47 protein-coding genes (2 of these 47 running past the window's edge) are annotated in these 56,877 nt (G+C 71.4%); 18 read left to right on the forward strand and 29 right to left on the reverse strand.

From position 1 onward, the window contains the following. Window positions 1-232, forward strand: partial view of an NADH:flavin oxidoreductase gene (locus tag J5X86_RS26150; RefSeq protein WP_208519167.1) — the 3' end only. Its footprint begins 887 nt before the window's first position; only the last 232 of its 1,119 coding nucleotides appear in the window; its start codon lies off the left edge, out of view; its stop codon occupies window positions 230-232. Window positions 233-361: 129 nt separating this feature from the next. On the opposite strand, the gene J5X86_RS26155 is transcribed toward J5X86_RS26150, so the two are convergent. Next, a complete protein-coding gene (locus J5X86_RS26155) occupies window positions 362-1,732 on the reverse strand; it encodes a cellulase family glycosylhydrolase (RefSeq protein ID WP_208519168.1) in 1,371 nt (456 codons plus the stop codon). 141 nt (window positions 1,733-1,873) lie between these two features. Here J5X86_RS26155 and J5X86_RS26160 point away from each other — a divergent pair, with 141 nt between their 5' ends. Both J5X86_RS26160 and J5X86_RS26165 read left to right on the forward strand, forming a co-directional pair. Beyond that, complete coding sequence (locus J5X86_RS26160; RefSeq protein ID WP_208519169.1) at window positions 1,874-2,263, forward strand: TraR/DksA C4-type zinc finger protein; 390 nt, start codon at window positions 1,874-1,876, stop codon at window positions 2,261-2,263. A 194-nt stretch (window positions 2,264-2,457) separates the two neighbouring features. Beyond that, a complete protein-coding gene (locus J5X86_RS26165; protein ID WP_208519170.1) occupies window positions 2,458-3,426 on the forward strand; it encodes a type II CAAX prenyl endopeptidase Rce1 family protein in 969 nt (322 codons plus the stop codon). Window positions 3,427-3,455: 29 nt separating this feature from the next. On the opposite strand, the gene J5X86_RS26170 is transcribed toward J5X86_RS26165, so the two are convergent. Beyond that, the gene (locus J5X86_RS26170; protein ID WP_208519171.1) at window positions 3,456-4,382 is read right to left on the reverse strand and encodes an SDR family oxidoreductase; all 927 of its coding nucleotides are present in this window, start codon (window positions 4,380-4,382) and stop codon (window positions 3,456-3,458) included. 187 nt (window positions 4,383-4,569) lie between these two features. Here J5X86_RS26170 and J5X86_RS26175 point away from each other — a divergent pair, with 187 nt between their 5' ends. The 6 genes from J5X86_RS26175 (at window position 4,570) to J5X86_RS26200 (ending at window position 10,644) form a co-directional block, all read left to right on the forward strand. Further along, a complete protein-coding gene (locus J5X86_RS26175) occupies window positions 4,570-5,505 on the forward strand; it encodes a D-alanyl-D-alanine carboxypeptidase family protein (protein ID WP_208519172.1) in 936 nt (311 codons plus the stop codon). A gap of 322 nt (window positions 5,506-5,827) precedes the next feature. After that, on the forward strand, window positions 5,828-6,790 hold the full coding sequence (locus J5X86_RS26180) for an alpha/beta hydrolase fold domain-containing protein (protein ID WP_208519173.1): 963 nt from the start codon (window positions 5,828-5,830) through the stop codon (window positions 6,788-6,790). A 331-nt stretch (window positions 6,791-7,121) separates the two neighbouring features. Continuing rightward, window positions 7,122-7,946 (forward strand): inositol monophosphatase, encoded by an 825-nt coding sequence (locus J5X86_RS26185; protein ID WP_208519174.1) that lies wholly within the window; start codon window positions 7,122-7,124, stop codon window positions 7,944-7,946. A 68-nt stretch (window positions 7,947-8,014) separates the two neighbouring features. Beyond that, window positions 8,015-8,665 carry an NAD(P)-binding domain-containing protein gene (locus J5X86_RS26190; protein ID WP_208519175.1) on the forward strand — a complete coding sequence of 217 codons (651 nt, stop codon included), beginning with the start codon at window positions 8,015-8,017 and terminating at the stop codon, window positions 8,663-8,665. A gap of 80 nt (window positions 8,666-8,745) precedes the next feature. Then, window positions 8,746-10,260, forward strand: coding sequence for an LCP family protein (locus J5X86_RS26195; protein WP_208519176.1), 1,515 nt, complete (start codon window positions 8,746-8,748; stop codon window positions 10,258-10,260). Window positions 10,261-10,377: 117 nt separating this feature from the next. Then, the gene (locus J5X86_RS26200) at window positions 10,378-10,644 is read left to right on the forward strand and encodes a GlsB/YeaQ/YmgE family stress response membrane protein (RefSeq protein ID WP_208519177.1); all 267 of its coding nucleotides are present in this window, start codon (window positions 10,378-10,380) and stop codon (window positions 10,642-10,644) included. A gap of 18 nt (window positions 10,645-10,662) precedes the next feature. On the opposite strand, the gene J5X86_RS26205 is transcribed toward J5X86_RS26200, so the two are convergent. Further along, window positions 10,663-11,475, reverse strand: a complete 813-nt coding sequence (locus J5X86_RS26205) for a helix-turn-helix transcriptional regulator (RefSeq protein WP_208519178.1) — start codon at window positions 11,473-11,475, stop codon at window positions 10,663-10,665. A 71-nt stretch (window positions 11,476-11,546) separates the two neighbouring features. Between J5X86_RS26205 and J5X86_RS26210 the strand changes: the two genes are divergently transcribed. Then, window positions 11,547-12,263, forward strand: a complete 717-nt coding sequence (locus J5X86_RS26210) for an SDR family oxidoreductase (protein ID WP_208519179.1) — start codon at window positions 11,547-11,549, stop codon at window positions 12,261-12,263. Between the two features lie 96 nt (window positions 12,264-12,359). On the opposite strand, the gene J5X86_RS26215 is transcribed toward J5X86_RS26210, so the two are convergent. The 3 genes from J5X86_RS26215 to J5X86_RS26225 all read right to left on the reverse strand — a co-directional run bounded on the left by J5X86_RS26215 (window position 12,360) and on the right by J5X86_RS26225 (window position 16,738). Continuing rightward, window positions 12,360-13,976 (reverse strand): MDR family MFS transporter, encoded by a 1,617-nt coding sequence (locus J5X86_RS26215; protein ID WP_208519180.1) that lies wholly within the window; start codon window positions 13,974-13,976, stop codon window positions 12,360-12,362. 167 nt (window positions 13,977-14,143) lie between these two features. After that, entirely contained in the window at window positions 14,144-15,358 is a 1,215-nt protein-coding gene (locus J5X86_RS26220) for a glycosyltransferase (RefSeq protein WP_208519181.1), read from the reverse strand. 66 nt (window positions 15,359-15,424) lie between these two features. Next, window positions 15,425-16,738: a UDP-glucose/GDP-mannose dehydrogenase family protein gene (locus tag J5X86_RS26225; RefSeq protein ID WP_208519182.1), complete on the reverse strand. Its 1,314-nt coding sequence runs from the start codon at window positions 16,736-16,738 to the stop codon at window positions 15,425-15,427. A 265-nt stretch (window positions 16,739-17,003) separates the two neighbouring features. Here J5X86_RS26225 and J5X86_RS26230 point away from each other — a divergent pair, with 265 nt between their 5' ends. Further along, on the forward strand, window positions 17,004-17,633 hold the full coding sequence (locus tag J5X86_RS26230; protein ID WP_308124723.1) for a TetR family transcriptional regulator: 630 nt from the start codon (window positions 17,004-17,006) through the stop codon (window positions 17,631-17,633). A 45-nt stretch (window positions 17,634-17,678) separates the two neighbouring features. Here the strand turns inward: J5X86_RS26230 and J5X86_RS26235 are convergent, their stop codons facing one another. The 21 genes from J5X86_RS26235 to J5X86_RS26335 form a co-directional block, all read right to left on the reverse strand. Further along, the gene (locus J5X86_RS26235) at window positions 17,679-18,551 is read right to left on the reverse strand and encodes a peptidoglycan-binding protein (protein WP_208519184.1); all 873 of its coding nucleotides are present in this window, start codon (window positions 18,549-18,551) and stop codon (window positions 17,679-17,681) included. A gap of 77 nt (window positions 18,552-18,628) precedes the next feature. Next, complete coding sequence (locus tag J5X86_RS26240) at window positions 18,629-20,164, reverse strand: DUF6519 domain-containing protein (RefSeq protein WP_208519185.1); 1,536 nt, start codon at window positions 20,162-20,164, stop codon at window positions 18,629-18,631. A gap of 83 nt (window positions 20,165-20,247) precedes the next feature. Then, window positions 20,248-22,425, reverse strand: coding sequence for a hypothetical protein (locus J5X86_RS26245; RefSeq protein ID WP_208519186.1), 2,178 nt, complete (start codon window positions 22,423-22,425; stop codon window positions 20,248-20,250). After that, window positions 22,422-26,390: a putative baseplate assembly protein gene (locus J5X86_RS26250; RefSeq protein ID WP_208519187.1), complete on the reverse strand. Its 3,969-nt coding sequence runs from the start codon at window positions 26,388-26,390 to the stop codon at window positions 22,422-22,424. The genes J5X86_RS26245 and J5X86_RS26250 overlap by 4 nt, the downstream gene beginning before the upstream one ends. Further along, complete coding sequence (locus J5X86_RS26255) at window positions 26,387-29,596, reverse strand: putative baseplate assembly protein (RefSeq protein ID WP_208519188.1); 3,210 nt, start codon at window positions 29,594-29,596, stop codon at window positions 26,387-26,389. Before J5X86_RS26255 ends, J5X86_RS26250 begins: the two co-directional genes overlap by 4 nt. 118 nt (window positions 29,597-29,714) lie before the next feature. Next, on the reverse strand, window positions 29,715-30,128 hold the full coding sequence (locus J5X86_RS26260) for a GPW/gp25 family protein (RefSeq protein WP_208519189.1): 414 nt from the start codon (window positions 30,126-30,128) through the stop codon (window positions 29,715-29,717). Then, the gene (locus tag J5X86_RS26265; protein ID WP_208519190.1) at window positions 30,125-30,469 is read right to left on the reverse strand and encodes a hypothetical protein; all 345 of its coding nucleotides are present in this window, start codon (window positions 30,467-30,469) and stop codon (window positions 30,125-30,127) included. The genes J5X86_RS26260 and J5X86_RS26265 overlap by 4 nt, the downstream gene beginning before the upstream one ends. A 36-nt stretch (window positions 30,470-30,505) precedes the next feature. Continuing rightward, window positions 30,506-31,039 (reverse strand): phage baseplate assembly protein V, encoded by a 534-nt coding sequence (locus J5X86_RS26270; protein WP_208519191.1) that lies wholly within the window; start codon window positions 31,037-31,039, stop codon window positions 30,506-30,508. 30 nt (window positions 31,040-31,069) lie between these two features. Beyond that, window positions 31,070-32,209 (reverse strand): hypothetical protein, encoded by a 1,140-nt coding sequence (locus J5X86_RS26275; RefSeq protein ID WP_208519192.1) that lies wholly within the window; start codon window positions 32,207-32,209, stop codon window positions 31,070-31,072. Next, window positions 32,199-32,576 (reverse strand): LysM peptidoglycan-binding domain-containing protein, encoded by a 378-nt coding sequence (locus J5X86_RS26280; RefSeq protein ID WP_208519193.1) that lies wholly within the window; start codon window positions 32,574-32,576, stop codon window positions 32,199-32,201. Before J5X86_RS26280 ends, J5X86_RS26275 begins: the two co-directional genes overlap by 11 nt. Before the next feature lie 3 nt (window positions 32,577-32,579). Next, window positions 32,580-33,266, reverse strand: a complete 687-nt coding sequence (locus J5X86_RS26285) for a hypothetical protein (RefSeq protein WP_208519194.1) — start codon at window positions 33,264-33,266, stop codon at window positions 32,580-32,582. Next, window positions 33,263-33,970, reverse strand: a complete 708-nt coding sequence (locus J5X86_RS26290) for a hypothetical protein (RefSeq protein ID WP_208519195.1) — start codon at window positions 33,968-33,970, stop codon at window positions 33,263-33,265. The genes J5X86_RS26285 and J5X86_RS26290 overlap by 4 nt, the downstream gene beginning before the upstream one ends. Window positions 33,971-33,993: 23 nt before the next feature. Then, the gene (locus tag J5X86_RS52060) at window positions 33,994-40,632 is read right to left on the reverse strand and encodes a DUF4157 domain-containing protein (RefSeq protein ID WP_279595396.1); all 6,639 of its coding nucleotides are present in this window, start codon (window positions 40,630-40,632) and stop codon (window positions 33,994-33,996) included. Then, window positions 40,629-40,922, reverse strand: coding sequence for a hypothetical protein (locus J5X86_RS26300; RefSeq protein ID WP_208519196.1), 294 nt, complete (start codon window positions 40,920-40,922; stop codon window positions 40,629-40,631). The genes J5X86_RS52060 and J5X86_RS26300 overlap by 4 nt, the downstream gene beginning before the upstream one ends. Next, the gene (locus J5X86_RS26305) at window positions 40,913-43,255 is read right to left on the reverse strand and encodes an ATP-binding protein (RefSeq protein ID WP_208519197.1); all 2,343 of its coding nucleotides are present in this window, start codon (window positions 43,253-43,255) and stop codon (window positions 40,913-40,915) included. Before J5X86_RS26305 ends, J5X86_RS26300 begins: the two co-directional genes overlap by 10 nt. Before the next feature lie 8 nt (window positions 43,256-43,263). Continuing rightward, entirely contained in the window at window positions 43,264-44,172 is a 909-nt protein-coding gene (locus J5X86_RS26310) for a DUF4255 domain-containing protein (protein WP_208519198.1), read from the reverse strand. 4 nt (window positions 44,173-44,176) lie between these two features. Further along, window positions 44,177-44,920 carry a hypothetical protein gene (locus tag J5X86_RS26315; RefSeq protein WP_208519199.1) on the reverse strand — a complete coding sequence of 248 codons (744 nt, stop codon included), beginning with the start codon at window positions 44,918-44,920 and terminating at the stop codon, window positions 44,177-44,179. Beyond that, on the reverse strand, window positions 44,913-45,785 hold the full coding sequence (locus J5X86_RS26320) for a hypothetical protein (protein ID WP_208519200.1): 873 nt from the start codon (window positions 45,783-45,785) through the stop codon (window positions 44,913-44,915). The genes J5X86_RS26315 and J5X86_RS26320 overlap by 8 nt, the downstream gene beginning before the upstream one ends. An 85-nt stretch (window positions 45,786-45,870) precedes the next feature. Then, complete coding sequence (locus J5X86_RS26325; RefSeq protein WP_059144851.1) at window positions 45,871-46,395, reverse strand: phage tail protein; 525 nt, start codon at window positions 46,393-46,395, stop codon at window positions 45,871-45,873. A gap of 7 nt (window positions 46,396-46,402) precedes the next feature. After that, complete coding sequence (locus J5X86_RS26330; protein ID WP_208519201.1) at window positions 46,403-48,250, reverse strand: phage tail sheath C-terminal domain-containing protein; 1,848 nt, start codon at window positions 48,248-48,250, stop codon at window positions 46,403-46,405. Window positions 48,251-48,743: 493 nt separating this feature from the next. Continuing rightward, entirely contained in the window at window positions 48,744-49,316 is a 573-nt protein-coding gene (locus J5X86_RS26335) for a DUF6817 domain-containing protein (RefSeq protein ID WP_208519202.1), read from the reverse strand. A 180-nt stretch (window positions 49,317-49,496) separates the two neighbouring features. On the opposite strand from J5X86_RS26335, the gene J5X86_RS26340 reads away from it, so the two are divergent. From J5X86_RS26340 to J5X86_RS26350, 3 genes are all read left to right on the forward strand, one after another. Continuing rightward, window positions 49,497-50,426, forward strand: a complete 930-nt coding sequence (locus tag J5X86_RS26340; protein ID WP_208519203.1) for a LysR family transcriptional regulator — start codon at window positions 49,497-49,499, stop codon at window positions 50,424-50,426. Between the two features lie 234 nt (window positions 50,427-50,660). After that, complete coding sequence (locus J5X86_RS26345) at window positions 50,661-51,674, forward strand: sporulation protein (protein WP_208519204.1); 1,014 nt, start codon at window positions 50,661-50,663, stop codon at window positions 51,672-51,674. Window positions 51,675-51,901: 227 nt separating this feature from the next. Then, complete coding sequence (locus J5X86_RS26350) at window positions 51,902-52,411, forward strand: DinB family protein (RefSeq protein WP_208519205.1); 510 nt, start codon at window positions 51,902-51,904, stop codon at window positions 52,409-52,411. A 100-nt stretch (window positions 52,412-52,511) separates the two neighbouring features. Here J5X86_RS26350 and J5X86_RS26355 read toward each other — a convergent pair whose 3' ends face one another. Continuing rightward, window positions 52,512-53,291 (reverse strand): methyltransferase domain-containing protein, encoded by a 780-nt coding sequence (locus J5X86_RS26355; RefSeq protein WP_208519206.1) that lies wholly within the window; start codon window positions 53,289-53,291, stop codon window positions 52,512-52,514. A gap of 28 nt (window positions 53,292-53,319) precedes the next feature. On the opposite strand from J5X86_RS26355, the gene J5X86_RS26360 reads away from it, so the two are divergent. From J5X86_RS26360 to J5X86_RS26370, 3 genes are all read left to right on the forward strand, one after another. Then, on the forward strand, window positions 53,320-53,739 hold the full coding sequence (locus J5X86_RS26360) for a MerR family transcriptional regulator (RefSeq protein WP_243981453.1): 420 nt from the start codon (window positions 53,320-53,322) through the stop codon (window positions 53,737-53,739). Window positions 53,740-53,810: 71 nt separating this feature from the next. Further along, complete coding sequence (locus J5X86_RS26365; RefSeq protein ID WP_208519207.1) at window positions 53,811-54,344, forward strand: hypothetical protein; 534 nt, start codon at window positions 53,811-53,813, stop codon at window positions 54,342-54,344. Next, the gene (locus J5X86_RS26370; protein WP_208519208.1) at window positions 54,341-55,180 is read left to right on the forward strand and encodes an MBL fold metallo-hydrolase; all 840 of its coding nucleotides are present in this window, start codon (window positions 54,341-54,343) and stop codon (window positions 55,178-55,180) included. The genes J5X86_RS26365 and J5X86_RS26370 overlap by 4 nt, the downstream gene beginning before the upstream one ends. A 74-nt stretch (window positions 55,181-55,254) precedes the next feature. On the opposite strand, the gene J5X86_RS26375 is transcribed toward J5X86_RS26370, so the two are convergent. Further along, window positions 55,255-55,797, reverse strand: coding sequence for a hypothetical protein (locus J5X86_RS26375; RefSeq protein ID WP_208519302.1), 543 nt, complete (start codon window positions 55,795-55,797; stop codon window positions 55,255-55,257). A gap of 186 nt (window positions 55,798-55,983) precedes the next feature. On the opposite strand from J5X86_RS26375, the gene J5X86_RS26380 reads away from it, so the two are divergent. After that, window positions 55,984-56,877, forward strand: partial view of a glycosyltransferase family 2 protein gene (locus J5X86_RS26380; RefSeq protein ID WP_208519303.1) — the 5' portion only. It continues 27 nt past the right edge of the window; 894 of the gene's 921 nt are visible here — the first part of the coding sequence; it begins with the start codon at window positions 55,984-55,986; its stop codon lies beyond the right edge, outside the window.

The following is a 56,877-nucleotide window of genomic DNA, read 5'->3' on the forward strand; positions in this document are numbered from 1 at the left end:
CGTCGGCTCGGTCGGTCTGGACACCGTCTTCCAACCCGGCTCCCTCTCCGGTGCGAACGCGGCCGTGGACACCATCGAGCGGCTCCTCGACCGTCTCGAGCGGGACGAGTTCGACCTCGTCGCCGTCGGACGCGCACTGCTCGCCGACCCTCAGTGGGCCGACAAGGTCCTGAACGACCGGATGAGCGAGCTCATTCCGTTCAGCCAGGACTCGGTGGCGTCCCTGCACTGAGCCGAGCCCCCGCTCGGGTGACGCGGCGGGGAGGGAATCGGCGCCGGCCGGCACGGGGGAGTCCGGCCGGCGCCGAGCACGGGGTGTGCGGGTAGTTTAACATTTCACCACCGCCCCGCATTCCCGGTACTAGCCGGTGGCACAGACGCCGCCGTTGAGGGTGAAGGCGGTCGGCGCGGAGTTGGTGCCGTCCTTGTCGGCGGTGAAGCCGAGGGTGACCGCGCCACGGGCGGGGATGGTGGCGGTGTAGGAGGCCGGGGTGACGGTCACCGCGGCGCCGGCCTGCCGGGGTGTGCCGCCCCACATATTGGTGATGGCCTGGCCGTTGGCGAAGGTGAACCCCAGGGTCCAGCCGGTGATGGCGGCGGCGCCGGTGTTGCGGATGGTGATCTCGCCCTGGAAGCCGTTGCCCCATTCATTGGCCACGCGGTAGCCGACCGTGCAACCGGCATCGGAGCCACCGCCGTAGATGGTGGCCTCGCGGGAGGTCTCGGCGATGCCGTCGGGGCCGTTGAAGACGCGCTTGCCCCAGTCGGTGAGCTTGGTGGGGTCGAAGTCGGTGGCCAGGTCCAGGATGGGATCGGTGTTGCCGCTCCAGGACCAGGCCAGGTAGCCCAGCTTCAGCCGCTGGGCGGTGGCCATCATGGTGTTCTCGTCCGGATCGCCCCACTGGTCGGAGGGCCCGCCGAACTCGCCGATGAGGATGGGCAGCCTGGCGGCCACGAAGGCGTTCAGATAGTCGGTGATCTCCTGCGCCGTGTCGTAGACGCTGTACATGTGGATCGAGAAGATCAGGTTGCCGGTGGAGTCGGCGTCGTAGACGGTCCGCGCGTTGGTGCGCATCACGTTCTGCAGGTCCTGTCCCCAGTTGGGCGCGTCCACCATGATGGTGTGCTGGAACCCGGCATTGCGCAGCTTCTGGACGGCGGCGACGGTGGGGGCGGTCCAGCCGGCCGGGTCGGTGTTGCCCCAGGGTTCGTTGCCGATGTTGATGACGACGTAGTTCTCCTGGCCGGTGAGCACGCTCTTGAGGCCGATCCAGTAGTCGGCCGCCTGGTCGAGCGAGGCGGCCGCGGCATCCTCGCCATAGCCGGTGGTGTCGTGCACTTCCAGTACGCAGATGAGCCGATTGGCCTTGCACTGGGCGACGATGGCGGCCACGTCCTCGGGGCTGTTCTTGGCCCAGCGGTGGCCGTTGGAGAGGACGACCCGGACGGTGTTGGCGCCCAGGGCCTTGATGTCGGCCAGCGACCGCGTCTCGCCCGGATACCAGGTGTGTGCGTGGTTGACACCGCGCATGACGAAGTCGTTGCCGTTGCCCTCCAGCAGGCGGCCGTCGCTGATGTGCAGCCCCGTGGCCAGGGGGGCAAGGGGGGCAAGGGGGGCCAGGGGGGTCTGCGGGCGGGCCGGCTCGGCATGGGCGGTCCGGCCGAGACCCGCGATCCCGAGAAGGCTGACCAATAAGGCCAGTAAGGCGGCCAGAGATCTCTTCCGTCTCATCATGACTCCAAGGAGTGGGCGTGTGATGGCATCCGCAACAGCGAATTTGGGAGCGCTCCCATCCATTGCATCGCACCCCGGAGACGTCAAGACTTCCGGTGCGAACCGGAATGCGGACGGGGGCGCCGAGGTTATGACGGCATGAGCGATTCATCCCGTGATGCCGCTCTGTCTCGGGCCGAGCGCGCGGCCATCCGTGAACGGCTGGTGGCCGAGCACGCCGGCACCAGGGAGCGGATCGCGGCCCTGAACCGTGAATTCGAGGGGATCGTCGCGTCGAACGCCCTGGTGGCGGTCGACGACGAGCACGACCCGGAGGGGTCGAGCACCGCCTTCGAGCGGGCCCATGTCGCCGCCTTGCTGGCACAGGCATGCGATCATCTGACCGCGCTGGACGAGGCGCTGGAGCGGCTGGACCGCGACGACTACGGGCGGTGCGCGGTGTGTGGCGAGCCGATCCCGGCGGAACGCCTGGAGGTGCGCCCGGCGGCGGACACCTGCGTACGCTGCGCGACCGCCCGCCCCCGCTGACCGGCGCGGTGTCGAGCGGCTCCCGCGAGCGGACGGTCGGCTTCGTGGGCGGTCCGCCCCGGCCGGTGGGCTCAGACCACGGACGCGCGGTACGCCGAAGGATGTATGGGCGGTTTCATCAGTAGCTACGAGCTTCGTGGCGATGTGGGACGTGAGGATGGCTGGAGTCACCGCACTTCCCGGAGGACCTCCCCATGACCGAGCCGCACACCGGTACGCCCGCCCCCTCGACCGCCGCCGCCCTGCTCCGGGCGCTGACCGGTGGTCTGGTGATGGCCACGGCACTCGGTGTCGGCACGGCCCTGGGTCCGGTCGGCGCCGACGCCCTCGGCCTCACCGGCTTCGCGGCCCGGGTGCTACCGGGCGCGCTGGTCACGGCGCTGGCCGTGCCACTCGTACTCCTCCTCCTACACCGGGGGCGCCGGTCCCCTGCGTTGCTCGGGTTCGGCGGGGCGGGCGCGAGCCTGCGTGCGCTGCTGACCGGGGTAGGGGTGACGGCGGCAGCGGCCGCCCTCGTTCTCGGCGCGGGTACCGCCGCGGGCATGCTGCGCTGGTCGCGTATCGAGCCCGCCACCCTCGCCGAGTTCATCCTCTCGAACGGGGTGGTCGCCTTCCTGCTCGAAGCCCTGCCGGAGGAGACGACCCTGCGCGGCTACGCGTGGACCTCACTCCGCACACGGTTCGGCGCTGCCGTGTCGGCCCTCGGCACGACGGCGGTGTTCCTGCTGGTGCCGGGGGCATCGACCGTGGTCGGGGCCGCGACCACGCATCTGGTCGGCGGCGATCCGGAACCGATCGGGTTCGCACCGGACGGGCAGAACCCCGTCGACTACCTCATCCTCCTGACCGTGTTCGGACTGACGCTCGTCGCGGCCCGGACGGCCGTGGGCCGGGCTCCGCTGTGGGCCGCCATCGGCACCCATCTGACCTTCCTGACCGTCAACCGGATCGTGCTGGAGGGCGACCGGCGCGGTGCGGGCTGGCACACCGAGCAGACGACACCGGACGCGGTGCTGCTCGTCCCCGCCTATCTGCTGCTGGCCATTGCCGGTTTCGCGGTGTGCCGACGGGCCGCGCGACGGCGTGGCGCCGAACCGTGGCGTGGCGCCGAACCGCCCCGGGCGGTGGCAGAGCGGCCAGAACACCCGGCGCCACGTGCGTGACGCGTTGATCAGCCCTGGCGGGATCTCTGTCAGGTCGCGGTCCAGCTGTCGGGCTGCGCCCCGTCGATGTCGGTGAATCCGTACTCCCTGGCGAGCTCGGCGGAGCTCACCGACCGCTGGTTCCACCTCGCCCGGTCGGGATCGGCGGCCAGCGCGGCGATGGCGCGGCCGACGTAACGAGGGGACTCGGAGGACGCGAAGCCTCCGGGGGCCGTCGGGCGAGCCTCGCCCCTGTCCGGCAGCAAGGCGTCACGCCAGTTGTCCTCGCCGACTCCGTAGGCGTCGAGCATCATCTCCGAGCGCAGCCAGCCCGGTGTGATGGCGACCGCCGTCGCCCCGTACGGCTCCAGCTCATGGCCCTGGGAGAAGGCCAGCCGGTTCACCGCGGTCTTCACCAGGTCGTAGAAGACCGAGATGCGATACCGGTCGGCGTTGTACGCGGCGGTGCCGTCGGTCATCTCGACGAGCAGACCACCCGGCTTGCCGATCAGCAGCGGCAGCAGGTGATGCGAGGTGATCAGGTGGGTGTCCAGACCGAGCCGCAGAATGCGCAGCCCGTCGTCGAGGCTGTGTTCCCAGATCGGGGTGTTCCAGTCGGCGGGCCCGCCCTTGAGCCGCTCGGCGCCCCAGATGTCGTTGACCAGGACGTCGATGCCGCCGTGATCGTGGCGGATGCGCTGGGCCAGCCGCCCGACCTGCCCGGAGTCGAGATGGTCGGTGCGGATGGCGATGCCGGTGCCACCGAGCCGCGTGACGAGCTCGGCCGTCTCCTCGATCGTCTCGGGCCGGTCGTAGTCCGACCCGTCCCTGCCCGACACGCTGCTGCGCCCGGTGCAGATGACGGTGGCGCCGGCCTCGCCCAGCGCGGCGGCGATCCCGCGCCCGGCACCGCGGGTCGCCCCGGCGACGACGGCGACACGTCCGCGCAGTACATCGTGATCGAGTGTCCGGCTCACCCGATGAGTGTCGCAGACCGACGGGCGCACGCACCGGACCGCACGGCCGTGGCGGATCAACCGTGCTGGTGCGGGGAATAGTTGTTTCCCCGATGCCATCGCTTGGCCGATACCCCGAAGCGTGGCCGCGTTTCGCCCGGTGAGACGATGCGCTCGCTCAATCTTCAACAACCGAAAAGGAGGGCGAATGCATAAACGTCGTGGAATCGTGACCCCCCGCTGGAGAGTCGCGGCGGTCGCGTCCACGGTGGCCGTAGCGATCGCGGTCCCGGTGGCGATGGCCCAGGCTTCGGCCGAGCCGCCACCGGAGGTCAGCGCCCAGGGCGCCTACCTGCTCGACACCGGTTCCAACAAGGAGCTGATGGCCAAGGACGCCAACACCAAGCGTCCGATGGCGAGCACCACCAAGATCATGACTGCCCTCGTGGTGCTCGAGACCCGAGGTCTGGACCTCAACCAGCAGGTCACCGTCAAGCAGGAATACCGCGACTATGTCACCAAGGCGGGCGCCAGCACGGCGGACCTGCAGACCGGTGACAAGCTCACCGTCAACCAGTTGCTGTACGCGTTGATGCTGCCGTCCGGCTGTGACGCGGCGATGGCGCTGGCCGACACCTTCGGCACCGGCGACACCACCGCCGAGCGCACCAAGTCCTTCATCTCCAAGATGAACGCGAAGGCGAAGGACCTGGGGCTGGCCAACACCAACTACGACTCCTTCGACGGTGTCTCGGCCGACAGCGACAACTACTCGACGCCCCGTGACCTGGCGCAGCTGACCCGCCGCGCCATGGACAACGCGACGTTCGACACGGTTGTCAAGTCGGTGTCCACCAAGCAGGAGGCACCGGCGGCCAACGGCAACACCCGGTACTACTCCTGGGACAACACCAACCAGTTGCTGGGCTCGTACCAGGGCGCGATCGGCGTCAAGACCGGGACCACCACCCCCGCCGGACCCTGTCTGGTGTTCGCCGCCAAACGCGGTGACAAGGAGGTCGTGGGAGTCGTGCTCAACGACGCGGACCGCTACCCGGACGCGAAGAAGATGCTCGACTGGACGTACGACACCACCACCGAGGTGAAGTGGCGCCAGCTTCCCAAGGGCGCCCAGCGGGACTGATCCACAAGCCCCGCGAAGGCGACAGCACGGTGCCCCGGCCGGACTCGTTCCGGCCGGGGCACCGGTGCTTGGGCGCCCGCACCCTCGGATTTCCTTGGAGTACGGGAGCGGGCGCGGGGAAGGCGCTGGTCGGGAGAGCCGAGGGTCAGGGGCGGGCGCACCGAAGAAAGCGCGCCCGCCCCGGGGGTTCCCGCCGTGCCACGGCCTGCTTTCCGCTGCCGCCACTGGGCTTCTGTACCGGCTCTCAAGCGCAACACAGCAGTCTTTGAGGACAGTTGGGGTAGCCGCCCCGCCGCCCCGCCGTCCTCGAACGGAGTCGACCATGGCCTTCACCCTCGACCCTGAGCTCGCCGCGGTGCTGCAGGCCCTCGCCGAGCAGGGAGGCCCCACTCCCCCGCCCGCACGCGACGACTGGCGGACGCTGCGCGCCAGGGGCACGGCCTCGATGCGGTGGCTGGCCTCCCTGCTCCCGGCCTACCCCTCCGGCTTTCCCCTGGTGAAGGCGGACTCGCACAAGGTGCGGTCCGCGGACGGGGCGGAGATCCTCGTCCGCTGGTACGAGAAGGCCGACTCCGCGCCGGGTTCCGCGGTCGTCTACGCCCATGGCGGAGGGATGATCGCCGGCAGTGTCGACCTCTACGACTCCGTCGTCGCCGGATACGTCCAGGCGACCGGGGTGCCGTTCCTGTCCGTGGACTACCGTCTGGCCCCCGACGCGGCCACCGGCACCGAACCCGTCGAGGACGTGTTCGCCGCGCTGACCTGGTTGGGCGGCCAGGCGGCCGAGCTGAGGGTCGACCCCAGCCGCGTCGCCGTCATGGGCGACAGCGCCGGGGGCGGGCTCGCCGCGGGCACGGCGATCCTCGCCCGTGAGCGGGGAGTTCCCCTCGCTCGCCAGGTGCTTCTGTATCCCATGCTGGACGACCGCACTCTCACCCCGGATCCACGGCTGACCCCGTATGTCGCCTGGACCTGGGACGACAACTGGACGGGCTGGCACGCCCTGCTGGGCACGGCATTCGACACCGACGCCGTCCCGCCGGAGGCGGCGCCCGCGCGCGTCGCCACCGTCGCGGGCTTGGCACCCGCCTATGTCGAGGTCGGAGAGCTCGACATCTTCCGCGCCGAGGCCGTCACCTACGCACAGCGGCTCGCCGAGGCCGATGTCTCCACCGAACTGCATGTCCACAGCGGGGCCATCCACGAGTACGACCGGCTCGCCCCCGCCTCCCGGCTCGCCCGCCGGGCCATGGAGGACCGCAGGCGGGTGATCTCCGCGCTCTGAGAGCCCGTCATGAGCCGGAGCGAGCTGATCGAGGGTGGTGCGTCACGGTGGTCGAGCGGAATGCCCGCCGATAAGCGGAGGGGTGGTGTCCAGGGCGATCCGCATGTGTTGCCGTAGGTTCGTTCCGCTGCCCAGACCGGCCTTGGCGGCACAACCTGGCGGACCAGGTTCGGGCCCTTCGCTCGGCCCTCCACTTTCCCTTGCGCGGGGGTAACACCAGCAGTGCCAGATGTGCAATTGCCGTTCATCGATGAGGTTGCCTACCGTCGAGGTGCAGACGGCGAAGCGCGCGCCGAGCCTCCCCTCTCTTCACCACTCGCGGGAGCACCTCATGTCCACTGCCACCGGCACCACCCCCGACACCGGCCTCGACGCCACCTTGCTCAACCGGGTCACCGCCGCCGTACGCACCGCCGGCGAACTGCTGCGGGAGCGCCACACCCCACAGGCCCGCGGTGTGGCCCTCGACGAGATCGTCACGGAGATCCACGCCAATGACGACGCCGTACTCGACGTCCTGAAGGCGCCGCTGATGGCCGCGAGGCCCGGTGCGCGCTGGGCCGAGGACGAGTTGGAAGGCGGTGCGCTGCCTCCGGGCGAGTGGTGGATCGTCGACCCGGCCGAAGGCAACATCAACCATGTGCACGGCATGGACGACTGGGCCGTGACCGCCACCCTCGTCCGCGACAACCACCCGGTCCTCACCGTCGTCCACCTTCCGCTGACCGGCGACTGGTACACCGCGGTGGCCGGTCAGGGCGCCCATCTGAACGGGGCGCCACTGCGGGTGTCGGCCAAGACGGACCTGGGCGCGGCCCTGGTCGGCACGGGCCAGGCCCGTCCCGGAGAGGACGAGCACACGTTCCGCCGGATCGGCGCCTCGGTCACGCAGATGCTGATCCACGGCCTGGTCGTCCGTGTCTCGGTGCCCGCCACCCTGCAACTGATCCAGGTCGCCGCCGGACGCATGGACGCGTTCTGGCAGTTCTCCGATGTGCGCTCGGGTCTGGTGGCCGGGGCCCTGCTGGTCGCCGAGGCCGGGGGCACCGTCACCGACACCCGGGGCAATCCATGGGACCTGGCCAGCCGTGACTTCCTGGCCACCGCCCCCGGCATCCACGCCGCAGCCGTCGCTGTCCTGTCACCCCACGCCTGACCACCCGCACTCAGCAGGTCCCGTCGGGCATCGCCTGACCACTCGCACCCAGCAAGGAGCACACTCGCATGACCAGCATCGGCATCCTCGGCACCGGACGCGTCGGAAGCGGTCTCGCCCGCGCCCTCGCCACCGCCGCCCACCAGATCACCCTCGGCCACCGGCAGCCGCCCCAGGAGACCGCGGCCGACGAGACCGGCACCACCGTCCCGGCGATCCGCCACGCCGACCAGCGCACCACCACCGCCACCGCCGAGGTCGTCATCAACGCCACCCCGGGGGACACCGCCCTGGAACGCCTCTCCGCCCTGCACACCGAGCTGGCGGGCAAGATCCTCATCGATGTCTCCAACGCCACCCGGCACACCTCCGACGGGCTTCCCTCCGACCTGTGCTATCCCGGCGGCAGTCTTGCCGAGCAGCTTCAGCGGGCCCTGCCCGCGACCCGGGTGGTCAAGACCCTCAACACCATGCTCTTCCCGGTCATGACCGCCCCCGCCGACCTGTCCACACCGCCCACCGCCTACCTCTCCGGCGACGACGCGGACGCCAAGGCCATCACCGCGGACCTCCTCGCCGACCTCGGCTGGAAGCCCGAGTGGATCGAGGACCTCGGCGACATCACCACCGCGCGCGCCACCGAAGCCCTCGTCCTGCTCGTGCCCCATGTGCTGCGCCGCCACGGACTCCGGCCGTTCGCCGTCTCCCTGGCCCGCTGAACCTCCGCGCACCAACCGCAGAACCTGACGCCAACATCGTTCGTCTTCTCCTTCGAACAGCCGCCGGACGAAGGACGCGCATGACAGGCAGAGACGGGGAGACGACGGGAAGCCCCACCACGGGGCCGGCCGACCCGGGCGGGCAGCGCAAGGGGCGCCGCCCGCTGCGGATCGCTCTGCTGATCGTGGTGTCGTTCCTGGTGCTGCTCGGCGGCGGGGCCGGCTGGCTCTACTTCAAGCTGAACGGCAACATCACCACCTTCGGGGCGGACGGCCTCTCGGACAATCGGCCCGAAGGCAATGCCGCCGGCCAGAACGTGCTGGTCATCGGATCGGACACCCGGTCGGGCGACAACAGCAAGCTGGGCGGCGGCACCGGAGACGTGGGCCGTTCGGACACCGCCCTCCTGCTGCATGTCTACTCCGATGGCAAGCACGCGGTCGGGGTGTCGATACCCCGCGACACCCTGGTCGACATCCCGCCGTGCCGGCTGCCCGACGGCAAATGGACCAGGACGCAGCGGAACACCATGTTCAACTCGGCGTTCTCCGTGGGCGAGACGGCGCAGGGCAACCCGGCCTGCACTCAGAACACCGTCGAGAAGCTGACCGGGCTGCGCATGGACCACACCGTCGTCATCGACTTCGAAGGCTTCGCGCGGATGACCTCCGCGGTCGGCGGGGTGCAGGTCTGCGTACCCCAGAACGTCTATGAACGCGATCTGAGCCCCAACCGCGGCACCCGCGGCAAGCGCATCTTCGGCAAGGGGGTGCAGACGGTCTCCGGGCAGAAGGCGCTGGACTACGTCCGCATCCGCCACGGCATCGGCGACGGCTCCGACATCGGGCGCATACAGCGGCAGCAGGCGTTCATCTCCAGTCTGTTCAAGAAGGTGAAGGGCCAGGGATTCGACCCGACCACGCTGTATCCGCTGGCGGACGCGGCCACCAAGTCCATGACGGTGGACCCGGGGCTCGGGTCGGCCAAGAAGCTGATGTCCTTCGCCATGTCGCTGAAGGACATCGATCTGCACAACACCAAGTTCCTCACCATCCCCTGGCGCTACCAGGGCGAACGCGTGGCCGTGGTCCGGCCCGACGCCGATGCGCTGTGGGCCGACATCAGGGCCGACCGCACCATCGACGGGAAGGCGGCCGGTGGGAAGAAGGACGGGCATCGGGCCTCCGCCACCCCGAGCGCCACGTCCACCGTGGTGGGCGCGGGCATCAGTGTCACCGTGTACAACGGCACCACCACCCCGGGGCTCGCCGCACGCGCCGCGGACACCCTCACGACGCATGGCTTCACCGTGGCCGGCGCCACGAACGCCGACAGCCAGGACCACGCCACCACCGTGATCGTCTACGGCCCCGGCGAGCGGGACGAGGCCCGGACCGTGGCCCAGCTCTTCCCCGGCGCCGGGCTGCGGTCCGCCACCACCCCGGGTATCAGCCTCACTCTGGGGCAGACGTATCTCACCGCGCCCTCTCCCGGCGCCTCCACGCCCTCTACACCCTCCGCGCTGCCCTCGAAGGTGGCCGAGGACGCCCGCTCCGCCGACGACGACCCCTGCTCCAATCTGTCCTATGGCTGACCGGCGTTCTTCACGCGCTGTTCAGGCATGGCGCCCGCTCCCCTGGGCATCCGGAGATCAAGCCGCTCACCCCGGCACGGCACGACCGCACCAGAGCACAACGAAGGGGACGACAACGTGGGTATCGTGAGCTGGATCATCCTCGGCCTGCTGGCCGGAGTCATCGCCAAGGTCCTTCTCCCCGGGCGTGACCCGGGCGGGCTGGTCGGCACCACGATCATCGGCATCGCGGGGGCCTTCGTGGGCGGCTGGATCTCCGCGCAGTTCTTCGACCGGGAGGTCCAGAAGGAGTTCTTCGACCCCGCCACCTGGGGCGCGGCGATCGGCGGCGCGTTCGTTCTCCTCGTCGTGTACCGCCTGCTGTTCGGCAATTCACGGAACTGACGGCGCGCAGGCCACGCCTCAGGACGCCGCCGCGCCCGCGAGCCCGCGGATCGTACGAGCGGAGGGCGACCCGGGGTCGGCCGTGATCAGGACCAGCTCCTGGTCGTCCTCGGGTACCAGCAGGACGTCACAGTTCAGCTTGAGCGTTCCGGCCGTGGGGTGGTCGATGATCTTGGTCCGGTGGCCGGGCGCGTGGACCGGACGCTCGTCCCAGATCTGCCGGAACTCCTCGCTGCCGGTGCGCAGTTCGCCCAGCAGCGCGGTGAGCGCCGTGTCACGGGGGTAGCGGTCGGCGGCCCGGCGCAGCCGTGCGACCACGATGTGGCCGAATTCCTCGGCGCTGGAGCTCTCGTACGCATGGCCCCGGGCCAGGAAACGGCGGCGGGCGAGGTTGCTGTGCCGACAGAGGTCCTCGCCGAGCAGGGCCTGCGCCAGCGGGTTCCAGGCGACCACGTCGTAGGCCGCGTCGGTGACGATCGCCCCGGTGTCGGGCAGCCGCCGCAGCATCTGGGCGATATGCGGGCGGACCCGCCGCACCGCCCGCACACCCGGGGGCGCGCTGGTCCCCGCGAGCCGGAACAGATGGCTGCGCTCGGCGGGCGCGAGCCGCAGCGCCCCCGCCAGCCCGTCCAGGATGCGCGGCGAGGGCCGGGGGCCCCGGGCCTGTTCGAGGCGGGTGTAGTAGTCGACCGACATATGGGCCAGCTCCGCCACCTCCTCCCGCCGCAGACCCGGCGTACGGCGGTGGGCGTCGGCGGGCAGACCGATGTCCTGGGGACGCAGCGCCTCTCGGCGGTCCCGCAGGAAGCGGGCCAGTTCGTGCCTCGCCATGCTGCCTCCTTCGACTGCCTGGTACAGGTTGTCCCTGGCAGGGTGGCCGTGGCCGGGGAATCCTTGATGTCATGAACAATCGCACAGCACTGGTCACCGGTGCCAACAAGGGCATCGGCAAGGACATCGCACATCAGCTCGCCGCCGAGGGGCTCACCGTGTACGTGGGCTCGCGCGACGCCGAGCGGGGGCGGCGGGCCGTCGAGGAGATCGGCGGCGGCGCCCGGCTGATGGTGCTCGACGTGACCGACCCCGGCAGCATCGCCACGGCCGCCGCGCAACTGGACCGGCTGGACATCCTGGTCAACAACGCGGGCATCATGGTGGACGGCGGCACGGCGCCCGAGGCGGATCTCGACAGCTTCCGCCGGACGTATGAGACCAACGTCTTCGGTGTTCTCGCCGTCACCAACGCCCTTCTTCCGGCCCTGCGCCGCTCGCCCGCGCCCCGGATCGTGAATATCTCCAGCGGCACCGGTTCGCTGACCTGGAGCGCGGACCCGGAGCATCAGTTCGCCGTCTCCGCCGGATCGGGCGCGGCCTATCGCTCCTCCAAGACGGCCCTGAACGCCCTGACCCTCTACACCGCCCAGGCTCTGGCGTCCGAGGGCTTCAAGGTCAACGCACTGGCCCCCGGGCTGCGCAGGACCAATCTGAACGCCCGCGCCGCCGAGAGCGACGGGGATCCGGCCGAGGCGGCGGCGGGCGCGGTCCGGCTCGCCCTTCTGCCGGACACCGGGCCCACCGGTGGGTTCTTCTCCTGGGACGGCACGCCGGTGCCCTGGTAGACCGCCCAGCGCCCTGGTGGGCCCCGGGTTTCGTACGGGCCGTGCGGTGGCGCCCCCGCCCGTCGCCTCGGTGTCCGCCCGCTCCCGCCGACCGGGTCAGTCGGCGGAGAGCTGGGTGTTCGGCACTCGCCAGGCGGCGATCACGAAGGCGATCAGGCCCACGGCGGCCCCGGTGAGGAACACCACGCGCAGGGCGCTGACATAGCCCTCCAGGAACGGCTGCGCCACACCCGGATCGAGGTGGTGGAGGAACGCCGAGTCCTCCAGGTTCACCCCGCCGTCGGGCCGCAGGATGCCCTTCAGCGCCTCCGCGTTCGCCGGTTCCTCGGCGAGCCGGCGGAACGACGCGTCCTGGGAGGCCACCGCCAGGCGTTCGCTGATCCGCGAACCGGCCAGGGAGAAGAGGATGGACAGGAAGGCGGCGGCGCCCACCGTGCCGCCGTTGGAGCGGAAGAAGTTCACCGACGCGGTGGCCGCTCCCATGTCGCGTCCCGGCACCTCGGACTGGGCGAGCGTGGTGATCGTCTGCATCGCCGCGCCCAGGCCCGCCCCCATGAACACCATGCCGATGGCGACGTACCACAGCGGGCTGTCGTCCCTCAGCGTGGCGAACACCAGCATGGCGACGGTGAGGGAGCCGACACCCGCCACCAGATGGACCTTGAACCGGCCCGTCCGTGACATCAGCCGGCCCACCACAAGGGTCACCGTCACATTCGCCGCCATGGTGGGCAGCGTGGCCAGGCCCGCCTTCATCGGGCTCATGCCCTTGGCCAGCTGCAGATACAGCGGAAGGGTGGTCATGGCGCCGAACATGGTGATGCCCACGGTGAAGTGCAGCACGGTGCCCAGCCGGAACGCGCGGATGCGGAACAGTTTGACCGGCAGCAGCGCGGCGTCCGCCATCCGCCGCTCCAGCAGCACGAAGGAGACCAGCCCGACCACTCCCACCGCGTACATCACCAGCGCCCGGGGAGAGCCCCAGCCCCAGCTCCGCCCCTGTTCGGCGACGATGAGCAGGGGCACGATCCCGACCGCCAGCGTCAGCGCCCCGCCGTAGTCCAGGCGGTGCCGTACGGGCTGGTGGGGCACGTGCAGCACGCGCAGGATCACCACGATGGCGAGGGCCGCCAGCGGGATGTTGACCAGGAAGATCCAGCGCCATCCGTCGAGCCCCAGCAGGGTGGCACGCCCGGCGAACACCCCGCCCACCAGGGGGCCGACGACGCTGGAACCGGCGAACACCGCCGTGATGTAGCCCTGGTAGCGGCCGCGCTCCCGTGGCGAGGTGATGTCGGCGATGATCGTCATGGCCAGCGACATCAGTCCGCCACCGCCGAGGCCCTGGACCGCCCGGAAGGCCGCGAGCTGGTGGATGGACGTGGCGAATCCGCACAGCAGCGACCCGAAGGTGAACAGCACGATGGCGGTCAGATAGACCGGCCGGCGGCCGTAGATGTCGGAGAGCTTGCCGTACAGCGGGGTGACGATGGTACCGGTGACGAGATAGGCGGTGGTCACCCACGCCTGGGCGGTGAGGCCGTGCAGATCGTCGGCGATGGTGCGCAGCGCCGAGGAGACCACGGTCTGGTCGAGCGCGGCGAGGAACATGCCGAGCATCAGCCCGGACAGCACGGTGACGACCTGGCGGTGGGACAGCCGGGCGGGGCTCTGGGGCTCGGTGGGCTCGGTGGTGGTGGATGAGGACGACATACGTACCTGCGAACCTTCTCTGCCGCGCGTGGGGGGCCGGGGAAAGCCAGGGCTCGAAGCCCGGAGCGGGGGCTCGAAGCCGGAGGCCGGGGAGGTGCGGAGGCCGGAGGCCGGGGAAGAGCGGGGCCCGGAGCCCGGGCGCGGGGCCCGGCTCCGGAAGCCGGGTGTTATCCGGCGATCTTCTCCAGGTCGGCGACGGCACTGTCGATCTCCGGCAGCGCCAGCATTTCCAGCCGCGCCCGGCGGGCCACGGCGCGGCAGTCGTCGTCGGCCAGCAGCTCACGGCAGACGGTGGTGATGCCGTCCGGCGTGGGGTCGGTGATGTGCCGGCCGAGGCCGAGTTCCTCGACCCGCTGTGCGTTGCCGGGCTGATCGCCGAACTGGGGCAGCACGGCCATCGGTGTCGCGGTGCGCATCGATTCGCGGATGCTGTTGAAGCCGCCGTGGGTGAGGAAGAGGTCCACGGATTCCAGCAGCAGGGGCTGTGGCAGCCGCTTGGTGATGTGCACATGCGGCGGCAACCCGTCGGTGTCCACGGGGATGCCGGAGGTGGCGAGGACGACGGTGCACTCCTCCAGCCGCGACAGCCCCTGGATCATGGCGTGCAGCGTGTCCACCGGATCCGGCACCGGCAGGGGCGACGCGGGGACGTCCGCCTCATTGTTGCCGTGGAACATGGGGATCGCGGTGCCGATGGCGGCGAACATCAGGGGCCGGTCGGTGGGCAGTTCGGCGACCCAGCGCGGCAGCGCGGCGCCGCGGTCCACGTCCACCGTCTGGCGGTAGGACCAGGAGGCCGGCAGATGCCGGGCGAAGGAGAAGGCCGGTGGTACGTAGTCGATGCGCCCATGCGGGATGAGCGACAGCGGGTCCTCGAGGGTGGACAGCCCCTGCCGCTTCCGCAGGGCGTTGAGGCCCAGCAGCAATCCGGCCGGGTCGAAGGTGTTGGAGGCGCCGGAGGGGGTGGAGAGCTGGGGTATGCCGAGCGCCTCGGCGATGACACACGAGGCGAGGTCCATGCCGTCGCGCAGGATGAGGTCGGGGCGGAAGTCGTGTGCCACGGGGAGCAGGGTGTCCAGCAGCATCGTGGCCATCGGACCGGAGATGGCCTTGGTCATGAGGCGCAGTATGTGCGCCTGCAGCTCCTCGCCGTCCATCTCCGGCGGACCGCCCTGGGGGTTCTCCTCTGCCAGGACGGTGCCGAGGAAGGCGGACGGGCTGAAGTCGCCGATGGCGCTCGTCACCCGCACCTCCTCCCGTTCGAAGACGAAGGCGAGGGCCGGGGTGGTGACGACCAGCACTTCATGGCCGGCGGCCGCGAGGGACCGGGCGAGGGGAAGCTGGGCCCGGCCGTGGGAGGGGCTGCCGAGCGTGGTGAACATAACCCGCAACGCAGGGGCCTTTCTGTGGGAAGGGTCTCGTACGGCGAGAGGGGGTTGGTGGGGCGGTCAGCGCGACATCGCGAGCGTGCGGCCGATGCCCTCGCAGGTCAGCCCGGCGCGGCGGAGCCGGTCCGGGTCGAGCAGATTGCGGAAGTCGTAGACGTGCGGGGATCCGAGCAGTCCGGCGATGTGCTCCCAGTCGAGGTCGCGGAACTCCGGCCACTCGGTGAGGACGAGACAGGCGCGCGCTCCCCTCAGGGCCTCCTCGGGGGTGTCGGCGAGGGTGAGCAGATCGCTGAGGTCGGGGCGGGTCTCGCTGAGGGCGGGGTCGTAGGCGTGGAGCTCGGCGCCCCGCTCCTTGAGCAGCCGGGCGATGGCCAGGGCCGGTGAGTCGCGCAGGTCGGAGGTGCCCGCCTTGAAGGCCAGGCCCAGCACGGCCAGCCGTACGCCGTGCAGCGAGCCGTCGCCCGGTGTGCACCCGGCCACCACGCGCTCGACGAGCCGACGCTGGTGCTCGACGTTGGTCTCGATGGTGGCGCCCAGCAGCGGGAAGTCCACGCCCGACTCCTGACAGATCGTCAGCAGGGCATGGGTGTCCTTGGGCAGGCAGGAGCCGCCCCAGCCCGGGCCCGGCCGGAGGAACGCCGAGCCGATGCGGGGGTCGTGGCCGATGCCCGCGAGCACATCGTCCACATCGGCGCCGAAGTGCTCGCACAGCGTGGCGAGGTTGTTGGCGAAGGAGAGCTTCATGGCCAGGAAGAAGTTGGCCGCGTACTTGACGAGTTCGGCGCCCGCGGCGTCGGTGAGCACCAGCGGGGCGTCGAGCCCGGCGTACAGGCCGGCCACCCGCCGTGCCGCGTCCTGGTCCGCGGCGCCGACCACGATGCGGTCGGGGTGGAGGAAGTCGCGCACCGCGTAACCCTCCCGGAGGAACTCCGGGTTGCTCACCACGGCCACGTCCGGACGGTCCAGCAGCGCGGCGACGCGCTCAGCGGTGCCCACGGGCACGGTGGACTTGTTGACCACCACGCTGCCGTGCGGCAGTTCGTCGCGGATCTGGTCTGCCACGGCCTCGACGGCGGCCAGGTCGGCGGCGCCGCCGACGCCCATCGGGGTCGGCAGGCACAGGAACACCACGTCGGCGTCGGCGACCGCGGCCCGGGTGTCGGGGGTGAACTCCAGCCTCCCCAAGTCCAGTCCCTCGCGGACGAGTTCGGGCAGGCGGGGCTCGAGGATGTCGACCTCGCCCCGCCGGAGCCGCTCCACCTTGTGGCGGTCGGTGTCCGCGCACACCACTCGATGGCCGAGGGTGGCCAGACAGGCACCGGTGGTCAGTCCGACGTATCCGGTGCCCACCACGGCCACGCGTCGTATCTGCACAGGGGTTCACCACTTCTGCTGGGGGTCAGATGCGGGCACGTGGCAAGGGTCGGCCCGGCGGCCGCCCGCTCGGGAGACGAGCAGGCCGGACACCCTCGTCCGGCCGGGACCGCGCGAGCCGGCGACCAAAGTCACCACGCGTTGACAAAACATAACGCGTTGACCCCGATCTTGGTCAACAAGTGATGACAACAGTGGATGACTTCTGGACATGCGAGGCTGAACCGGCAGCATGTACGGCACGGTCCAGGCGGAGGTACGACAGGTGAACCGGGCAAGCGACCCGCGAGGGTGCGACGATCTCCCCCCGCGGGCCCGCAAATACGACGCGGCGGGCACGCGCAGCGCACTGCTGGGGGCCGCCGCGCTGCGTTTCGCCAGGTACGGCTACGACCGCTGCAGCGTGCGCGACATCGCCAAGGACGCGGGGGTGGACGCCGCCCTGGTCTACCGCTATTTCGGCTCAAAGGAGGCGCTGTTCGACGCCGTGTCGACCAGCACCGGCCTGTTCGAACCGCTGCGCCATCTGCCGCTGGACGAGGTGTCGGCGTGGATCTGCGATGTTGTCTCGATGGGGCCCACCGAGGAAGAGGCCCCGCATCCGCTGCTGACCAAGCTCCGCTCCTCCAGCCGGGAGGAGACCGTGGGGCGGCTGCGCGAGGAGGTCACCGAGGTGTTCTCGCAAGGGTTCGCGCGGCGCCTGGAGGGCGAGGACGCCGAGCTGCGGGCGGAGTTGCTGGCCGCGTGGCTGATGGGCATCACCCTGCTGCGGCTGGCCATCCGCTCACCGGCGCTGGCCGCCACGCCGGACGACACCCTGCTGCGCTTCCTGCGGGCCGGTATCGATCCGCTGCTGGACGCGGACTGCCCCGGGCGCGGAAGCGAGGACCGCTGACCTTCTCCTCGCTCCGCCCCCGGGGCAGGGGAAACCGGCGCTGCGCTAGACGTTCGGCACGCGCAGCTTGTCCCAGCTGGTCTTGCCGGGGACGCCGTCCGCGTCATCGCCGGAGTACCCCAGTTTGCGCTGCCAGGCCGCGTAGGACTTGCGGTCCGCCTCGGTCCACTCGGGGCTCGGGCCCTCCTCGTAGCGTCCGCAGCCCTCGGCCACCAGCCGCTTGCCCATCGCCGTGATGATCTTGCTCTCGCGGCCGGTGCGGAAGAAGTCGGCGCCCGGGAACGGCTCATAGGTCGCGGGCGGCTTGGGGGCCGGGCCGTCCGGCTTGGCGCCGAGCCGCTTGGCGATGCGGCCGCGCATGGAGTCCATCGTGAAGCCACGCGGGTCGATCTTGCCCGGCTGCCACTCCAGATGGCCGATCACCGACCGCTGGGTCCAGCCGTGGGCGCGGCAGATGGCCGCGGACACCTTCTCGATCGCCAGCTTCTGCGCCTCCGGCCACGGGTCCTCGCCATCGCCGAGGTTGATGCACTCGAAGCCGTAGAAGTGGCGGTTGCCGTCGGTGTCCGCCTCGTTGTCGGGCGGCAGCGCGGATTCGTCGACGACGGCTCTGAGCACATCGCTGTCGCCCAGACCCGCGTGATTGGCGCGGCCGTGGCCGACCATGTGGACCGCGCCTGCCTTGTCGATAACTCCGTGGCACAGCGGCCCCGGCAGCGAGGAGTGTCCGTCGTAGCACAGCTCCACGGAGGAGTCCGTGCCCTTGGTGACGGTGTGATGGATCATCACCCCGTTGACCGGGCCCCAGGGACCCTTGGAGTTGCGGTTGTGAGTGCGCCAGTCGCGGTACTCATGAACTTCCAGTCCCTCGTCGCGAAGCGCCTTGAGCAGACGGTCGGCGGTGAGCGGCGTGGCCATGGATATGCTCCTTAGGGATTCGGCATGGTGATGTACGGATGCCACGGTCACGGAACTCAATCGGCTCCGGACCGGGCCTACGCTTCCGGCTCGGCGCCCTCCCCGGCCCTGGTCTCGGCCTCCGCTTCGGCCTCCGCCGCGAGCGCCCGCGCGTCCGCGGCCGGGGCGGGCGTGGCCAGCGGCCCGAACACCATCCTCAGGTCCAGCTCCGCCTGCTCGGCCGTCACCCACGCCAGCGGCGCGTAGTGCACCTGGATCCCGGCCGGGGCCTGGAGCAGCGGGGTGCGGGCCGCGTTCACCGGCCACTCCACGGTGCCGGTGGCGGTACGGGCCGGGATCAGCCAGTGGTCCCCGGAGCGGTAGGCGCCATCGGCGGCGAAGTACACCTCGACACCGTCCTCCAGCGGCAGCCAGCGGCCCTCCTCGACCTTGAGCGCACCGCGCTTGAGCCGCGCCGCAGCCCCCTTGCGCGGGCGCCGGGCGCTCTCCCGGTGGTCCCAGCGGCGCAGGAACGGCCGCAGCTCGGGACGGCGTCCGACGCCCGGCTCCGGCTCACCGGACAGCCGCACCCGCCGCCCCGGCAGGTCGACCTCCTCCACCCGCAGCAGCGGCAGCGGTTCACCCCGGCTGGTGTAGGCCGTGTCCACGAACTCCACCAGGTCCCCGACGCCCAGATCCAGCTTGCCGTCGCCGCCCAGCGACGCCAACTCCACCCAGTTGCCGTCGAGTTCATCGACCGGGAAGACCACCGAGCCGTTCTCCCGGGACCATTTGAAGGTCGCCTCCTTCGCCGTACCGCCCTCGTGGATCTCCACCCGGTACAGCTGGTTCTCCGGCCCCCGGTAGCGGGCGTCCGGCCGCACCAGGCAGGGGTCCTCATCCGCGTGTTCCGGCCGCTCGCCACGGGCCGCCAGCCGGGACCCGGGCGCCACCGCCTTCCGCGCCCACGCCTCGAACGCCTTGCCGACCTGGTCCTTGCTCGCCCCTTCCGGGTTCTCCAGCTCCAGGGCCGAGCCAGCCAGCGGCAGCACCTGCCAGACCACCTTGACCCGCGCCGCCGTGTCCGGCATCGCCGAGCCGAGGGCCACCTCGCGCAGCGCCGGGTCCTCGGCCGCGGTGACCGACCGCTCCCACACCTTGAGGCAGACCAGGAACGGCCGCTGCTCCGGCAGCCGGTCGCCCGGCCGCTCCGGGTCCCGGTAGGCGTCGGGCTGGTCCCAGTAGCTCCAGGTGGCGGGCGGCTCGTCCGGCTCGGGCGCGTCGGCCTCGCCCTCCTTGCCGGTGGCCCCGTCCGTCGCCTCGTCGTCGACCGGCACACCGGGCAGCGGCCGGGTCGCATCGCACAGGATGCCGTCGACGTAGTAGCGGCCGCCATCGATGATCAGGTCGTCCAGATCGCGGCTGCCGCCCTTGAAGGTGATGTGGAATCCGGCGTCCCCGGCCGGGCCGCCGTGCTGCCCGATCAGGTCGGCGGCCAGCGTACGGGCCTGGTGGAGCTGGATCGCGGTCTGCTCGTTGGCGTCGGCGTCGAGCTGTACGCGGCCCTGCTGGGCGACTACGGCGGAGTAGCGCCGGTCGGGCCGGAAGGTGAGACGGGAGAGATCGGCGTGCATGGAAGGGGTCCCCCTCGAAAGGTTCGGAAGTCTGGCGGGCGGGAGCCCGGACGAGCGGGCCGGGGTGTCGGTGTCACGTCGGGTCACGTCACGGCGATGACTCCCGCGTCCGTACCCGCCGGGGCGTACTCCGCGAGCCGCGCCCGCAGGCTGTCCTCGCGCTGCGGCTGGTACAGATCGTGGAAGGCGCCCATCTCGGCGCCGTCCTCGGCGCCCCGGCGGATCTCCTCCGCGCATCCGGCCGCCAACTGCCCGTACACCGGTGTGCCGTACCGCTCGCCGCTGAACAGCGGCCGCACCCGCCACGCCTCCTCGGCCCCCACCAGATCCGGCTGGCAGCGGTAGCGGCGCGGGGTGCGCGAGCCCGGCGGCACATAGCTGAACCGCAGACACCCGATACCGCGCCGGGCCACGTGCATCCGCCCGGTGAAGAGGCTGTTCTCGCCGATCTGGACGGCGTGGGTGTGCACTTCGCCGATGACGGTGGTGCGGTGGACGTGCAGTACGGCGTGGGCGTGGCGGCAGTCCGGGGCGGACAGCGCCGGGCGGTCGTGTCCGGTGGCGTCCAGGATGGAGTCGCGGATATGGAGGGCGAGCGGGTCGGTGTGCACCTCCTCGCCGATGACCTCGATGGTGCCGAGGATGCTGCGCTCGATCTGGACGCATGCGGTGGTGCGCTCCAGCACCAGGCTGGGCTCGTCGGGCGAGCGCGGCTCGCACTCCGGCTCCAGGGACCAGCCGGGCACGAGGGTGCAGTGGCGCAGCACAACGGCGCCGACCGGCCCGGTGACGTTGAGGCCGCGCCCCGCGATCAGCAGCCCGTCCAGGACGATGCGCGGCGCCTGGCCACCGGTGTGCCCGGGTTCCTCCCGCGCCCGGATGTTGAGCGCGTCGGGGCGGTTGCTGTACCAGTCCAGCAGCCGGATCACCGGCCGGGTGCCCTCGGCGGCGCGCAGTTCGAGACGGTCGCCCGGGTCCAGGTCGAAGTCGAGCTGCTCCTGGTAGGCGCCGCTGTGGGTGATCTCGATGATGCCCTCGGGCCCACATCGCCCGCCCCGCCGGTCGTGCTGCCACTGCCGGTAGGCGTCCATGATCCGCTGATGGGCGCAGCCCGGCCCGACCCGGTAGACCTCCGCGGCCGGGGAGGTCTCGCGGTCGTCCCGCTCGTACTCCCCGCCGCCCATGTCGTCGGCGTACGCGTAGTGGTAGGTGACCCAGACGCCGTGGCGCGGCGCCGCGCGCGAGCCGAAGGCGATCCGGCCGCGCTCGGGGTCGATGACCACCTGGCCGCGCTTGGCTCGGTAGCGCCAGTCCGTCAGATCGGCCACCACGATGTCCGACGGCGGCACGGGCTCATCGTGGCCGTCCCGCCAGATGGTGAAGCTCTTGCCGGGTCCGTAGGAGTCGAGGAGATGGTCCGCGAGCTGCCGGCGGCCGATGTACGCGGGCACATTGTCGAGGGCGGCGATGCTGGCCGCGGAAGGCTCGGGTTCGGGCCGGGTCACCAGCGGGGTGTCATTGCCGAGGATCGAGAAGGTGTAGAGGTTGCGGGCCCGGTCGATGCAGTACGCGGGCGCCTTGGTGACGCGGTACGGCTTCAGCCGCCAGACGAACAGCCCGACCCCGGCCGGGGTGTGGCCGCCCTGCCTGCGGCGGGAGCCCGCGCGCCGTACGTCCGCCGAGCGCGCCACCGTCCCGAATGGCCCGCCCGCCAGGTCCAGCGCCGCCCCGTCCCGCAGATCGGCGAGCCGGCCCCGGGAGAGCCTGCGCAGGTCCGCCGCCGCGCCGCCCGTCCCGCCGTAGAGCTTGACCGGCTGCTGGTGCGCGGTGAGCCGGGAGAACTCCACGGCGCGCGCGGGCCATCCGGCCACCGAGGCGGAGAGCTCCTCCAGCAGCGCGAGCGTGCCCTTGCGCCGCCGGGCCGCCACGGTGGCGGCGACGTCGCGGCGCGGCGCCAGTGCCTCGGCCAGCCGCGCCCGGGACGCGTCCGGCGGCCCGCCGTCGCGCAGCCCGGTGGCCAGGACCCGTTCGTAGCCGGGCAGCGGGCGGTAGCCCACCAGATCGCCGAGGTAGGGCAGCACCCATGCGGTGGCGGTCTCCACGAACCAGTCGTCGTACTGTCGCTCGGCCCCGTCGCGTACGCGATCGACCTGCTCGGCGATCACTGCGAGCAGGGCGCGCAGGGGCTCGCCCGCCTCGGCGTCCCTGAGGCGATGCCACTGCGGAAGCAGCTCGGCGAGCCCGTCCGGCTCCCTGCTCATGAGGTGACCTCCGTAAGGATCAGCGTGTCCGGGACATCGGGTGACAGCAGCGCGAGCCGCGCCGGGCGGATGCCGCGGAAGACGGACACCGAGCGGCCCTTGGCGAGCCGGCGGGTGTCGGTGATGTCGGGGTTGAGGCGCAGCAGCTCGGCGAGCGGGAGGCCGTGGCGTGCGGCGATGTCGGTGAGCGTCTCGCCGTCCGTAGTGGTGACCCGGTAGGTGTCCTCCGCGTACTCGGCGGGCCGGGCGGGGACCACCGCGCTGGGCTCGGTGAGCCGGCCGGCCAGGTCGGCCAGCTCCTGCGGGGTGCTGGAGGCCGGGACACCGGTGAAGGCGTCCACGTCCACATAGTCCACACCGGGCACCGACTGGGCGGTGGCCAGGACCTCGGAGAGCATGGCGGGCTGCCCCAACTCGCGCCCTGGATAACCGAGTTCGCGCAGCAGGGCCTGGCGCAGCCGGGGTTCGACCAGCTCCCAGGAGTGGTCCGGCGCCACCTTCACCCGCGCCACCAGCACCAGCAGCACAAGCTCGCGCACATCCACCCGGACCGGCAGCCGGGTGTCCCCGTAGGCGGCCAGCGAGGTGCGCAGGGCGCGCAGCACCTCCGCGTCCTCGCCGATCGGCGCGTCGTCCACCCCGGCCACGGTCACCTGGAGCACCTTGCGCCGCCCGTCGAACAGTTCGCGGGCCAGGGCCCGGCCGATGCCCGCGCGGGATCGGGCGAAGTCCTCGTAGTCCTGGAGGGAGACCAGCCGGTCGAGCGCGGAGACCGCGAGCGGGATGGTGCGCCGGGTCATCCCCGGGCCGTCGCCGTCCGCGCCGCCGGTGGCGGGCTGCGGGTTGGTGACGGCGGTGACACCGAGGGGCCGGGTCAGGGCCTGGGTGACGCGGTCCGCGGGGACATTGGCGGCCTTGCCGGTGCCGAAGCGGTAGCGGGCCCGTACGTTCTCGTGGCCGCTGGGCAGCCGGGCGCCGTGCACCCCGTCGCCGAACGTCACCGTGGTCCGCCCGTCGCCGGTGGTCCCGGTGACGTAGACGCGCTCGTGCGGTCCGCGTCCGGCGAGGCTGTCCACCCGGTGCCACAGCAGCCCGTCGACCCGTATGTCGAGGGCGGGGGTGGCGCCCAGCGGGTTGTCCGCGGGGAGCCAGGTCAGTGGCGACTGCCACAGCGCGAAGGTCTGGTTGGCCAGGGCGGGGTCGCCGCTGCCGATGGGCTCGTCACGGCCCTCGCCGTGGGTGGCGGGCACCACGTTGCCCTGCACGCGGACCGTCTCCCGGCGGTAGCGGTAGGCCAGGTCGGCGGTGAGGGTGAGGGTGGTGTGGACGTGGTCGCCGGGCAGTTCGGGGTCGACGCGCTGGTCCACGGCGGCGACCACCGCCAGCTCCGTGCCCCGGACCCCCGTCGGGCCGCCCGGACCGGCCGGACCCGGGATGTCGGTGCGCTCACCGGAGACGATGATCCGGCGGCCGGGCCGCAGCCCGTCGTACAGCTCGGCGAGCTCGATCTCGTTGCCGTGCACATCTTCGCCCAGCGGCTCGTCCGCCGGGCGCAGCGGCTCACCGCCCGCGTGCACGGTGGTGTCGCGGATCGCGGAGAGCACCACATCGTGTTCGTCGAGCCACGGGTCGGCGAGCGTGAGCTGGGTGCCGCGGCCGGTGATGCCGTAGTTGGTGTACGCCGCGGTGCGCACGGCGACGACGCGGGTGGTGACGAAGGCGAGGTTCTTGTCGCCCGGGATGCCGTCCGGCTCGCCGGAGCCCTTGCGGGGGCGCTCTATGGCCACCCAGCTCCCGACGGTGATGGAGTTCTGGACCGAATCCAGCGGCAGGACATAGCGGTTGGCGGGCTCCGGTACGGTCGCGATGCCGATCTCGATGGCCGGGGGCTCACTGCCGGGGGTGAACCGCAGCGTCAGTTCGTAGGAGCCGTAGGTGATCTGCTTCGGGGGTTCGCCACGGCTCAGCATCCACTGCTGGGTCTCGCCGTTGTCCACGACCACATGCACCCGGCCGTCCTCGGCGGGCCGGGACACGAACAGGGTGAGCGGAGGCAGTCCGGGCAGCAGGGTGGCGGTGACACCGGGCTCCTGCGAGTCGGTGGGACGGCTTCTGAGCCAGCCCAGGTCATGGTCCTGGCCGAGGCGGGTGGAGAGCTGGACTTTCCCGGGGCCGAGGTCGAACTCGGCGCTCTGCGGCAGGTTCTCGGTGCGCTGCCACGACGTCCCGGTCTCGATGTGCTGGAACTCCGCCTTCACCGGCACCTTGCCCGCTGTGTCGTACACGATCCGTACGGCGGTCAGCTCACCGCCGGTCAGCGGCCAGTCGGTCTGCCGGATGACCCGGCCCCGGTCGTCCTGCACCGGCTTGAGCGGTGCCATCGCCCCGAAGGGCGCGGCCGTCACCCGCATCGCCAGCAGCTCACGCAGGAGCGGGACGGTCCCCGGCGGGGCGGTGGCGGCCGGGGCGGCCCGGCGCCAGGCCGCGTACATACCGTCGGCCACCCTCGGGTCGAGGGCCGAGAGCAGTCCGGCGGCCAAGTCGGAGCCCGGCCCGAAGAGCCGCCGCGGATCGTGCGCCGCCGTGGAGCGGGCGCCGGACGGGGGCCGTACGACGCGGGTGCGCAGGGCGGGGAGGACGGCGCCGAGCGCGCGTACGGCGGCGGAACCGTGGGCGGCGCCGGTGGCGTAGGTCTTGGCCCCGAAGCCGTCGCTCCCGGGGGCGAAGCCGGGGGTCCCGCTGGCGCTCTCGGCCGTGGGCCGGTCCTCGGCGAGCTGAGACCTCAGCCGCACCTCGCCGGGCCCGGAGGAGTCCAGCTCCCCGGCCCGCTCGCGCAGTTGGCCGATCACCGCCTCCAGCCGCTCGAACCAGGCGGCGACCTCTTCATACGGGGCGGCCAGCACCTGCGCCTCCGCCAGCCGGTCATGCGGTTCGGCGAGCCGCCGGGCGAGCTGAGCGGGCGTGGCGATCCCGTCCAGGTCGGCTCGCAGCGGCGCCAGCACCTGCGCGTCGAACTCCTCGATCAGACGGCTGACGGGACGCGGATTGGGGTGGTCGGGCGCGGGCGCGGCGTCCCCCCGGTCGTCCGGGTCCTCGTCCGCCTCCGGGTCGGTGATCCACCGGCGTGCCTCGTCCACCAGCTCCTTGAGGGACGGCGGGGCGGACTCCGGCAGCCCGATCGCCGTGACGTCCTCCTCGCGGTCGACGGTCACGCGAGCGACCGGCAGCAGCAGCCGCTGACCGCCGCTCCCGGACTCCGCCGTCCCGCCGAAGACGAAGAGCAGCTTGTCGCCGACGGTCAGCCCGAGTGAGGTCCCCGAGACCAGCAGTTCCGACCTTCGCCGCAGGTCGTCGGGGCCGATCAGGGCCGGTCGTCGGCGGCGCACCGCCAGTTCGTTCCAGGCCCAGCGGGCGGCCAGGTCCTCGCTGGTCTCGAAGGTCTGCGACTCCTCGTCGGAGGCCGCCGGAACGCTGTGGCTGATGGCCCCGCGCGGAATCGTCACCACCACGTCCTCGGCACGCGGATCCCGGTCCAGGGTGTACGCGAGGTGGGTGTCGGCGGCCACGCCCGGCCGTGGCACATGCCCGACCAGCCGCCCCAGGAGGGCGAGCGAGCGGTGGTCGTGGGCGGTGCGCAGATAGCCCTCGTCGGCGATCCGCTCGGAGTGGAAGGTGAGCAGGTCGCCCAGAACCGCCCAGGCGTCCAGCAGCCCGATGGCCGGGTCGTCCGGGGTGCGCACCGTCAGGCCGCGGAGCGCGGGGTAGGCGGGCGAGGCGAGCCGGTCGAGCATGGCGGCCAGGAAGGTGCCGTAGTCGCCGACGCGATAGTCCAGGGCGGTGCGGCCGGGCGGGTTGTGCGGGGCCGCGGGGGCCCGGCGCTCGTCGTGGCCGCCGCAGCCGCAGGCGCAGGCGTGGGAGCGGACGTGGCCGGGGTGGTGGCCGGGGTGGTCGGGGTGGTCGCTCATCGGGCCCCCTTCAGCTCGATGACCAGGCGGCCGTTCTCGGGCCGTTCGGGGTCGTTGTCGCATTGGGCGATCTCCAGGGGGCCGAGGCGCAGGATGCCGTCCTCCAGCGCCTCGCCGTGCGATGTCTCGTACGAGGTGCCGTCATCGGGCCCCTTCGGTCCCTCCAGCCCCTCGTGCCACAGCCGTCGCAGCCGGGTGACCTCGACGCTCAGCACCCCCGGCACCGCCGCGGCGACGGCCACCAACCGGCTGAGCCGCACCGGTTCGCCGAACGTCAGGGCGTCGGGGTGGAAGAAGCCGAGCCGCCCGCCGGAGAACCGGCGGCTGCCCAGAGCCCGGTAGAGCTCGGCGAGGATCTGCCCGTGCTGATGTCCGGGCGCGGCGCACACCGCGAGCGCGATGTCCAACGGCACGGCGCGGGCCGGACCGACCACCAGGTCGTGTCCGATCCGGCGGTAGCCCTCCAGGGCGTGCGCGACCGAGTCGAGGAGGTCGGGGGGCGGTTCCCCGGTCCCGTACGCGTCGATGGCGATGTGCGCCTCCTGCACACTGCCGGTCCAGCGGATCTCCGCCGCCGCGCGCTGCACTCCGGGCAGCCCGGAGGCGAGCGCCGCGTAGTCCTCGGCGGTGATGGCCCGGTGCCGGGTGCGCTTCAGGTCGAGCGGGGCGAGCTGACGGACCTGCTCGACCGGCTCGGGCTCGGTGCCGCCGACGGCGGGCAGCGGATTGCGCACCCCGGCCACGGGCATGGGCTGCCCGGCGGCGGCTTTTCCTTGCGATTCCGGATCCCGGCACAGCACCAGGTGGTTGATGGCCTCGGGGCCGACGTTGCCCGCCGTGCCGCCGCCGACCCGGTAGTGGACCGCGAGCCGCGCCCCGGGCGCCGGTTCGGCGCCGTACCGGCCGTCGCCGAACCGCAGCGCGATGCGGCCGTCGTCCTCCAGCTCCCCGACGAAGTGGCGGTCCCGGGGGCGGGAGCCCAGCAGATCGCGGCGCGGTGTCCAGGTCTCGCCGTCGGCTTCGATCCGTACGGCGGGGAGCGCGGCCCGTGGATCCTGGACGAGGGCGGCGGCCGGCCCGTGCAGCACCGGGTCCCCGGGGCGCAGCCCGGCCGCGTACGCCCGGCCCCAACTGTGCGCGATCTCCCAGGCGATATGCCCGTCCAGGACGGTGCCCGCCCGGGCCCTGGCGGTCAGTGCGCGAAGGCGCCTCAGCTTGGCGTCGAGCAGCCGGTCGCGGCGGTGCAGCAGCTCGCGCAGCGCGCGGACGGGGTGGCGGGCCAGTTGGAGGCGCTCCAGGACGCGCAGCCCGAACAGGACGGTGAGCTCGGCGATCTCCTCGTCCGAGAGCCCGTGGTCGCGGGCGCTGCGCCACAGCTCGGTGAGCCGCTGCCGAACCCGTCCCGGGATGGCGGCCAGGTGCTCGGCCTGTCCGGCGGCGATATGGCGTGGATCGGGGAAGGGCACGGCCTGGGTGACGGGTGCCTGGTGCAGTACGGGCCTGAAGCGCGGCACGATCCCTGGGTAGACGGACTGGGCGAGAAGCGTCCGCAGGGCTTCGGTCTGGGCGTACGCGGTGCCGGGCACGACCTTCTCGCGCCGCTGCCCGGCCGACTCCAGGCCGATCCCGGCCCGGCCGGTCGCCTCGATGCCGACGGTGGTGAACAGCTCCCGTACGTCATCGGCGGTCAGTGGCCGCCCGTGGCGGGCCCGGTCCAGCAGGGCGTCGATGAGCCGTGCGGGCGCGTTGCCGGCGTCCTTGTCGAAGCAGCCGAAGGCGGGGGGTTCACAGGAGCCGACGACGGCGGGGACGGGCGGCACGGTGAAGGTCTCCGGTGTGCCGCAGCAGAAGGTCAGCGAGCGCCCGTGGTCGACGAGCACCACATTGCCGCGTGCCACGCTGACGTCCTCGATGGGCGCGCAGTCCGTACCGCCCCGGGTGGCCAGGCACAGCGGGAAGGCCAACGCGTCCTCCCGCGCCCAGGTGACCTCCAGCACCGGCTGTTCGGCGAGCCGGTCGACGGCGGGGGTGACGGAGGTGAGGCGCACGGCCTGCCGGTGCGACGGGTCGGCGTCGCCGGGCGTTCCGGAGCGCGGTCCCCGCACCTCCTCGAAGAGCAGCAGATCGCCCGGGCGCAGGTCGATCGTGCGGGTCGCGCACTCCTCGTCGGCCCACGCGTCGCGCAGCGTGGCGGAGGTGGCGCCCGCGGGCAGCGAGCAGACCTCGCCACCCCAGGTCCACAGGCGGATGCGGTGGTGTTCCGGCCGCAGGTGGAGGGGCTGATCGGTGACGACGGGCTCGAACACCTCCACCGATCCGCGCTCATCGAGCACGGCCAGCTCCCGGTCGTCCAGCACCGCCCCGATGTCCGGCCGGTCCAGCGGGCCGAGCGTACGGACGTCGACGGCGGCGAAGCGGTACTCCCCCGGATCCAGGGTCAGCGGCTCGACCGTCTCCACGGTGACGAAGGCGCGGGCGTTGCAGCCGTCGTGCATCGCGTAGTCGATGAGCCGTACGTGGCGGCGTACGGACACCCGGCGGCGGGCAGTGTCGAGATACGCCTCGGTGGCGACCGCGTCCTGCTGGTAGCTGATCTGGTCGGCGGTGTAGGCGAGCAGCTCGACCAGGGTGGTCCCGAGGTCGGCGGCGTTGCGCTCGATCCAGTCGGGGGTGGTCAGGCGGAGCCGGTCCAGGACGACCTGGCGGAGGGTGTCGTAGTCGCGGGCGGTGTAGTCGATGACGGGGGCGGGCGCGGTCCGGAAGGTGGCGGGGAGGTCGTCGCCCTCTTCATTGCAGTCGAAGGGGGTGGGGCAGTCGGGCCGGAAGGTGAACTCGGCGGAGAAATACCGCTGGTCGAAGCCGGGGAAGGGCTCGGCGCCCGGCCGCCCGTAGGGATCGGTGTCCACGATGGAGAGCCGGTAGGCGGAGGTGTCCCCGGCCCGGTCGACGGTGACGTACAGCTTGTCGTCGAGCTCCGGGTCCTCCTCGCGCTCGACGGAGATCTCGAGGACCTCGATGCCGGTGATCCGGCGGCCACCGTCGATGCGTACGTTCTCCGGGCACAGGCCGTGCGGGGCCTTGCCGAGGAAGGTGACAGTGAGGGTGGTGCCCTGTTCAGTGCTGTCCCCGACCTCGACGGCGTCGACCCCGTTGAGATGGGCGGCCCTGATGAGGTCGCGCCGTGACCCGGCGGTCCGCTGGCTCATGCCCCTCCCTCCCGCTCGGTCCTGGCGCCCTTCCCCGCGCGGGCTTCCTTCGTCACTGCTCGCTCCTTCGTCGCTGCGCGGCTCCTCAGTCCGGCCCGCGCAGCGCGCCAAGACACGCTCATGCGGACCCCCTCCCCTCGAACACCTCGTCGCGCAGACTGACGGTGGCGCGCACCGCATACCGCAGATGGACACGCACGACGTTCTCCTCACTGACCACGTCCAGGGACTCCACCTCGATCAGCTCGCCCAGCCAGCGCTGCAGCGACGCCTGGACGGACAGCTCGACGGCGGAGGCCAGCTCGGGGCTGTTGGGCGTGAAGACGAGGTCGAGGAGGCCGCATCCGAAGTCGGGCCGCATGACGCGCTCGCCGGGGCTGGTGAAGAGCAACTGCTCGATCAGATCGCGTACGTGGTCGTCGTGGTCCGCGTGCGCGGTGCGTCCGCGCCGGTCGATCCGGAACGGGAAGGCGATGTCGGTCCGTACCGTGCGGGCCCTGCCTGTCCGTGTCCTGCCGGTCCGTGTCCTCATCCGCACCTCACCCCTTGCCGCGCGGCGGAGACGACGGGTGACCCCTGCGGCACGAGCCCCGCGCTGAAGCACTGTGCCGAGGAGGTGTCGAGCAGGACGGGCACGCCGTCGATCAGCACCGTGTCGCGGTCCGGAAGCCACCGGACGGTGGTGCACGGCAGCGGGACGCGGTCGACGGTGTGCGGGCAGCCGACGACCGTGAAGACGTCGTCGGCGGATGGCATGGGCTGCCCGTCGAGCCGCACACCGGACGACGGAACGGATGCCGCCCGTACGCGTCCGCCGTGCGGGCAACTGATCACGGCGGTATGGCTGACGAGATTGCCGGAATTCCCGGACACGTCCCTTGTCCCTCCCCGTTCTCGTGCTCTGGCTGGTTATCGCTTCTTGGGCACGGTCAACCGGCCCTCGTTCAGATCGACCTGATCTCCGACCAGGGAAACCGACGCGCCCTGGCCGTTGTCCATGTGCACTCCGGTCGCGTCGATCTTTACGAACGCGCCGCCGGGCGCCTGCAGCAAAATGCCTTCGGCCGGAACGTCGGACATCACGATCTTGTGCTTCCCCGGTGTCTGGATCACCACGGGGTGCGCGGTCGCCGGATCGGTCCGCGCGTCTTCCGGGAGCTGCTCCCTGGCCCCGAACCAGCACCCCGTCCAGATGGGGAAGCTGGGGTCTCCCTGCTCGAACTCCACCCACACCCCGGCCCCGACGGACGGCACGACGTACTGCCCGGCGGGCCGTAGCTGATCCCCCGTGAAGGGAAAGCAGGGCATGGCCCAGGTCGACGGCTCATCGCCGAGGACATCGGGCACCTCGACGGTGATCCGGCCTATTCCGAGCGGGTCCTGGTTGTCCCGCACCCGGCCCCGGAATTTCCCGAGGAAGCGGTTGTTGGGCGTGGCCGCCATAGGGGCTCCTGCTCTGTCGTCTTCTGCGGCCTAGGGCCGAACGGTGTCGCTCCGGGCGATCAGCCCTTCGCGGGTGAGCGTGAAGTTCTGCTGGAAAGAGCCGGGCCGGAGATGGTGGGTGACGGACTTGACGTAGTAGTCGCCGTCGTATGTGCGTCCGGCGCCCCGGACGCCGACGAGCTGGCGTGGCTGGAGGATGTACCCGTGCCGATTGACGTCCAGCGAGCCGGAACCGGAGATGGCGTCGGCGGAGACGGCGGCCCGCGCCAGAGCCTCGGCCTCGGCCTGCGCCCGGTCCTTCTTGGCGGTACCGGAGAGTGTCTTGCGCTTGAGGGCAGGCGTGGCTCGTTTGCCCAGCGGCGGCCGGAGCGGGCTGATGTCGGGCTGGGCGAGGAGGGTGGAGGTGCGGGTGGCCGGGTCCTGCCAGCGGGCCTGGGGCTCCTCGCGTGCGGTGCCGTCGTAGGCGAAGGTCAGCTGGTCGACGGTGGAGTTGACGTCCATGTTGACGCTGAGGGCGTGCTGAGGCGTCCCGATGCGCTTCTCGGGGCCCCAGTAGGCGGTGGAGACCCCGGCGACGGGCCCGGGGATGAGGTAGAAGACGTAACCATTGGCCTGCGCGAGGTCGGTGACGTACTGCAGGTCGGTGCCGGTCTGGTAGTCGACGCGGCGTTGCGCGTTGGGCGGCTGGAGGATCTTCTCCTCGATGACGTCGGCCTCGATCCCGTAGTCGGTGTACTTCGAGAGGACGCGGCTGACGCGCTTGAAGGGCGGGAGGTTGGGATAACGGTCGGTCCGCTCTTCGAGGTCCATGAGGAGGGTGAGGTCTTCGCCGGTGACGGTGAGTGTCGTCTGCCCGGGCTGATTGCTGGCCCCTATTTCATGGCGCACGATAAGCCCGTCGAGGAGGACGATCGGCGTGCCCTTGACGGCGGCCGTGACGATCACGCGGGTGCGGGGGTCGAAGAACCCCTCGGGGAGCAGCCGGTCAATGATCGCCCCCTTCTTGGTGAGGTCGAACGCCATCTGGAAGCCGCCGCGTTCGCCTGCGGTGGTGGTGATCTGCGCGGACAGCAGCGCCTCGGTGACCTCGGGGGGCACGGGGCGGGTGAGCTTGGGTCCCATCCGTAATTCGAGGTGAATGGGCCCCTGCCCGACGGGCTCATCGGCCATGGCGCCCGCCCCCTCCTCCCGGGAACCCATTGGGGATCTCGATCTCCTCGCCCGGCTCGGCGGTCAGCTCGCGAGGGTCGAGGACGGGGTTGGCGTCGGCGATCCGCCACCAGGCGGCGGGGTCGCCGAAGTAGCGCTGACCGAGGTGGTCGGGGCGCTCGCCGCTGCTGACGGTGTGGGTGGTCTCGGCGTCCTCGGGGGATTCGCTGAGGGGCGGCAGCAGCAGCCGCTTGACGTACCGGACGGCGGTGCCATCGGGCTGGGTGTGGATCCCGATCTCGGCGTCGTGGTAGCGGCTGGAGCGGGGGTAGGGGTGCGCCCCCGGAATCGCGTCGAGCGCGCTTTCGTACGGCTGTGGCTCTGCCATCTGCTAGACCCTCCCCAGCCCGATGTCCCCGCTGTTCAACCCCAACGCACTGAGCGCTCCCCCACGCGCCGCCGCGGCGAGCCGCTCCTTCTGCGCGAGATGCGCGAGATAGAGCTCGGCCCCGCGGTGGCCGGCGGGCAGGTCGCTCACGGTGAGCACCTTCAGCCCGATGCTGAGGGATGCGCGGATGGGGTTGAGGTTGACGTCGAATGCCGATTCGTTGATGGACAGCTCGGTGATGCGGACCGGCATGACGCGCTTGCTGCCCCAGGTGAAGAGGGTCAGCGGCATCTCGATCGGGCTGATTTCGATGGTCCCCTTCTTGGACAGCCGCATGGCGTCCCGCAATTTGGCGGTGGTCGGCTGCACGAGCATTTCGAGCGTCGCGAGCTGCGGGTGTATCCCGTCGGGCGCGGCCACCTCGAACTGATCGGTCGCGTCGATCTCCGCCGTGAACTTCCACGTCTCCTGCGCGGGGCCCTTGAGGCGGAGCGCCTCGTTCTTGTCCCCACTTCCGCTGCCGCCTCCGCCGCTGTCGGCTTGGTCTCCGGCGGATTGGGGGGAGAGGGAGCGTTCTAGGGTGTCGGGGTTGAACTGGAGGATGATGATGCGTTGGGGGGTGCCGCGGTCGGGGTCGACTAGGACTATTCCGGAGCGGATGGGTTTGGGGATGTCGGCGTAGCGGGTCACAGGCGGGCCTCCCAACGCTCGATCAGCGGGCTGTAATCCAAATCAGGAAAGAGCTGGGCGAATACATCGAAGCCGTCGCGCAGGCTCTCGCCATACTTCTTGAAGGGGCGCTTGGTGAATGAAATATCCGCAAACAGATACTGCCAACCGTGCAGTCCTTTACTGAGAACGAGGGCCTCCATGTAGGTGTTGTAAGTGAGATCCAACTTGAAGAAGCCTGGTGGGTACGGCGGAAACTGTTTGGACACTAGGTCCTGAAACCAGACGTCAAGCGAGGGCGATCCCGGAGCCATGTGCAGATACGTCATGAAGCCCCTGCCGGAGTTATAAGCATTGTCAATGTAACGCAGTTCTGCAGCGAAGTCCTGCTGGAACTCGTCGGACAACATATCCGCCATAAGACTGGGGCCTTGACTCAGAATGTCAAGCGGCGCCGGCACTCGGTACTCCCCCGAAAGTTCCGGAAGCGGCGATACGGACTCCCAATGGACGGCTATCTCGGAGAACCTAAGAGACGTTTCGAGCATCTCTGGGGCCAACCTCAGATTGCCCCAATTCGGATTGAACGCGTCCAGTGGGCGAATGTCGCCGAACCCTAGGCCTACGCCACCCAACGCCTCATCGATCACTTCGATCGAATCGGCGGAGCGCAGCTGCGCCATGGACGCTATGTGACGCTCTTCCAGTTCGTTAAGAGAAGTCATGGGTCTGCACCTTTCACGGACGCCTACTCGATCTTGAATACGCGACCGTAGTTCTTGTCCATGCGTTCCAGGTAGTGCCGCAGGCGCTTGATGTGCTTGCCCGTGCTCGGGACGATATATTTTTCGATCTTCTCCTTCATATCTTCAAGATCCTCGAAAGGCCGCGACACGAACACCGCGAGTACGAGCTCATCACTCTGTCCCAGAACACCTCGTACGTTGATGTAGCTGCTTTCAGTGTTGATGTTGATCTTTGGGTGCTTTTCCGTTGGCGGCTCCGGAAACTTGATCAACGGGGAGGTCTTCCATTTTTCAGACTTCCACTCGGACCGACTGCTGCCGTCACCTTCCCCAGTGTGCTTGTAGGTAGCCCAGCGCCCCTGGAGTACCCGCGGGAAGCCGGGCGGGTATACGCCGTCTGCGTATTGGGAGGCCGGGCCTTCATAAAGGGAAAGGTCAACCTTGTACCAGCCGGGCACCTTGTCATCTTCATCGGCATCAATGCCGAACGCCTGCACCGCTCCGCTCTCGAATGCAGGGAAGAAGCCTCTGTTGACGTAGTTGTGCGCGGGCACCATATTCGATCCCGCGCGGGGACCTCCCAGGCCTATAGGGAGTAGATGCATCGCATCCCACCTGAAGTCACCGGCCACATTTTGGAGGTATTTTTGTCCTGGGACCTTCTTTCCGGTGGCACCCCGGCCATATATGTGCCGGAAGCCGACTATGTTACGCGCCCGCGCAGCGACTCCCGAATGCGGGGGCTCGCCACCTTCGGCCCAATCTGGATTGATGAACTCATGCTTGAAGGACACCGGTAGCTGACCATCGACGAAGTTGCTACGGGGGTCAGGCTTGGGCAGTATCAGCGGCTTATCCCGGTCCATGGGGCCTTGCCCTCCGGTGCGCTCCGACACCCCATCGCCAGCCTCCATGGGCCCGGGGTTGAGTATGGCCTGGACCGTGAATCTGTCTCCGCCTTGCTTATACAGACTGGTCAATCGGTACCAGCGACGGAACTCGGCGAGAAGGCTGGCGTGCTCCCGCGCAGTCATACCAGCCCTAAGCTTCTTTTCGATCCGAGGCCGAATACGGCCAACAATCTTACGCAACTGCGCTTCTTTAGAGTCTCTTGAGTTCTCTTCCTTTTTCTGTCGGTCCTTCTCCGGCTTCGACTTGGGCCGGCCCGGGCCGCTCTTGCCGGGATGGGGCTTGCGCTTGTTGGGGCCATTCTTGTTCGGTCGCCTGCCGGGGCCGTCCTTATCGGGTTTGGGCTTTCGGGTACCTGGCCTGTCGCCGTCCTTGTCCGGCTTGGGCCTCTTACCGTCGTCTTCCTTCGGCCTGGTGGGCTTGTCGCCGTCCTTGCCGGGCTTGGGTTTCTTCGAGTCGTCCTTGTCGGGCTTGGTCGGGTCCTGGTCCTTAGGGTCCTTGGTCGAGGGCTTGTCGTCGTTCTTCGGCCTGTCCTCGGAGCCCTCGTCGTCCTTGGGGGTGCCCGGGGTTTTGTCGTCCTTGGGGTTGGGCTTCGTCTGCGGCTCGGGCTTCGGCTTGGTCGGGGGTTCCGGCTTGGGCTTGGGTTTGGCGGTGGGGGTTGGGCGGGTGTCCGGCTTGTCTTCTGTCGGGTCCTTCGGCTTGCCGTTCTTGTCCTTTGTCGTGGGGGCCGGGGTCTTCGTATCGGACGGGCCGGGCTTGGGTTTGCCGGGGGCTCCGGGCCTGGTGGGTTTGGTCTGCGGCTGAGTTGTGGGCTTCTTGAGGTCCGGCTTCGTATCGGGCTTCGGCTTCGTCGTGGTTGGCGTCGGGCGCGTTGTGGGGGCGGTCGTCCTGGGCGGGGTCGGCTCCTGCGTTTTCTGGTTGCCGGGCTTGCCGGCCCCCTCGTCCGCACCGCCCTTGCCACCTGCCCCGTCCTTGCCGCCCTTGCCCTGGCCCAGCTTCGCGGCGATGTTCTTGAAGCGCCGGCCCACCTTCGCGACGTACTTGCCGATCCCCGACAGCAGCGCCTCGTAGGCCAATTCGAGGAGCGCCACGATGCCCGCCGCGACCGCCTTCGCGAAGAGGATGCCCGCGCCGCCCATGCGGACGGCCTTCAGCCAGTCGAGGACCGCGCCCATCGCGCGCAGGATCTCGCCGAGTGCGCCGATGGCCGTGCGGATGGCGTCGATGACGGCCATCACCCAGCCCGCTCCCGGGATCAGCTTGGCGATGACCTTGGTGATGACGATCTCGCCGATGATGAACGGGAGTTGGGGGACGATCGCGTCCCACGTCTCCTTGACGATCTGCTCCAACGTGAAGCCGCCCTTGAGCAGCCTGTCCAGGACCGCCTTGGGGACTCCGATGATCTCTTCGATCTTGGACTGGAACCAGTCCTTGACGGCCGACTTGACCTCGCGGAAGAGGTGGTTCTTCGCGCCGTCCACCGCCGAGTTCTTCGCGCCGCTCAACCAGCCGCCGGGGTCGGAAAGGAAGTCGACCGCGATGAGCATGAACTCGCCGAGTGCGCCCAGCATCTTGGAAGCGAAGTCCAGGACCGCCTTGACCGCGTCCACGACGGCCTTGACCACGTCCAGCAGCATCTTCTTCAGGACGTCCAAGATGCTGCTCAGCAGCTTACCGAGGGCGTTCAGCAGGTCGGTGATGGCCTGCTTGAGCATGGTGGCGAGCTTGTTGACGAGGGCGATCGCGGCGTTGATCAGGCCGGTGATGAAGTTCCGGATGCGCTTGGCCAGGTCGACAATGGCCCGCACCATCGCCTTGGCGAACTCGATCAGGTCGTTGATGAAGTTCTTGATCGCGTCGACGATCGCCTTGCGGGCATCGTTGATCCAGCGCTCGACCGTCTCCTTGAAGTTCTTGATGAAGCCAACGACCGCGTCACGCGCCTCCTTGATGACTCGGACGATCGCGTTCTTGATCTCGATGACTTTGTCTTTGATCCAGTCGAAGGCCTTGGAGACCCAGTTGCCCGACTCCTGGGCGCTGTCGTCGCGCTTCTTCTCGGCGTCCCGTTCGGCCTGGTCGCCCTTGTCCTGGATCTTCTTGTCGCTGTCGTCCTTCTCCTTATCGACGTCCTTGTCGGTCTGCTCTTCCTTGTCCTTGACGTCCTTGCGGATCTTCTCGTGGCGCTCGGTCTTCTTGTCGCCGAGGGACTGGAGCTCCTTGTCCTGCTCGGTGCGCCAGTCCGTACGTTTGGCGGTGACCTCCGTCATCGCCTTCTCGCGCTCGCTCGCCTGACTCTTCGTGTTGGTGGCGATCTCGGCGTCGACCTGCTGCTTGTGCTTCTGCTGACCGTCCCGGAAGTCGCGGTCCTTGGTCTGCCGCCCCTCGGACATGCCCTTCTGGCCGTCGGTGAACGCCGCCTGGAACTGCGGTCCGCGTTCGTGCTCCGCCACTTCCGAGGCGGCCTCGGGAGGGACGGCTCCCGTCGTCGCGCCGCCGCCGGACGCACCGCCGCCCCCGCCACCTCCCTGGCCGGGGACCTTCGCCTCCATCTGCTCCTTGGGAGCGTTCGGATAGACCTGGTCCTCGCCCATCCCACGGCCGGCGTCGTCGCGGCCCGTGTTGACGGTCTCCTGGCCCTTGGTGTCGACGGCGGAACCCTGCTCACCGGCCGTCTGGTCGGCGGCGCCCTGCATCTGCACGCCCGGTGCGTTGCCCGCCTGGGCCTTCTTGAGCGCTTCGTCCTTGGTCGGCAGGCCGGCGAACTTCGCGGCCAGCTCCTGCGGGTCCACTACGGGTTTGTCGGCGCCGAAGACGCTCGCGATCCCGTTCACGATCTTGCCGCCGATGAAGCCCAGGGCCATCTTGAAGGTGTCCCAGCCGCCGGGCTCCTCGGCCTTCTCCGCCTCGATCTGGCCCTCGGGCGGCTTGTCGCCCGTGACCTTGGCGTCTTCCTTCTCCGGGGCCTCGGACTTCTGGGCCGGATCCTGCGAGTACTGGGCCGGGGCGTCGGTGTTCGGCTTGCCCTGGAGGGTCTGCGGGGCGCCCGCCGGGCGCTGCATCGAGGGCGGGGAGGCGGCAAGCGCCTTGTGGTCGTCGCCGACGGTACGGTCCACCGAGCCGCTCACGCCGGTCATGGCCTGCAGCGCCACATGGGGCTTGAGCTTCGAGGCGGTGGACAGGCCCGCTTCCGGGGACACCTGGGAGAGGTTCGGGGCCGGGCCGGAGCCCTTCTTCTTGCCCTTGGCCGGTGCGGACGCCTTACCGCCGCCACCACCGCCAGCACCGGCTCCGCCACCGCCGCCGCGCGGTGTCTTGGCGGCCGGTGCCGACTTGGGCGCCGCGGCCTTTGCCCCGGAGGCGGCCTTGGGCGCCGGTGTCTCCTTCGGGGGCGCGGCCGCAGGCTCGGCGGTCTTCTTAGGTTCCGGGGCGGACGGCGCCGACTCCGCCGCCGGGGCCTCCGTGGGCTCCGTCGGCGCGCTCTGCTCGCTCTGCGCCCCGCTGCTCGCCCCGCCGGGCGTATCCGCGTTGGACCCGCCCGTGAGCTGCGTGTCCCGCGCGGGTGAGGGGGACTTGGCATCCGCCGTAGGTTCGCTCTTGGCCGCCGACTCCGCGTCTGCCTTCTTCTGTTCCCCCTTGGCCGCGGGCTCCTGCGCCGCCGCCTGGCTCCCCGCGGCCTGTTGGGACGCCTTCTCCGGCGCACCGCCCGACTTGTCGCCCGCCGCAGGAGTGCCCTTCTCCTCCTTGGCGGCCTGTTCCTGGACCTCGCTGCCGCCCTCGGACTTGCCCGCGGCCTCCTGCACCGTCGTCTGGGCGACGACGGGCCCCTCCTTCGGGTCGGTGCCGTTCTTCGGATCACGCGTCGCGGCCGGTCCCGGCCGACTCTCGGCGACCTGTTCCACGTCGAGGCCGCCGAGCCCACCGGCCCCCGGAGCGCCGTCGTCCCACTCCACCGACGGCTCGGTGTCGGCGGCCGAGTCCGCGGTGTCCTCATCGGATTCGGCGTCCGCCGCCTCGTCCTCGGCGTCCTCCGCGTCCCGTTCGGCCTGCACCTTGTCGGCCTTGGTCACCGGTGGGGCGGGGAACGACGGGACGGGAGGGGTGGCGGACGAGGAGGGGTCGAGCGTGTCCGCGGTCGGTACACCGGACACATCGAGGTCCTGCTCCGGCAGGAAGTCCTCCGGCTGGAGCTTGATGTCCCAGGCGCTCTTCTCCTCGCCCCCTACCTCGACCTCCGACTCACTGCCGGAGCCGAACGGATCCTCCTCGGCCCGCTCCTCCGGACCATCCAGATCCTGGGCACGCACGCCGTCGAGCGTGGAGAACGCGCCGGGCGACTGGGTGTCCTTGCCGGACACCGTCGGCGAACCCGTGGGTTTGTCCGCGCCCCGCTTGTCCTGCTGCTTCAGCTGCTGACCCGCCACGAGCGCATCGGCCGCGCCCGGACGGTTCCTGGCCGCCGACTCCTCCTTGCTCGACGTCGCGACGCCCTGCTGGTCCTGCCCTTCCTTCCCCTCGCCCCCTGCCTTGCCGTCCTTGGCGTCCTTGCCCTTCTCGGAGCCCCCGGACTTCCCACCCGAGGACGAGGAAGAGGACGACGACGGCTGCTGGGACGGGGACTGGGGCGCGGCGGCCGGTGCCGCCGAGGCCGAACCGCCGGACTTCCCACCCGACGAAGAGCTTCCGCCCTCGCGCCCCACGTCGGCGCCCGGCCTCTGCTCCTGGCTCCCGCCCTGGCCCTCCTGCTCGGGCGCACCCCCACCGTTCTGCGGCGTACTGCCCGGCGCGCCCTCCTCCGCGGGCTCGTCCTTCTCCGGACCCGGCGCAGGCGCGGGGCGCTGCTCCTCCTCGCGCCGCTCTTCCGCCCTCCGCCGCCCCGTCTCGCGCTCGAACAGCAGCTCCTCGACCGGATCCGGCTCGACGTCCGGGGCGGCCAACGACTCCCGCTCCAGGTCGTCGTCCGCCTCGATCTCGTCGACGAAGTCGAGCACCCGCTCGTGCTCCGAGCTGAGGAGCCTGGTCTCCAGGCGGTCGAGGACGGCGTCCTGCACCTCGTCCGGCATCCGTGCCAGTTGCATACGGGTGCGCTTGGAGCGGTCCTCGGGGTCGCCGCGCAGGGAGCGGATCACGCCGCCCGCGAGGCGGTCGACCAGCGTCGCCGGGTCGAGCTTCTCCATGCGGTTGCGGTCGGCGTCGACCGTGGCGTAGCGGAGCCAGCCCGGGGTCGTGGACTTCTCCGGCGCCACGCCCGCTTCCGGTTGCCCGCCGCGGACCAGTTCCTGCGCCGCACCCTCCGCCTCGCGCTCCATCGCGTCCTGCGGGAGGCTCACCGCGCCCAGGTCGCGGCCCGCGCGCAGGGCGCCGAGGCCGTGGGGGTTCTGGACGGTGTGCAGCAGTTCGTGGGCGAGGAGGCGCTGACCGTCCGCCGTACCGGGGCGGTAGGTGTTCTCGCGGAAGAAGATGTCCTGGCCGACCGCCACCGCGTCCGCGCCCAGCAGTTCGGTGAGGTGGCCGGCGTCGCGGTCGGTGTGCAGGCGGACCTGGCCGAGGTCGTGGCCGAGCTGTTCCTCGAGGTCGCGCCGGACGCTCGGGTCAAGGGGCTGCCCCGCACCGCTGACGATGTCCTTGGGCTCGGGCGCACGGGCCTTGCCGGTCCGCTCCTTGCGCTTGCGGCGCTTGGCGGACTGGGACGCGCGGTCGTCCTGGGCGGCGGACGGTGTGTTGCTCATGTCCCCTCCCGCCCCCTTCCGGACAGGCCCGCGTGCACGGCCCGGGCCAGGGCCTCGCCCAGCCGGGCCGGAGAGGTGGTGGCGGGGAGCGGGGGCAGGTCGGACAGGGCCTCGATCGCCGTGCCGTCCCCGGCCGCCGCCAGCGGTACGCCGCGCTCCCGCACCAGCCGGGCCAACTCCGTCTGGAACGCCACCGAGACCCGGTCCGGGTCGATCCCGGCGCCGAAGCCGGACAGCGCCAGCTCGCCGATGTCCACACGGACCGCACGCGGTTCATCGTTCAGACCCATCCGTGGACCTCCGAGGGCGTGAGCGAACGGTCCAGCTTCTGGTACTCGGTGCGCGCCGCCGCCAGCATGTGGCGCATCTGAAGGCGGTCGCCCTCCTCGGCGGCGAGGAAGGCGCCCGAGAGCGCGATGTTGCGGATCGAGCCGCCCGCCACGGTGAGTTGGGCGAGGCGCTGGGGGTCGATGTCCTTCATCGGCGCTTGGGCGGGGAGCACCCGGCGCCAGATCTCGGCGCGCTCGCTCTCTCCGGGGAAGGGGAAGTCGACGACGAAGCGGATCCGGCGCATGAAGGCCGGGTCGAGGGCCTTCTTCATGTTGGTGGTGAGAATGGCCAGGCCCCGGTACGCCTCCATGCGCATCAGCAGATAGCTGACCTCCAGGTTGGCGTACCGGTCGTGGCTGTCCTTGACCTCGCTGCGCTTGCCGAACAGCGCGTCCGCCTCGTCGAACAGGAGCAGTGCGCCACCGCGCTCGGCGGCGTCGAAGACCTTGCGCAGGTTCTTCTCGGTCTCGCCGATGTATTTGCTGACCACCTGGGAGAGGTCGATGATGAAGAGATCCAGGCCCAGCTCCTTGGCCATCACCTCGGCGGCGAGGGTCTTGCCGGTGCCGGAGCCGCCCGCGAAGAGGGCGGTGACGCCGAGGCCGCGGCGGAGTGTCGCGGCGAAGCCCCACTCCTGGTGGACGGTGGCGCGCTGCCGCACATGGGCGACGACCTCGCGCAGGATCCGCGACTGGTGATCGGCGAGCACCAGATCGTCCCAGGCGGCCTCGGGTTCGATCCGCCGGCCCAGCTCGTCCAGGCCGATGCGCGCCTCGATGAGCCCGGCGCGCCAGGCCAGTTCGGTGGGGTCGAGTGCGTCGGTGTCAGCGTCGGGGAGCTCACGGCGTACGGCGGCGGCCGCGGAGCGGATGACATGGGGCGGCAGCTGGAACTGGGCGACCAGCGACCGCAGATGGCCCTCCTGGATCCGCGGAATGTCGGCGAAGGCGTCCGCCCAGAGGGCGAGTTGTTCGGTGTCGTCCAGCCCGGGCACGGTGACGCGCTCGCCGCGCGGGCGGCCGGTCGGGCGCGGGTCCGGGCTGGAGACGACGAGGGGCACGGCGGCGGCGGCGATGAACGCGTCGGTGGCGGCAGTCTGTTCCCGGTCCATCTCGCCGACCTCCAGCAGGAGCGCGGCGGGCAGCAGGACGGCCTCGCGCTGCCAGAGGCGGGCGAGGCGGTCGCGCTCGGCCGCGTCGGTGGGGACGTCGTCCGAGGCCATGACGTACAGGGCGAGTCCGGTGCGGCGGGCGGCCGTGGCGGCGATGTCGGTACGGGTGGTCAGGTCGCCCCCGACGAGTTCCACGCGCAGCGGGGCCTCCGGGCGGGACTCGTTCCAGCCCGCTGCCACCTGGTCCGCCGCCCGTCCGTAGGAGGGAGGCAGGGTCCGCGGGGCCTGCGCGCGGCGCAGCAGCCCGTGCAACCGGGCGTCGAGGTAGGGCGATCCGGCCAGGAAGTGCAGGATGCGCTCGTCGATCCGCAGCCGGGAGGTGGTGAGCCGGGTCTCGTCGTCGAGCTCCGTCAACCGCCAGCGGCGGAGCGGGGACACGGGGGTGAGCGCGCTCCAGTGCGGCTCGTCGAGCGCGGCGAGGGCGAGCGAGAAGGTGGGGTACGTACGCGTCGGGTCGCCGCTGGCGGCGGCGCACCGCGAGGCGGCGGTGGGGTCCAGTTCGGCCGCCGCCGCCAGCAGGACGAGCTGGCGCTCGAAGGTGCTGAGGCCGAAGCAGGCCACGAGCGCGTCGAGGGTGGCGGGGCCGGATATCGCCTTCCGGGCGGGGGCGGGATGGGTGGCGGTGCGCTGGTCGCGGGGTCCTGTGGGGGGCGGCTGGGCGGCGGTGGCGAGGGCGTCGTCCGAGGCCGCGGAGGGGCTGTGCGTACGGTGCCCGCCGGAACGGGAGCTGTTGGGTGCGGGCCCGGTGGTCATCGCCTGGGACCTGGTCCGTTGAGGCGTATGGCCGTCGTCGGCGGGGGTGGTGGGCTCGTCGGTGGTGGCGGCATCGCGGGGTGCGGTGCCGCCGGAACGGGAGGCGCCGGGCCGGGAGCCGTTGGAGGTGGCGCGGCGCGCGTGGGCGTCGACGCGGGCCAGCACGGCCTGAACGGCGGCGGCCAGGGCCTGTCCGTCCTCGGCCGCGATGGAGTCCCCACCCGCGATGGCGCCCCCGCGCATGCTGGAGTCCCCACCCGTGACGGAGTCCCCGTCCACGATGGCGTCCCCACCCGCGACGGCATCGGCGGTCGCCGATGCGCGGCCGTCCCGCGTACCCATGCTGTCGTCCACCCCCTTCTCCCCCATCGCGTGCCTCAGCTCTCCGTGTCCTCGGAGCGCCCGCCGGGGCGCCGGGGCGTGGCCTTGCGCGTACGGGCGGGCGAGGCGGAAGACTTGGCGGCGGCGGTCTTGGTGGTCTTGGTCGCGGCCGACTTGGTGGCGGCGGCTTTGGCGGCGGGTGTCTTGGCAGCGGCCGTCTTCGCGGCGGCGGGACGCTTCTTGGTGGGCTTGGCGGGTGCCGCCGTGTCGTTCTCCGTCGCCGCCTCCGCCCGGGCGGGCTCCTCGGACCCCTCCGGCGCCGCATGCGGCAGAGTGGGTGGCTCCGGCGCTCCCGGCGCGCCGAAGGGCAGCACCCGCACCGTGGGCCGTTCCACCGGCTTCGCCGGGACCGGCTGCTCGCGCCCCTCGATCAGGACCAACGAGCCCTGGTAGCAGACCGACAGCACATACGGGGTCTGGTAGAGCATCCCCCAGAGCTTGGAGGTCTCGTCCACGTCCATCTGCGTCGGTGTGAAGCGCACCCGCTGCAGCGACTCGGCCAGGTCGCTGCCCGCCAGATACGGGCGCCGGGCGGCCTCCTCGATCACGTCCTTGGGCAGCATCGGTATCTCGTGCAGGGTGCGCACCACACTGCCGATCAGGCGCTGCCCGACCAGTTCGGACTCCTCCCCGTACGCGCTGATCAGGTAGTGCAGATCCATCGCCGCGGCCGGTCGCTTGAGCAGCGTGCCGTCCGAGGCCCGGGTGGGCAGGTCGGTGGCGCGCATGGAGGCGTTCGGGGTGACCTGGTAGAGGAAGATGTTGATGGTCGGATCGGTGGGCGGCTCCGTCGGGGGCCTACGGGTGTCCACCGCGACCGCGATGTCGATCTCGGGCCGCAGATTGTTCGCGATCAGCAGCGCGAGGGCCTGGGTGACGGTGGCGAACGCGAGTCCGTTGCTCATGGTGTCAGTCCCTCCTCTCGCCGCGCGCCAGGTAGTCGTCCAGGCTCAGCGCGGGTGCGCGCCGTCCCGTCGGTCCTGGGCGGGCGGGCGCGGCGCGGTCGGCGCCGGGCGGGGCGGCGGCGGTGACCTCCAGCCGCCCGATCTGGACGTGCACCGTGCGCTGGGCGGTTCGGCCGCGGCGCCGCCCGGCGGGGAGCCGCGTGGCATCCCGGCCCATGGCGGCGTCGGCCGCGCGGGGCGGCAGTGGCGCGGCGGCCACCGCGGGCCACACGCCTCCGGACGGCGGGCCGGGCCGGGGCCCGGCGGCGGCCGGTGCGGCGCCGGGCGCCGGGGACGCCGTGTCGCCCCGCCGGGTGGCCGGGGTGTCGGGGGCGGCCGGTTGCGGCCTGACGGTGATCTGAGTGCTGGGGAGCAACAGCGGTGCCGGGGCCGGGGGTTCGGCGTACCGCTCCACGTCCTCGTACGGTGTGGGCTCGGCGCGGACGACGGTGTGCCGGTCGGTCCTGACCTCGCGCTCGTGCCGGACCACCTCCTGGTGGCGGTCGGCCGCGGGTGGCGGGGCCACCCGAGCGGGTGCGGGCTCCTCCGGCAGCGGCTGTTCTCCCCCCAGCGCCTCGATCCGCTCGTAGGGGCCGGGCAGCCGCGGCCGGGCCCGGACCGGGCGGTCGCCGGCGCCGCCGCCCGCCGCCGGCCCGGGCGCGGGCACGGGGGCGTGCCGCGCGAGCAGCCGGTCGAAGAAGTCAGCCATCTGCGCACAGCTCCAGGTAGTAACGGCGCCGCAGCGGGCTGAGCGCCAGGATCTGAGGCTCGCTCCAGCCGTATGCGGTGGCGAGCAGGTGGACATCGAGGAGCAGGTCCCGTGCCCAGTGGTCGAGTTCGGCCCACAGGTAGGAGGCGATATCCAGCTCGGCCCGGGTGGCCTCACCGCATTCGGGGCAGGCGACGTTGAGCGTCACGTCGGCCGCCGGGTCGGCGTGTTCGGCGGCCTCGGCGAGCTTCCGCTGCACCGGCTCGGGCAGTTCGGCCACCGGGAGGCGGTCGGCCGGGACGGGCTGCCCCGCACGGTGTACGGAGACCAGACAACGGGCGAGCAGGGCCCGCCGGGCGCGGGCCGCGGCCGTGGCCGCCTCGGCGGCCTCGCCGCCGTCCGCGTCCACGGGCCCGCCCCCGCCCACGTCCTCACCCAGGAGTCCGTCCCCGGGCCCGCCCCAGTCGCCCGCCGCACGACCGCCCGCTCCGGCCACCGCGTGCGCGGCCGCTTCGAGGTCGGCGACGGTGGGCAGCCGGAACTCGACCGTCCACTCGCCCTCCTCCACCCGGAGCGGCCCGTCCCGCTCCCGCGGGCGCACCCCCAGGTCGCGGGCGTCAAGGTCGAACTCCATGGCCTCGCCGCACGCACCGCACTCGGCCCGGATCTGCATCCGCTCGCCGAAGAGCACGCGCCGCAGGGCGTACAGGTCCGCCTCGCGCTCGCCCACCGGCAGCGACCGCAGTTCGTCCGCGGCGGACTCCGGGCGGGCCGCCCGGTGCAGCAGCAGGGCGCGGCCGGGGCCATGGTGCGCCAGCCCCGCCTCCCAGATGGCCAGCAGCTCCGCGGGCCCCGTGTTCCCCATCTCTCAGGCCGTCCGCTTCCCGTACCCGTGACCGTCGCCACGCCGTAGCCGTAACCGTCGCCGTCCCCCGTCCTCCGTCCCGCGCCTACGCGGGGTGGGTGAACGAGGGCTCTTCCGGCTCCGGCACCTCGTAGTCCCGCTCCCAGCCCTCGCACTCCAGCTTCAGGCTCTGGATCGCGACCGCGTTGGCGTTGGCGTCCAGCTCGCCGAGCACCTGGTACTCGCTCGGCCAGGTCCGGTAGAGCTTGTGCGATACGGCGACCTGGCCCGCCTCGTTGAGGACCTGGATGACGATGTCCTTGCGGAAGTCGGCGAGCGAGACCTCGGAGCCGAGCCCCGCGCCGACCTGCCAGACCTTGTTGGCCCAGCGGTCGAACTCGGGGTCGTGGGTGACGCCGCGCTCCAGGGTGATCCCCTCGAACTCGGACCGGCCCGGGGACTTGCGGGGCGAGCTGGGGTCGCCGCCGTTGCGGTGCTTGACGACCTCGGTGGTGCGCTTCAGCGGACTGATTTTGCTGATGCCCGCGACCGTACGACCGTCCCAGAGGACCAGAAACTTAAAGTTCTTGTACGGGTCGAAGCGATGGGCGTTGACCTGGAACTCAGCCATCACATTCCTAAATCTCGAACTGTCCGGCCATCTGCTGGATCTTGACGATCACGAACTCCGCGGGCTTGACCGGCGCAATACCGACCACGACATTCACGATGCCGTTGGCGATGTCCTCGTCCGTCGTCGTGTCCTTGTCGCACTTGACGAAGTACGCCTGACGCGGAGTGCCGCCCTTGAACGCGCCCTTCTCGAACAGCGTGTGCAGATAGCCGGAGGCGTTCAGCCGGATCTGCTGCCACAACTGCTCGGTATTGGGTTCGAAAACGACCCATTGCAGTCCGCGGCGCAGGCTCTCCTCGATATGCAGCGCCAGCCGCCGTACCGGGACGTACTTCCATTCGCTGTCGAGCGCGTCGGCGCCCCGCAGCGTGCGGGCGCCCCAGACCAGCGGGCCCACCACCGGGAAGGTGCGCAGGCAGTTGATGCCCAGCGGGTTGAGCAGTCCGTTCTCGCGGTCGGTGAGCTGGACGCCGAGCGAGTACACCCCGGCCAGCCGCGCCTCGGTCCCGGCCGGTGCCTTCCACACGCCGCGCTCGCCGTCCGTACGGGCGATGACGCCCGCGAGTGCCCCGGAGGGCGGGAAGGCGCGCAGCCGCCCGGTGAGCGGGTCGGTGAGCCGCAACTGCGGGAAGTACAGCGCGGCGTGGTCGCTGCGGACCGGCTCGAAGGCGCCGATCCCGGCGCGGGCCGCGTCCACGCTGCCCCAGGCGGAGGGCGCGTCGACGAGCAGGAAGATCCGCCGCTCCCGGCACAGCCGGTCGGCCGCCGACAGCACGGTGACCATGTCGCCGACGGACTCGTACCCGGCGAGCTCGGGCAGCGACAGCAGGTTGACGTCCTCGATGTCGCGCAGCGCCTGCAGGCCGGTCTTGTCCGCCTCGCTGCCGATGAGGTCGCGAGGGCCGGGCGGGGCGCCGTCCTCGCCGCCGGACAGCGGGAAGACGGGCGGGTTGACCGATGCCTCCAGGCCAAGGTCATTGGCGCATTCGCCCAGGAAACGCACCACGTCGTCGGGGTCGATGGAGCCGGCGACGACCTGGAGGCGGCGGCCGAACGCGGTGACCTCGGTGCCCGCGAAGGCGTGCTTACCGGGCGCGTCGGGAAGTGCGCGCAGCTTGCGCTCCAGGAGCAGGGCCAGCTCGGTGACGTCGCACGGAGCCTCGCCGTCGCAGTCCGGGTCGTACAGCGTGAACGACCGCTCCACCTCGCCGATCTTGACCGTCAGCTCGACGCCCAGATCGGGGAGTTCGCCCGCGAACGGCTTGGAGACCGTGCCGGAGGGGTCCGGCCGGCCCTCGCCGACGGCCTTGACCCGGATCAGCGACGACCCGGCGTTGATCACGGTCTCGGCGTGGCGGCCGTGGGCGGGATCCATGGACAGGTTGGCGAAGGACTCCCGGGAGGTGCCCCGGGCGTCGAGCACATGGAGGTTGAAGGTCTCCTCCGGGCACGGCGTGTCGTAGTCGACGGCCAGCCGCAGGCCCGAGCCCCAGTGGCCGGGCTCCTTGGCGTGCACCTCCAGCACGGGGCATTCGCTGTGGCCCTCGGTGGAGTCGAGGGTGACGCAGGCGGCCTTGCCGGTGCCGGCCTTGGTCACGCGGACGACGACCGCCACGGCGCCGCCGTTGCCGAAGAACTGGTGCACCGCGTAGCCGACCGCGCTCTGCGAGGTCAGCCCCCCGAAGCGGCGCTCGAAGTCGGCGAAACTGGTGATGCGCACCGGGGTGTTCAGCGGGCCCCGCCGGGTGTGGCCCACGAACGCGGTCACCGAGGTGGTGACCGAGGCGATGGTACGGACACTGCTGGGAAGCTCTTCGATGTAGACACCGGGATAGCCCGCGGGCGTCGGCATTCCCCCTCCATTCTCTTCAGCGCATCAAGAGATGAGGAGGGGAAGTGAAGATCACACGCGCGGATTTCCCGCCGTGTACACACTATCTCCGTATACTTCCCCCGGTCGCACGCCCCCGCGAAACCGGTATCGCAGGATTCGGAACGTCGCTTGCGGCTCCTGATGCGTGAGTGCGCTTTGAGTCTCCGTGCCGGGCATGATTCCGGTCAAGACATTGATCCGGTCATCTCTTTCACGGTGAATTACTAGATCGTTTTGCGGTCTCCACAAAGTTGACCAAGCTATTACCGTGCGCGAACGCTCCCTGCAATTCGTGATCACGAAATTCCGGCCGGAGCGCGCGGACGACGAGAACGAGCCGAAAAGGTGAACGGTGCGGCGCGCCGTTTTGCGGTCCCGCGCTCCGGGCGTTATCACACCCGCGCCCGCGGGCCGCACGCCTGGTGACCAGGACGTCGGTCGTGCGCGGGGCCCTCAGCCGTGCGCGAGGTCCTCAGTCGCGGGCGAGGGGCGACGGCGCGAGGACCGCGCGCCCGTCCAGCCAGGCGGGCCGGCTGAGCAGCGGGCGGAAGTGGGTGAACAGGGCGAGGAGTTCGGGTCCACGGCGCTCCCGGAGGGCGGGGTCCCGGCGGGCGAGGTCGAGTTCATTGGCGGCCGACAGCTCGGCGAAGTCCCGGAGCAGCCGGGGTTCCGGGGTGTGCGCATGGCCGGTGAAACGGTCGTGGAAGACCACGTCGGCGTCCCCGAGCGCCCGACACGTGGCCTTACGGTCGCAGCTCGCGTAGAGGTACACGATGGCTTCGGCTTCCGCGCCGATCACCGCCACGAGTTCGCCGCGACGCCCGAGGGGCAGCAGGGTGACGGGAAAGCCGTCGGTTCCGTAGAACGCGTGGCACAGTCCGGCGAGTTGGAGTTCCGGACGGGCTCCCCAGGCGGCGAGCCGGGCCCGTACGCGCTGGAGGTGGGCGAGGAGGGTGCCGCCGGGGTGGGCGATGCGCGCGGCGCCCAGGCGGAGCAGAAGCGTGACGGCCCGGTCGGCGGCGGCAGGAGGGGGAGCAGCAGGCACAGGTCGGGTCCTTTCGGTGCTGGGCAGGTCGGCACCCGTACCGCACCGGCACTCGGTCCGGATCCTCGTGCGAGCGCCGTACGGGTTGCCGCCTGAGCCCTACAACGATCGTCGCGACCACGTGCCACCCCAGTCAATCCTGGGGATTGCTCGCCAACTCCAAGCTCTAACTTGGAGGTTATGACTCTGGATGATCTGCGGGTGTTCGTGGCCGTGTGCCGCGCCGGAAGCCTCAGCGCCGTGGCCCGGGAGCTGACCTGCACACAGTCGGCGGTGAGCCAGCGGGTGAAGCGGCTGGAACGCGAGACCGGCGTCAGCCTGCTGGAGCGCCAGCCGCGCGGTGTCGTGCCCACCCCGGCCGGGCGCATTCTGTGCGAGGCCGCCGCCGACGGGATCGCCGGGCTCGATCTGGCGCTGCGCCGCCTGAGCGACCTCGTGCACGGGGAGAGCGGTTCCGTGCGGATCACCACCGGCAGCACCACCGTGCGGCACTTCATGGCCGAGGCGATCGTCTCCTTCCGCCGCCGCTATCCGAACGTGAACCTGGAGTTCCAGACCGAGAGCTCCAGCCGCGGCTGCCTCGACGCGCTCATCGCCGGCCGGCTGGATCTGGCCTGGATCACCCTCGGCGCCCCGGTGCGCGGTGTCGAGCAGCGGCCCGTGGCCGAGCTGCCCTGGGTGCTCGCCATGCGGGCCGGGGATCCGCTCGCGGCCCGGTCGCGCGTGGAGGTGTCCGACCTCGCCGGCGTCCGGCTCTTACGGCTGCCGCCGAACTCCACCTCCGGCGGGCGCCTCCACGCGGCACTGGCCGAGCTGGGCATCCGGGCCGGCTCCGATACCGGCGTCGCCGACTGGGACACGGCCCTGCTGCTGGCCGAACTCGGCCTGGGACGCGCCGTGGTGCCCGCCCTGCCGGGGCTGTCGGTGCCCGGGGGCGAGGGGCTGCTGCGGCTCGTCCCGATCCCCGCGCTGCCGCCGCTGCCGGTCGGCTGGGCCGCACGCCGCTGGGACGCGCTGCCGCCGCTGGCCCGGGCCTTCGCGGACACGGTGGCCCGAACCCTGAGCGAAGACGCCTCCCCCGAACGGCCCTCCGCCCGGCCCGCCGAGTGATCATTTTCGGACTTCCCCCGCCAACGCACGGAGATGGCCATCTCAAGGAGGCGCACACCCCTATGCTTCTACATGCGTGTAGAAACACGGAGGGCGGACGCACGGTGAACGTGCGATGGGCCGCGAACGTTCCGCGGCCCATGGCCCGTTGTCGCGCGACCGCCGTCCTCCATCGCACACGCCCGTAACCCCCCACGCTCACGCGTGCAGTAGGCATAAGGAGTGAACGCCACGATGGTGTTCAAACGACTGCTCGGCTCGCTCGGTGTCGGCGGGCCCACCGTGGACACGGTGCTGGACCCCGGCCCGGTACGCCCCGGCGGGCCGCTGACCGGTCAGGTCCATCTCCGTGGCGGCACGGCGGACTTCGAGATCGAGCAGATCACGCTGGAGCTGGTGGCCCGGGTGGAGGACGAGCGCGGCGAGGAGGAGCGGGAAGGGGCCGTCCTCTTCGACCGCTTCACCGTCGGCGGCGGCTTCCGGCTCGCCGAGGGCGAGCAGCGCAGCCTCCCGTTCACGGCCCACCTCCCCTGGGAGACGCCGATCACCGAGCTGTACGGGCAGCCGCTGGGCATCATCCTCGGCGTCCGGACCGGGCTGGAGATCGCGGGCGCGAAGGACAAGGGCGACCTCGACCGGCTGACCGTGGATCCGCTGCCGGTCCAGGAGGCCGTTCTGGAGGCGCTGGGACAGCTCGGCTTCGGCTTCAAGTCCGCCGATCTGGAGCTGGGCCATGTCGGCGGCACCGGGCAGCGGCTGCCGTTCTACCAGGAGATCGAGCTCACCCCGGCCCCCCGGTACGCCCACGCCATCAACGAGCTCGAGGTGACCTTCCTGGCGAGCCCGGGCGGTATGGACGTCGTCCTGGAGGCCGACAAGCGCGGCGGGCTCTTCTCCTCGGGGGACGACGCCCTCACGCTCTTCACCGTCGGCCATGAGGGCGTCGAGCACCGCGATTGGAACACCGAGGTCGACGCCTGGATCCACCACCTCGTCGAGCGGCGCGCCGCGCATGGCTCGTACAGCCACGGTGAGTACGGCGCACCCGGCTACGGCCACCACGACGGCCACGGCTACGGCCATGCGGACCACCACCATGACGGCGGGCGGCGCTCCGGCCCGAGCACCGCGGCGATCGTCGGAGGCGTCGCGGCGGGCGTCGCAGTCGGCGTCGTCGGCGGAATGGTGGCCGCGGAGGTCGTCGACGAGATCGGCGACGCCTTCGAGGACGAGGAGGACGAGGACTGACCGCCTCCCCCGGCCCGGGGCGATCCCCGGCCCGGGGCGATCCCCGGCCCGGGGCGATCCCCGGCCCGGGGCGGTCCCCGGGCCGGGGCGGTCCCCGGGCCGGGCACTCCGTTCGCTTTCCCGGCGTTTGGGCCTCCCCGGCGCGGTCGCGGCCCAACGGGCCGTGGTCCTATGGGGCCACATCGCCAGCCGGCGCCCGGACCTGCCGTCGAGGAGGACGAACCACCATGACCGCCGACAGCCGCCCAGAGCCGCCCCACCTCGGCGACGAACGCGCGACCTTGCGCGCCTTCCTCGACTACCAGCGGGCGACGCTAGCCATGAAGTGCGAGGGGCTCACCGACGAGGAGTTGCGGCAGCGCTCGATGCCGCCCTCGACGCTGACGCTGCTGGGCCTGGTACGGCACCTGGCCGAGGTGGAACGGACCTGGTTCCGGCGGGTGTTCGAGGACCACGAAGCACCGATGGTCTGGTCGCCGACGATCGACTTCCAGGCGGCGTACGACGTGAGCGGGTCCTCCAGGGCCGAGGCGTTCGCGGCCTGGGAGGCGGAGGTCGAGACCTCCCGCCGGATCGAACGGGAGGCGGAATCGCTCGACCTGGTGGGCTACCAGCCGCGGTGGGAGGAGGAGGTGTCGCTGCGGATGGTGCTGGTGCATGTGCTGCTGGAGTACGGCCGCCACAACGGGCACGCGGACTTCCTGCGCGAGGGCGTGGACGGGGTCGTGGGGGCCTGAGCCCCTCGCTCGGGAGGCCGGAGGAACCGCGCGCCCCAGGTGGCCCGTTGCGGAGCCACGAAAACGGTAACGGGGGGAAGGCGGTCCATCGGCCCCTGGCTCACCCCGCCGTTCCGGCCGCGAGGAACATGGGCACGGCGAGGAAGAGCCGATCGGTGCGGGCGCGTTCACGCTGTTCGGCGCACCACGCCCCGGCCTGGTCCCCGGTGATCGCACCGGCCGCGCACGCCCCCTCGGCCAGGCCGGTGAGCAACGGCAGCGCCTCGGGCCCGGTGAGCATGGTGGTGTGCGCCTCCGTGGTGACCGCGCTCAGCCCGGCGTCCAGCAGCAGACCGCGCTGGCGGCGGGCGGCACGGGGCGAGGGGATGAGGCTCGCGCGGGCGTGCACGATGGTGCGAGTCAGGGCCGCGTCGTCGGCGTCGAGGACCAGCGCCTCCCAGTCCTGTCCCACCAGCACCACCCGCCCGCCCGGTGCCAGCACCCGGCGGGCCTCGGCCAACGCCACGGCGGGGTCGGGGAGTTCATGGAGCACCTTGTCGGCCCGATAGCCGTGCACCGTGCCGTCGCCGAACGGCAACCGACCCACGTCCGCGACCCGGAAATCGGCGCCGGGCCACCGCTCGCGGGCCACGGCTACCATCCGCACGTCGGCGTCCACGCCCGTCACCCGCGCCCCGCGCTCGGCCAGTTCGGCGACGGCCCGCCCGGCGCCGCAGCCCACGTCGACCACCGGGGCGCCCGGCTCGGCCGCGAGGAGCTCGTAGGTCCTGGTGCGCAACCTCTCCGCCCCGGGGGACCGCTCGGCGTGGTCGAGCCGCGCGACTAGGCCATCGGTGGCGTGTTCCCGTGTTTCCCGCTCGTTGTGCTTCTCCTTGGACATGACCGCGAGAATGCGACTTAATGTCGACATGAAGTCAAGCGGCGCCATGGCCATCGGCGAGGTCGCGGAGCGGTTCGGACTGGCCACCCATGTGCTGCGGCACTGGGAGACCGTGGGCCTGCTGCACCCCGCGCGCGACAGCGCCGGGCGCCGCCGCTACGGCGAGGCCGACCTCGTCCGGGTGGCCGTCGTCCTGCGCGCCAAGGAAGCCGGGCTCGGCCTGGACACCATCCGGGCCCTGACCGCGGCCACCGAGCCGGCCGCCCGCCGCGGCATCCTGCGGCACGAGGCCGAGACGCTGCGCTCCCGCATCGCCGCCGCGCGGGACTCGCTGGCGCTTGTCGAATGCGCCCTCGGCTGCGAGCACGACGACCTCACCCGGTGCCCGCACTACCGCCGGCAGGTGGTCCCGGAGAGCTGGGACCGCGCGGCGCCGGGGGCTGGTTGAGGCGGTCGGGGCTGGGCACTCCGGGGGGGCGCGTGGCTTGATACGACCTTGCCGAAGCCGGAAGGACGATCATGAGCGAGCCCAGGACATCCCCCCGCATGCTCGGCATCTACCTCAATGACCACCTGGCCGGAGCTACGGCCGGAGTGGAGCTGGCCCGCCGCACGGCCCGCGAGCACCGGCGGTCGCCCTTCGGCGGCGAGCTGGAGGACCTCGCCGTACAGATCATGGAGGACCGTGCGGCGCTGCTGTCCGTCATGGCCGACCTCGAGGTGCCCGTACGCCGTTACAAGATCTACGGGGGCTGGCTGGGCGAGAAGGTCGGGCGGCTGAAGCCCAACGGCAATCTGCGGCGCCGTTCCGGGCTCAGTACGGTCGTCGAGCTGGAGTCGCTGCGGATCGGGGTGGAGGGGAAGACGCTGCTGTGGCAGTCGCTGCTGGCCGCAACCGGCAAGGACGCCAGACTGGACCCCGATCGGATCACCGAGCTGCTGAACCGGGCGCGGCGGCAGCGCGCGGTGCTGGAGTCGCTGCACGACACCGCGGCCGGCACGATGCTCACCCCCGATCGGGCGGAGTCGCGAGAGGCGGTGGTCGGGACATGACGCCTCCGCCGGACGGCGCCGCCGAGTTCCTCTTCATCGGCAACGCCACGCTCCTCATCCGCTACGGCGCGCTGACGTTGCTCACCGATCCGAACTTCCTGCACCGGGGCCAGTACGCCTATCTGGGCAAGGGGCTGATGTCCCGGCGGCTGACCGAGCCCGCCCTGGCCGCCTCCGACATACCGTCCGACCTGGACGCCGTGGTGCTCTCGCATCTGCACGGCGACCACTGGGACCGGGTGGCGCGCCGGAGGCTGGACCGCTCACTGCCCATCATCACCACCCCGCACGCCTCCCGGCGGCTGCAGGGCGTCCATGGGTTCAGCCGGGCGACCGGGCTGCCCACCTGGCACGATCAGGTCCTGGTGAAGGATCACAGCCAGGTGCGGGTCACCGCGCTGCCGGGCAGACACGCCCCCGGCCGGTGGCAGAAGCTGCTGCCACCGGTGATGGGGAGCCTGCTGGACTTCGGCGCGCCGGGGCAGCCTCCTCGGCTGCGGGTGTACATCACCGGCGACACGCTGATGTTCCCGGGCATCCATGAGATCGCCCGGCGCTACCCGGAGGTACATCTCGCGGTGGTCCACCTGGGCGGCACCCGGCTTCCGGGCGGGCTCATCGTGACCATGGACGCGCTCCAGGGGGCCGGTCTCGTCAAGGCCGTACGGCCAGAACGGGTACTGCCGGTGCACTACGACGACTACGCCGCCTTCAGCAGCCCGCTTTTCGCGTTCCTGGAGGAGAGCCGGCGCCCGGACTTCCCGTCCACGGTGGTCCACTGCGCCCGCGGGGAGCGCGTCACGGTGAACGCGCAAGGGGTGCTCGCGGCACAGTGAAGGCCCGGAAGGGGTGCTCGCGACGCCGTGAAAGCCGCCGTCAGTCGCGGTCAGACCGCGCTGGTGGGCGCCGGTCAGACCGCGCTGGTGGGCGTCTGGTCGTCGCTGTGCAGCCGCCGCAGACGTTCCACCAGCTGCGGACGGTGCAGTTCCACGACGAGCGCCATCAGATCCGGATGGCGCAGCAGGGGTGCGGCCCGGCAGTCATGCGCGTCGGGCGCCGTGAGCCGCCGGAACTCCCCGGGGGTCCCGGCGCCGTGCTCACAGTCATCGAGCGCCGCCACGGCCTGGGACGCCAGCGTGGAGCAGGTGAGCAGGGCCGCCGCCCAGCTCGCCACGACCTCGTCCACATAGGTGCGCCAGATGCCATCGGGGCCGTTGATCTCATACGGCTCCGCGTCCGCGAGCCAGTCCAGCCGGAAGGAGCCGCCCGGCCCGGCCAAGGCCAACAGGGTGGCGTCGGTGGAGGTCGGGTAGCGCAGCCAGGCGGCCACCGTCACGGCCTGCCGCGCCTGGGCCTCGGCGAGCGCCGCGTTCGTCGCTCCGTCGGCCGCCGGATAGGCCCTGACTAGCCACCGCGTGGTCGCCGCTATGACGGATGCCAGGTCCAGGGACAAACGAAGCCGCTCCTCGTACGCGATCAGTGTCAGCACCGTACCCCCGGGACGGCGGTGTCTAACATGACGTAGATCACGTTGACGGGCTCCGGCATGACACAGATCACGCCGTACGTCGGCGCGCCGAGCCCGTACGACGCCGGGCGCGCACCGCATAGTGGCTGGTTGGCCGGGTACTCGGTGCCCATGAACGCCCCAGGCCCCGCCGTCGGCGTGGTCGTAGCCACCCGCGACCGCGCGGAGCGGCTCGCCACGGCTCTGGAACACCTCACCGCCCTGCCGGAGCGGCCACCGGTCGTCGTCGTGGACAACGGCTCGACGGACCACACCAGGGCCATGGTCGCCGAGCGGTATCCCCATGTGCGGGTCCTTGCCCAGGGGGACGACCGCGGGGCGCTCGCCCGCAACGACGGCGTACGCGCCATCGGCACCCCCTACGTGGCCTTCAGCGACGACGACTCCTGGTGGCACCCCGGCGCCCTGGCCCGGGCGGCCACCCTGCTCAACGGCCATCCGCGGCTGGGGGCGCTGGCCGGCCAGCTGCGGATCGGCCCGGCGGAGCGGCCCGATCCGCGGGACGCCACGCTGGCCGCCTCCCCCGTCGGCCGTGCCGAGGACCTCCCCGGACCGGAGGTGTACGACTTCCTCGCCTGTGCGGCCGTGGTGCGCCGCGGCGCCTTCCTGGAGGCGGGCGGCTTCCATCCGCTGATCCTCTCCGGCGGCGAGGAAACCCTGCTCGCCTACGACCTCGCGGCGATGGGCTGGGGCATCTCGTACTGCCCCGAGGTGGTCGCCCACCACGAACCGGCCCCCTCGCCGACCGAAGAGCACACCGCCGCGATGCGGTCCAACGAGCTGATCGGCTGCTGGCTGCGCCGCCCGCTGCCCCTCGCGGCCCGGCGCACCGGCGCACTCCTCACCGAGGCCGGGAGGGACCCGGTGGCGCGGGCCGCGCTGCGCGGTCTGCTCGCCCGGCTGCCGGCCGCCCTGTGGCTGCGCCGCCCACTGCCGCCGTGGATCGAGGAAGCCGCCCGGCGGGTGGACGGGCAGCGCGCGGACGAGGAGCTCCGGCGGGACGAG

It is taken from the genome of Streptomyces sp. NEAU-YJ-81, from assembly GCF_017592595.1.
Taxonomy (GTDB): domain Bacteria; phylum Actinomycetota; class Actinomycetes; order Streptomycetales; family Streptomycetaceae; genus Streptomyces; species Streptomyces hygroscopicus_B.

What these genes read in the sequence shown, in the direction of transcription:
- J5X86_RS26155 (WP_208519168.1), bottom strand. Translation starts at nt 1,732, where the DNA reads ATGAGACGGAAGAGATCTCTGGCCGCCTTACTGGCCTTATTGGTCAGC.
- J5X86_RS26160 (WP_208519169.1), top strand. Translation starts at nt 1,874, where the DNA reads ATGAGCGATTCATCCCGTGATGCCGCTCTGTCTCGGGCCGAGCGCGCG.
- J5X86_RS26165 (WP_208519170.1), top strand. Translation starts at nt 2,458, where the DNA reads ATGACCGAGCCGCACACCGGTACGCCCGCCCCCTCGACCGCCGCCGCC.
- J5X86_RS26175 (WP_208519172.1), top strand. Translation starts at nt 4,570, where the DNA reads ATGCATAAACGTCGTGGAATCGTGACCCCCCGCTGGAGAGTCGCGGCG.
- J5X86_RS26180 (WP_208519173.1), top strand. Translation starts at nt 5,828, where the DNA reads ATGGCCTTCACCCTCGACCCTGAGCTCGCCGCGGTGCTGCAGGCCCTC.
- J5X86_RS26185 (WP_208519174.1), top strand. Translation starts at nt 7,122, where the DNA reads ATGTCCACTGCCACCGGCACCACCCCCGACACCGGCCTCGACGCCACC.
- J5X86_RS26190 (WP_208519175.1), top strand. Translation starts at nt 8,015, where the DNA reads ATGACCAGCATCGGCATCCTCGGCACCGGACGCGTCGGAAGCGGTCTC.
- J5X86_RS26195 (WP_208519176.1), top strand. Translation starts at nt 8,746, where the DNA reads ATGACAGGCAGAGACGGGGAGACGACGGGAAGCCCCACCACGGGGCCG.
- J5X86_RS26205 (WP_208519178.1), bottom strand. Translation starts at nt 11,475, where the DNA reads ATGGCGAGGCACGAACTGGCCCGCTTCCTGCGGGACCGCCGAGAGGCG.
- J5X86_RS26210 (WP_208519179.1), top strand. Translation starts at nt 11,547, where the DNA reads ATGAACAATCGCACAGCACTGGTCACCGGTGCCAACAAGGGCATCGGC.
- J5X86_RS26215 (WP_208519180.1), bottom strand. Translation starts at nt 13,976, where the DNA reads ATGTCGTCCTCATCCACCACCACCGAGCCCACCGAGCCCCAGAGCCCC.
- J5X86_RS26220 (WP_208519181.1), bottom strand. Translation starts at nt 15,358, where the DNA reads ATGTTCACCACGCTCGGCAGCCCCTCCCACGGCCGGGCCCAGCTTCCC.
- J5X86_RS26235 (WP_208519184.1), bottom strand. Translation starts at nt 18,551, where the DNA reads ATGGCCACGCCGCTCACCGCCGACCGTCTGCTCAAGGCGCTTCGCGAC.
- J5X86_RS26240 (WP_208519185.1), bottom strand. Translation starts at nt 20,164, where the DNA reads ATGCACGCCGATCTCTCCCGTCTCACCTTCCGGCCCGACCGGCGCTAC.
- J5X86_RS26245 (WP_208519186.1), bottom strand. Translation starts at nt 22,425, where the DNA reads ATGAGCAGGGAGCCGGACGGGCTCGCCGAGCTGCTTCCGCAGTGGCAT.
- J5X86_RS26250 (WP_208519187.1), bottom strand. Translation starts at nt 26,390, where the DNA reads ATGAGCGACCACCCCGACCACCCCGGCCACCACCCCGGCCACGTCCGC.
- J5X86_RS26255 (WP_208519188.1), bottom strand. Translation starts at nt 29,596, where the DNA reads ATGAGCCAGCGGACCGCCGGGTCACGGCGCGACCTCATCAGGGCCGCC.
- J5X86_RS26260 (WP_208519189.1), bottom strand. Translation starts at nt 30,128, where the DNA reads ATGAGGACACGGACCGGCAGGACACGGACAGGCAGGGCCCGCACGGTA.
- J5X86_RS26270 (WP_208519191.1), bottom strand. Translation starts at nt 31,039, where the DNA reads ATGGCGGCCACGCCCAACAACCGCTTCCTCGGGAAATTCCGGGGCCGG.
- J5X86_RS26275 (WP_208519192.1), bottom strand. Translation starts at nt 32,209, where the DNA reads ATGGCCGATGAGCCCGTCGGGCAGGGGCCCATTCACCTCGAATTACGG.
- J5X86_RS26280 (WP_208519193.1), bottom strand. Translation starts at nt 32,576, where the DNA reads ATGGCAGAGCCACAGCCGTACGAAAGCGCGCTCGACGCGATTCCGGGG.
- J5X86_RS26290 (WP_208519195.1), bottom strand. Translation starts at nt 33,970, where the DNA reads ATGACTTCTCTTAACGAACTGGAAGAGCGTCACATAGCGTCCATGGCG.
- J5X86_RS52060 (WP_279595396.1), bottom strand. Translation starts at nt 40,632, where the DNA reads ATGAGCAACACACCGTCCGCCGCCCAGGACGACCGCGCGTCCCAGTCC.
- J5X86_RS26300 (WP_208519196.1), bottom strand. Translation starts at nt 40,922, where the DNA reads ATGGGTCTGAACGATGAACCGCGTGCGGTCCGTGTGGACATCGGCGAG.
- J5X86_RS26305 (WP_208519197.1), bottom strand. Translation starts at nt 43,255, where the DNA reads ATGGGGGAGAAGGGGGTGGACGACAGCATGGGTACGCGGGACGGCCGC.
- J5X86_RS26310 (WP_208519198.1), bottom strand. Translation starts at nt 44,172, where the DNA reads ATGAGCAACGGACTCGCGTTCGCCACCGTCACCCAGGCCCTCGCGCTG.
- J5X86_RS26315 (WP_208519199.1), bottom strand. Translation starts at nt 44,920, where the DNA reads ATGGCTGACTTCTTCGACCGGCTGCTCGCGCGGCACGCCCCCGTGCCC.
- J5X86_RS26320 (WP_208519200.1), bottom strand. Translation starts at nt 45,785, where the DNA reads ATGGGGAACACGGGGCCCGCGGAGCTGCTGGCCATCTGGGAGGCGGGG.
- J5X86_RS26325 (WP_059144851.1), bottom strand. Translation starts at nt 46,395, where the DNA reads ATGGCTGAGTTCCAGGTCAACGCCCATCGCTTCGACCCGTACAAGAAC.
- J5X86_RS26330 (WP_208519201.1), bottom strand. Translation starts at nt 48,250, where the DNA reads ATGCCGACGCCCGCGGGCTATCCCGGTGTCTACATCGAAGAGCTTCCC.
- J5X86_RS26340 (WP_208519203.1), top strand. Translation starts at nt 49,497, where the DNA reads ATGACTCTGGATGATCTGCGGGTGTTCGTGGCCGTGTGCCGCGCCGGA.
- J5X86_RS26345 (WP_208519204.1), top strand. Translation starts at nt 50,661, where the DNA reads ATGGTGTTCAAACGACTGCTCGGCTCGCTCGGTGTCGGCGGGCCCACC.
- J5X86_RS26350 (WP_208519205.1), top strand. Translation starts at nt 51,902, where the DNA reads ATGACCGCCGACAGCCGCCCAGAGCCGCCCCACCTCGGCGACGAACGC.
- J5X86_RS26355 (WP_208519206.1), bottom strand. Translation starts at nt 53,291, where the DNA reads ATGTCCAAGGAGAAGCACAACGAGCGGGAAACACGGGAACACGCCACC.
- J5X86_RS26360 (WP_243981453.1), top strand. Translation starts at nt 53,320, where the DNA reads ATGAAGTCAAGCGGCGCCATGGCCATCGGCGAGGTCGCGGAGCGGTTC.
- J5X86_RS26365 (WP_208519207.1), top strand. Translation starts at nt 53,811, where the DNA reads ATGAGCGAGCCCAGGACATCCCCCCGCATGCTCGGCATCTACCTCAAT.
- J5X86_RS26370 (WP_208519208.1), top strand. Translation starts at nt 54,341, where the DNA reads ATGACGCCTCCGCCGGACGGCGCCGCCGAGTTCCTCTTCATCGGCAAC.